Annotated in this window: 48 protein-coding genes, 1 tRNA gene, 2 rRNA genes and 1 pseudogene (1 of these 52 running past the window's edge); 34 read left to right on the top strand and 18 right to left on the bottom strand. The window is 69.2% G+C overall.

The features are described 5' to 3' along the window. Positions 1-76 (top strand): 23S ribosomal RNA (locus tag AB0J80_RS11920); the annotation flags it as partial. Positions 77-180: 104 nt separating this feature from the next. Further along, positions 181-297 (top strand): 5S ribosomal RNA (gene rrf / locus AB0J80_RS11915). 152 nt (positions 298-449) lie between these two features. On the opposite strand, the gene AB0J80_RS11910 is transcribed toward rrf, so the two are convergent. From AB0J80_RS11910 to AB0J80_RS11895, 4 genes are read right to left on the bottom strand one after another with little or no spacing between them, the layout of a single operon-like run. Continuing rightward, positions 450-1,844: an FAD-linked oxidase C-terminal domain-containing protein gene (locus AB0J80_RS11910; RefSeq protein WP_364703667.1), complete on the bottom strand. Its 1,395-nt coding sequence runs from the start codon at positions 1,842-1,844 to the stop codon at positions 450-452. 57 nt (positions 1,845-1,901) lie between these two features. Continuing rightward, positions 1,902-3,056 (bottom strand): phytase, encoded by a 1,155-nt coding sequence (locus AB0J80_RS11905; RefSeq protein WP_364703664.1) that lies wholly within the window; start codon positions 3,054-3,056, stop codon positions 1,902-1,904. 47 nt (positions 3,057-3,103) lie between these two features. Beyond that, positions 3,104-4,507 carry a Si-specific NAD(P)(+) transhydrogenase gene (sthA, locus tag AB0J80_RS11900; RefSeq protein WP_364703661.1) on the bottom strand — a complete coding sequence of 468 codons (1,404 nt, stop codon included), beginning with the start codon at positions 4,505-4,507 and terminating at the stop codon, positions 3,104-3,106. 33 nt (positions 4,508-4,540) lie between these two features. Beyond that, positions 4,541-5,107 carry a hypothetical protein gene (locus AB0J80_RS11895; protein ID WP_364703658.1) on the bottom strand — a complete coding sequence of 189 codons (567 nt, stop codon included), beginning with the start codon at positions 5,105-5,107 and terminating at the stop codon, positions 4,541-4,543. 140 nt (positions 5,108-5,247) lie between these two features. On the opposite strand from AB0J80_RS11895, the gene AB0J80_RS11890 reads away from it, so the two are divergent. Then, positions 5,248-6,012, top strand: a complete 765-nt coding sequence (locus AB0J80_RS11890; protein ID WP_364703656.1) for an alpha/beta hydrolase — start codon at positions 5,248-5,250, stop codon at positions 6,010-6,012. Positions 6,013-6,060: 48 nt separating this feature from the next. Here the strand turns inward: AB0J80_RS11890 and AB0J80_RS11885 are convergent, their stop codons facing one another. Beyond that, entirely contained in the window at positions 6,061-7,623 is a 1,563-nt protein-coding gene (locus tag AB0J80_RS11885) for a M1 family metallopeptidase (protein WP_364703653.1), read from the bottom strand. A gap of 173 nt (positions 7,624-7,796) precedes the next feature. On the opposite strand from AB0J80_RS11885, the gene AB0J80_RS11880 reads away from it, so the two are divergent. The 7 genes from AB0J80_RS11880 (at position 7,797) to AB0J80_RS11850 (ending at position 17,086) form a co-directional block, all read left to right on the top strand. Continuing rightward, the gene (locus AB0J80_RS11880) at positions 7,797-10,043 is read left to right on the top strand and encodes a M4 family metallopeptidase (RefSeq protein WP_364703650.1); all 2,247 of its coding nucleotides are present in this window, start codon (positions 7,797-7,799) and stop codon (positions 10,041-10,043) included. 156 nt (positions 10,044-10,199) lie between these two features. Next, complete coding sequence (locus tag AB0J80_RS11875) at positions 10,200-10,928, top strand: GH25 family lysozyme (protein WP_364703647.1); 729 nt, start codon at positions 10,200-10,202, stop codon at positions 10,926-10,928. Between the two features lie 151 nt (positions 10,929-11,079). Continuing rightward, a complete protein-coding gene (locus AB0J80_RS11870; protein ID WP_364703644.1) occupies positions 11,080-12,291 on the top strand; it encodes a hypothetical protein in 1,212 nt (403 codons plus the stop codon). A gap of 364 nt (positions 12,292-12,655) precedes the next feature. Continuing rightward, positions 12,656-13,357 carry a hypothetical protein gene (locus tag AB0J80_RS11865; RefSeq protein WP_364703641.1) on the top strand — a complete coding sequence of 234 codons (702 nt, stop codon included), beginning with the start codon at positions 12,656-12,658 and terminating at the stop codon, positions 13,355-13,357. Continuing rightward, positions 13,354-14,976, top strand: coding sequence for a protein kinase (locus AB0J80_RS11860; RefSeq protein WP_364703639.1), 1,623 nt, complete (start codon positions 13,354-13,356; stop codon positions 14,974-14,976). Before AB0J80_RS11865 ends, AB0J80_RS11860 begins: the two co-directional genes overlap by 4 nt. A 251-nt stretch (positions 14,977-15,227) precedes the next feature. Then, on the top strand, positions 15,228-16,328 hold the full coding sequence (locus tag AB0J80_RS11855; RefSeq protein ID WP_364703636.1) for a hypothetical protein: 1,101 nt from the start codon (positions 15,228-15,230) through the stop codon (positions 16,326-16,328). Continuing rightward, on the top strand, positions 16,325-17,086 hold the full coding sequence (locus tag AB0J80_RS11850) for a peptidoglycan-binding domain-containing protein (RefSeq protein ID WP_364703633.1): 762 nt from the start codon (positions 16,325-16,327) through the stop codon (positions 17,084-17,086). The genes AB0J80_RS11855 and AB0J80_RS11850 overlap by 4 nt, the downstream gene beginning before the upstream one ends. 10 nt (positions 17,087-17,096) lie before the next feature. Here the strand turns inward: AB0J80_RS11850 and AB0J80_RS11845 are convergent, their stop codons facing one another. Further along, the gene (locus AB0J80_RS11845) at positions 17,097-18,995 is read right to left on the bottom strand and encodes an adenylyl cyclase (protein WP_364703630.1); all 1,899 of its coding nucleotides are present in this window, start codon (positions 18,993-18,995) and stop codon (positions 17,097-17,099) included. A gap of 276 nt (positions 18,996-19,271) precedes the next feature. Here AB0J80_RS11845 and AB0J80_RS11840 point away from each other — a divergent pair, with 276 nt between their 5' ends. After that, entirely contained in the window at positions 19,272-20,894 is a 1,623-nt protein-coding gene (locus AB0J80_RS11840) for a glycoside hydrolase domain-containing protein (protein WP_364703627.1), read from the top strand. A 115-nt stretch (positions 20,895-21,009) separates the two neighbouring features. On the opposite strand, the gene AB0J80_RS11835 is transcribed toward AB0J80_RS11840, so the two are convergent. Beyond that, positions 21,010-21,744 (bottom strand): macro domain-containing protein, encoded by a 735-nt coding sequence (locus AB0J80_RS11835; RefSeq protein WP_364703624.1) that lies wholly within the window; start codon positions 21,742-21,744, stop codon positions 21,010-21,012. A gap of 617 nt (positions 21,745-22,361) precedes the next feature. Here AB0J80_RS11835 and AB0J80_RS11830 point away from each other — a divergent pair. The 4 genes from AB0J80_RS11830 (at position 22,362) to AB0J80_RS11815 (ending at position 26,614) form a co-directional block, all read left to right on the top strand. Continuing rightward, a complete protein-coding gene (locus tag AB0J80_RS11830) occupies positions 22,362-24,251 on the top strand; it encodes a hypothetical protein (RefSeq protein ID WP_364703621.1) in 1,890 nt (629 codons plus the stop codon). 13 nt (positions 24,252-24,264) lie between these two features. Beyond that, positions 24,265-24,840, top strand: a complete 576-nt coding sequence (locus tag AB0J80_RS11825; protein WP_364703619.1) for a hypothetical protein — start codon at positions 24,265-24,267, stop codon at positions 24,838-24,840. A 27-nt stretch (positions 24,841-24,867) separates the two neighbouring features. Continuing rightward, a complete protein-coding gene (locus tag AB0J80_RS11820; RefSeq protein WP_364703617.1) occupies positions 24,868-26,145 on the top strand; it encodes a DUF4407 domain-containing protein in 1,278 nt (425 codons plus the stop codon). Between the two features lie 214 nt (positions 26,146-26,359). Further along, positions 26,360-26,614 carry a hypothetical protein gene (locus tag AB0J80_RS11815; protein WP_364703614.1) on the top strand — a complete coding sequence of 85 codons (255 nt, stop codon included), beginning with the start codon at positions 26,360-26,362 and terminating at the stop codon, positions 26,612-26,614. 143 nt (positions 26,615-26,757) lie between these two features. On the opposite strand, the gene AB0J80_RS11810 is transcribed toward AB0J80_RS11815, so the two are convergent. After that, positions 26,758-27,555: a hypothetical protein gene (locus tag AB0J80_RS11810; RefSeq protein WP_364703611.1), complete on the bottom strand. Its 798-nt coding sequence runs from the start codon at positions 27,553-27,555 to the stop codon at positions 26,758-26,760. Between the two features lie 440 nt (positions 27,556-27,995). Then, entirely contained in the window at positions 27,996-28,382 is a 387-nt protein-coding gene (locus tag AB0J80_RS11805; RefSeq protein ID WP_364703608.1) for a hypothetical protein, read from the bottom strand. A 379-nt stretch (positions 28,383-28,761) separates the two neighbouring features. Here AB0J80_RS11805 and AB0J80_RS11800 point away from each other — a divergent pair, with 379 nt between their 5' ends. From AB0J80_RS11800 to AB0J80_RS11780, 5 genes are all read left to right on the top strand, one after another. After that, entirely contained in the window at positions 28,762-29,898 is a 1,137-nt protein-coding gene (locus tag AB0J80_RS11800) for an Ig-like domain-containing protein (RefSeq protein ID WP_364703605.1), read from the top strand. 111 nt (positions 29,899-30,009) lie between these two features. Continuing rightward, a complete protein-coding gene (locus AB0J80_RS11795; protein WP_364703603.1) occupies positions 30,010-31,185 on the top strand; it encodes a PQQ-binding-like beta-propeller repeat protein in 1,176 nt (391 codons plus the stop codon). A gap of 93 nt (positions 31,186-31,278) precedes the next feature. Then, positions 31,279-31,350: transfer RNA gene (locus AB0J80_RS11790), tRNA-Lys, on the top strand. Between the two features lie 392 nt (positions 31,351-31,742). Further along, on the top strand, positions 31,743-33,734 hold the full coding sequence (locus AB0J80_RS11785; RefSeq protein WP_364703601.1) for a hypothetical protein: 1,992 nt from the start codon (positions 31,743-31,745) through the stop codon (positions 33,732-33,734). A 450-nt stretch (positions 33,735-34,184) separates the two neighbouring features. Further along, the gene (locus tag AB0J80_RS11780; RefSeq protein WP_364703598.1) at positions 34,185-34,409 is read left to right on the top strand and encodes a hypothetical protein; all 225 of its coding nucleotides are present in this window, start codon (positions 34,185-34,187) and stop codon (positions 34,407-34,409) included. A gap of 9 nt (positions 34,410-34,418) precedes the next feature. Here the strand turns inward: AB0J80_RS11780 and rho are convergent. After that, positions 34,419-35,510, bottom strand: a pseudogene (gene rho, locus AB0J80_RS11775) (transcription termination factor Rho); the annotation flags it as partial. Positions 35,511-35,712: 202 nt separating this feature from the next. On the opposite strand from rho, the gene AB0J80_RS11770 reads away from it, so the two are divergent. Then, positions 35,713-37,764 carry a phosphocholine-specific phospholipase C gene (locus tag AB0J80_RS11770; protein WP_364703596.1) on the top strand — a complete coding sequence of 684 codons (2,052 nt, stop codon included), beginning with the start codon at positions 35,713-35,715 and terminating at the stop codon, positions 37,762-37,764. Here the strand turns inward: AB0J80_RS11770 and AB0J80_RS11765 are convergent. Then, complete coding sequence (locus tag AB0J80_RS11765; RefSeq protein ID WP_364703593.1) at positions 37,748-38,302, bottom strand: TIGR03086 family metal-binding protein; 555 nt, start codon at positions 38,300-38,302, stop codon at positions 37,748-37,750. The two genes, AB0J80_RS11770 and AB0J80_RS11765, sit on opposite strands and share 17 nt — an antisense overlap. 98 nt (positions 38,303-38,400) lie before the next feature. Continuing rightward, complete coding sequence (locus AB0J80_RS11760; protein ID WP_364703590.1) at positions 38,401-40,800, bottom strand: SpoIIE family protein phosphatase; 2,400 nt, start codon at positions 40,798-40,800, stop codon at positions 38,401-38,403. 223 nt (positions 40,801-41,023) lie between these two features. Here AB0J80_RS11760 and AB0J80_RS11755 point away from each other — a divergent pair, with 223 nt between their 5' ends. Next, positions 41,024-43,081: a M6 family metalloprotease domain-containing protein gene (locus AB0J80_RS11755; RefSeq protein WP_364703587.1), complete on the top strand. Its 2,058-nt coding sequence runs from the start codon at positions 41,024-41,026 to the stop codon at positions 43,079-43,081. Beyond that, positions 43,078-43,518 carry a Pycsar system effector family protein gene (locus AB0J80_RS11750; protein WP_364703584.1) on the top strand — a complete coding sequence of 147 codons (441 nt, stop codon included), beginning with the start codon at positions 43,078-43,080 and terminating at the stop codon, positions 43,516-43,518. Before AB0J80_RS11755 ends, AB0J80_RS11750 begins: the two co-directional genes overlap by 4 nt. Here AB0J80_RS11750 and AB0J80_RS11745 read toward each other — a convergent pair. The 3 genes from AB0J80_RS11745 to AB0J80_RS11735 form a co-directional block, all read right to left on the bottom strand. After that, a complete protein-coding gene (locus AB0J80_RS11745; protein ID WP_364703581.1) occupies positions 43,502-43,873 on the bottom strand; it encodes a nitroreductase family deazaflavin-dependent oxidoreductase in 372 nt (123 codons plus the stop codon). The genes AB0J80_RS11750 and AB0J80_RS11745 overlap by 17 nt on opposite strands. 42 nt (positions 43,874-43,915) lie before the next feature. Then, positions 43,916-44,710: a L,D-transpeptidase family protein gene (locus AB0J80_RS11740; RefSeq protein WP_364703579.1), complete on the bottom strand. Its 795-nt coding sequence runs from the start codon at positions 44,708-44,710 to the stop codon at positions 43,916-43,918. A gap of 92 nt (positions 44,711-44,802) precedes the next feature. Next, a complete protein-coding gene (locus AB0J80_RS11735; RefSeq protein WP_364703576.1) occupies positions 44,803-46,032 on the bottom strand; it encodes a ThuA domain-containing protein in 1,230 nt (409 codons plus the stop codon). Between the two features lie 206 nt (positions 46,033-46,238). On the opposite strand from AB0J80_RS11735, the gene AB0J80_RS11730 reads away from it, so the two are divergent. Further along, positions 46,239-46,877: a CGNR zinc finger domain-containing protein gene (locus AB0J80_RS11730; protein WP_364703573.1), complete on the top strand. Its 639-nt coding sequence runs from the start codon at positions 46,239-46,241 to the stop codon at positions 46,875-46,877. Positions 46,878-46,918: 41 nt separating this feature from the next. Then, positions 46,919-47,737, top strand: a complete 819-nt coding sequence (locus tag AB0J80_RS11725) for a zf-HC2 domain-containing protein (protein WP_364703571.1) — start codon at positions 46,919-46,921, stop codon at positions 47,735-47,737. 7 nt (positions 47,738-47,744) lie between these two features. Here the strand turns inward: AB0J80_RS11725 and AB0J80_RS11720 are convergent, their stop codons facing one another. From AB0J80_RS11720 to AB0J80_RS11710, 3 genes are all read right to left on the bottom strand, one after another. Further along, complete coding sequence (locus AB0J80_RS11720) at positions 47,745-47,978, bottom strand: hypothetical protein (RefSeq protein WP_364703568.1); 234 nt, start codon at positions 47,976-47,978, stop codon at positions 47,745-47,747. Between the two features lie 60 nt (positions 47,979-48,038). After that, positions 48,039-48,479, bottom strand: coding sequence for a large conductance mechanosensitive channel protein MscL (gene mscL / locus AB0J80_RS11715; RefSeq protein ID WP_364703726.1), 441 nt, complete (start codon positions 48,477-48,479; stop codon positions 48,039-48,041). A gap of 101 nt (positions 48,480-48,580) precedes the next feature. Next, complete coding sequence (locus AB0J80_RS11710) at positions 48,581-48,934, bottom strand: anti-sigma factor antagonist (protein WP_106126981.1); 354 nt, start codon at positions 48,932-48,934, stop codon at positions 48,581-48,583. 188 nt (positions 48,935-49,122) lie between these two features. Between AB0J80_RS11710 and AB0J80_RS11705 the strand changes: the two genes are divergently transcribed. The 9 genes in view from AB0J80_RS11705 to AB0J80_RS11665 are tightly spaced (at most 40 nt apart) and all read left to right on the top strand, a layout consistent with a single transcriptional unit that may run on beyond the window. Next, on the top strand, positions 49,123-49,977 hold the full coding sequence (locus AB0J80_RS11705) for an STAS domain-containing protein (RefSeq protein WP_364703566.1): 855 nt from the start codon (positions 49,123-49,125) through the stop codon (positions 49,975-49,977). A 4-nt stretch (positions 49,978-49,981) separates the two neighbouring features. Beyond that, on the top strand, positions 49,982-50,395 hold the full coding sequence (locus AB0J80_RS11700; RefSeq protein ID WP_364703563.1) for an STAS domain-containing protein: 414 nt from the start codon (positions 49,982-49,984) through the stop codon (positions 50,393-50,395). Then, positions 50,392-50,799 (top strand): ATP-binding protein, encoded by a 408-nt coding sequence (locus AB0J80_RS11695; RefSeq protein WP_364703561.1) that lies wholly within the window; start codon positions 50,392-50,394, stop codon positions 50,797-50,799. The genes AB0J80_RS11700 and AB0J80_RS11695 overlap by 4 nt, the downstream gene beginning before the upstream one ends. Next, a complete protein-coding gene (locus tag AB0J80_RS11690; protein WP_364703558.1) occupies positions 50,796-51,827 on the top strand; it encodes a SpoIIE family protein phosphatase in 1,032 nt (343 codons plus the stop codon). The genes AB0J80_RS11695 and AB0J80_RS11690 overlap by 4 nt, the downstream gene beginning before the upstream one ends. Continuing rightward, a complete protein-coding gene (locus AB0J80_RS11685; RefSeq protein WP_364703555.1) occupies positions 51,824-53,167 on the top strand; it encodes a sensor histidine kinase in 1,344 nt (447 codons plus the stop codon). The genes AB0J80_RS11690 and AB0J80_RS11685 overlap by 4 nt, the downstream gene beginning before the upstream one ends. Further along, positions 53,164-54,705 carry a fused response regulator/phosphatase gene (locus AB0J80_RS11680; protein ID WP_364703553.1) on the top strand — a complete coding sequence of 514 codons (1,542 nt, stop codon included), beginning with the start codon at positions 53,164-53,166 and terminating at the stop codon, positions 54,703-54,705. Before AB0J80_RS11685 ends, AB0J80_RS11680 begins: the two co-directional genes overlap by 4 nt. 40 nt (positions 54,706-54,745) lie before the next feature. After that, positions 54,746-55,282, top strand: coding sequence for a PadR family transcriptional regulator (locus tag AB0J80_RS11675; RefSeq protein ID WP_364703550.1), 537 nt, complete (start codon positions 54,746-54,748; stop codon positions 55,280-55,282). Further along, on the top strand, positions 55,279-55,968 hold the full coding sequence (locus tag AB0J80_RS11670; RefSeq protein ID WP_364703548.1) for an ABC transporter ATP-binding protein: 690 nt from the start codon (positions 55,279-55,281) through the stop codon (positions 55,966-55,968). Before AB0J80_RS11675 ends, AB0J80_RS11670 begins: the two co-directional genes overlap by 4 nt. Continuing rightward, a protein-coding gene (locus AB0J80_RS11665; RefSeq protein WP_364703546.1) for an FtsX-like permease family protein crosses the window boundary here: on the top strand, positions 55,965-56,308 show its 5' portion. Its footprint extends 1,138 nt past the window's final position; 344 of the gene's 1,482 nt are visible here — the first part of the coding sequence; its start codon is at positions 55,965-55,967; its stop codon lies beyond the right edge, outside the window. The genes AB0J80_RS11670 and AB0J80_RS11665 overlap by 4 nt, the downstream gene beginning before the upstream one ends.

Raw genomic sequence — 56,308 nt, 5'->3', positions numbered from 1 at the left:
TGGGTTGATAGGCCGGAGATGTAAGCCAGGTAACTGGTTCAGTCGACCGGTACTAATAGGCCGAGGGCTTAACTACACCAAATTTTATGCTCGATATGCGTCCACTGTGTGATTCACAGCAAACAACCACCACCCCGCGGGAAGTTTTGGGGGATGTTTGGTGGTGCTGCTGATAGGTGTTTCGGTGGTTATAGCGGAGGGGAAACGCCCGGTCTCATTCCGAACCCGGAAGCTAAGCCCTCCAGCGCCGATGGTACTGCACTCGGGAGGGTGTGGGAGAGTAGGACGCCGCCGGACTCAACGTGAGGAAACGCCCACCCCTTCGGGGTGGGCGTTTTCGCGTTCCGCAAACAAAGTTGGGCCGGCCCCGGACAGGGGACCGGCCCTTTTCGCATATAAGAGATCAATTGCGGAGCCGGCCGGATAGCGTACCGCCGACGCTGAGCCGGTCAGGCGCCGAGCTCCGGGTCGCCCAGCACCTTGCCGGGATTGAAGATTCCCAGCGGGTCCAACGCCTGCTTCACCGCCTGCTGCATACTCAGCACCCCGGCCGACTGCTCCTGCCGCAACCCCCTGCGCTTCAGCAGACCGACCCCGTGCTCGCCGGTCACCGTACCGCCGAGGGCGATCGCGGCCCGCAGCATCTCCTCGAAGGCCGACTGGGCCGATGCCCGGGCATGCTCATCGTCCGCGGGTGTACGGATCAACGGGTGCAGGTTGCCGTCTCCGGCGTGAGCGATCGTTGGGATGGCGACTCCATGCCGCGCCGCGATCTGCTCGATGGAGGCCAGCATTGTCGGGACTGCCGATCGGGGGACGCAGACGTCTTCGGTCAGGACCGGTCCGAGGCGTTCCAGGGCCGGGTAGGCGAGCCGCCGGGCCGCGAACAGGGCTTCCGCCTCGATGTCGTCCGTTGACTGCTCGGCCCATTCCGCGCCGGCCTCACGGAAGATCGTCGTGAGGGCCGTGGCTTCCTCGTCGCCCGCCGCGCCCGGGGTGTCGATCTGGGCCAGGAGCAGGGCTTCGGCTGTGGCGGACACGCCGAGGTGTTTCCAGTCCTCGACCGCCTGCAGGCAGGCGCGGTCCAGCAACTCGAGTGCCGTCGGGAGCAGGCCTCGGCGGGTGGTTGCGGCGACCGCCTCGCCGGCGGCCACGATGCTGCCGAAGGCGCCTACCACGGTACGGGGGGAAGCGGCGCGGGCCGGGCGCAGGCGGAGGGTGATCTCCGTGACGATGCCGAGGGTGCCTTCGGAGCCGACGAACAGGCCGACGAGGTCGTAGCCGGCGACGCCTTTGGTGGTGCGGTGCCCGACGCGTACCTCCGTACCGTAGGGGCCTGCCGGACCACCCACGACCGCTTGCAGGCCGAGGACGTAGTCCCGGGTCACCCCGTATTTCAGGCAGCAGAGGCCGCCGGCGTTGGTGGCCACGTTGCCGCCGATCGTCGACCAGGGGGCGCTGGCCGGGTCCGGCGGATACCAGAAACCGTGCTCGGCGACCGCTGTCTTGAGGTTGTCGTTGATCACGCCCGGTTGCACGACTGCGATCATGTTGTCGGGGTCGATCTCGAGGATGCGGTCCATCCTGGACGTGTCGAGCACGACGCAACCGTCTACCGCGTTCGCGCCGCCGGACAGGCCGGTGCCCGCCCCACGCGCCACCACCGGGATGCGTTGCTTGGCGCACTCCGCGACGATCTGCTGGACCTCTTCGGTGGAGCGCGGACGGACCGCCGCGAGCGGACGGCCGACCGGAGCCCACTCCGCGTCGTCTTGGCTCAGCGAGGCCAGGACGTCGGCGTCCGTGATGACGTCGAGGTGAGGCAGGTCGGCCGGCAACGACATGCCAACGACTCTAGGGCGCGCCCCGATCAGGCGCTCACGAACCGGGGCGGCCGACGTTCACCACGACGACGTCCAGCGGGGCAGTGCCAGCCGGCGCCAGTCGACGTACTTGAAGTTTGTGCTGACCCGGCCCTCGTCGGGAGTGTTCTCACCGTCGTGCAGGACCAGCAGTCCTCGTGGGTAGCCGGGCAGCGCGGTGGAGGTGGCGGCTGCTCCGTCGGAGTGCTGGACGCCGTCGATGCGCGGGCCGTCGCTCACGGTGAAGGTCGTGACCGGTGCGTTGGTGCGGCGGTCGTAGACGAAGAACCGGCTGTCGCCCTGGCCGGACACGAGCACGTAGTTCTCGTAGATGGTGGCTCCCTCGACGTCGGCGTGGATTCTGCCGCCCTCGCCCGGGCCGGTGATCGTGCAGTCGGCGTTGTACGGGGCGCCGAACTCGGTGACGTGCTCGATCACGCGCTTCTTCTTCGTGCGCAAGTCGATGCGCCAGAGGCCGACGTCCTCCTGGCCGGCGTAGAGCACGTGCGTCTCGGCGTCGATGACCATGCCCTCGACCTGGGGATCCTCGCCAGGGTCCGCGCACGGCGTCCAGCTGCTGCCGTCCCTGAGGGTGAAGGTGCGGGGCAGGTCGAGGGTCTCGCGGCGGACGTACGACACCCTGCCGCCGCGGTCACGGATCTCGAAAAAGCCGAGGCGGGTGGTGTGGCGGCGGCTGACGACGGCGAGGTTCCCGTACGTGGCCAGGCCGTAGCCGGTGGCCTGGCCCTCGACCTCGTCCTGGTTCCTGGAGAACAGCAGGGGCGGGTCGGCGGCGGTCACGTCGCGGAGCCGCAGGGTGCGCGGGTCGATCCGGTAGAACCGCAGCTGGTCGCGGCCCCGGTCGGTGACGACGACGAGGTTGCCGCGGGTGACGTCCACATTGTTGAAGCGGCCGCCGTCGCCTGTGGGGATCGACTGGAGCTCTTGGCCGGCGAGGTCGTACACGCGCAGGCCGCCGTTCTTGGCGGTGCCGATCACCAGGCTGCGGGCGCGGTCCCGCGGGTGCACCCAGATCGCGGGGTCGTCGGCGTCCGCGTCGCCGCCGGCCTCGTCGTCGAAGAGGGCGGGCGTCTCGGTGGTGGCGGTGACCGGGCGGTGGTGGTGGCCGCCGGCCCGGGCGGGGCTGCCGGCGACAAGAAGGGCACCGGCGATCGTGAGTGCGAGAGTACGCATGCCCACCGACAATCGTCGACCGGTGTGGCCGCGGGGTGAACGCTCGGTCAACCGTCGATGCGGGTGATGTTGCGGATCTTGTTGGAGGCGTCGAGCGCCGCGACCTTGTACGCCTCGGCGAGCGTCGGATAGTTGAACACCGCGTCGATGAGGTAGTCGATCGTGCCGCCGCAGCCCATCACCGCCTGTCCGATGTGCACGATCTCGGTCGCCCCGGTGCCGAAGACGTGCACGCCCAGCAGCTTGCCGTCGCTGGGGGAGACCAGGAGCTTGAGCATCCCGTACGAGTCGCCGACGATCTGGCCGCGGGCGAGCTCGCGGTAGCGGGCGATGCCCACCTCGAAGGGAGTCGCGTCGTCGGTCAGCTGCTCCTCGGTCGCGCCGACGAAGCTGATCTCGGGGATGGTGTAGATGCCGATCGGCTGCAGCTGGTGCATGTCCCGGGCGGGCTCACCGCAGGCGTGGTGCGCCGCGAGCCGGCCCTGCTCCATCGACGTCGACGCCAGCGCCGGGAAGCCGATGACGTCCCCGACCGCGTAGATGTTCTCCACCGCCGTACGGAAGTTGGTGTCGACCTCGATGCGGCCGCGACGGTCGGCACTCAGGCCGGCCGCCTCCAGGGACAGGTCGTCGGTCTGCCCCTGCCGCCCGGCGGAGTACATGACCGTGTCGGCGACGATCTTCTTGCCGCTCTTGAGGATGCACAGGGCTGCGGTCTGGTGCCGCTCGACGGCGGCGACCTCTTCGCCGAACCGGAACGTCACGGACAGGTCCCGCAGGTGGTACTTGAGCGACTCGATGATCTCCTCGTCGCAGAAGTCGAGCATCTTGTCGCGGCGCTCGACCACCGTCACCTTGGTGCCCAGCGCGGCGAAGAGCGACGCGTACTCCATGCCGATCACTCCGGCGCCGACCACGACCATGCTGCGCGGGACGGCCTCGAGGTTGATCACCCCGTCGGAGTCCACGATCGTCCGGTCGTCGAAGTCCACGCTGTCCGGGCGCGCGGGCCGCGTACCGGCAGCGATGATGATCTTCTCGGCGGTGACCTTGCTCTCCCGGCCGTCGCCGCCGTCCACCCAGATCGCGTGCGCGTCCGCGAACCGGCCGGTGCCGGTGATCATGGCGACCCGGTTGCGGGCCAGCTGGTTGCGGATCACGTCCGTCTGCCGGCTGATCACGTGCTGGGTGCGCGCGGCCAGGTCGGAGACGGTGATCTCGTCCTTGAGCCGGTAGCTGCTGCCGTAGAGGTCACGCTGGCTGAGGCCGGTCAGATACAGAACAGCCTCACGCAGGGTCTTGGACGGGACCGTGCCGGTGTTGATGCACACCCCGCCGATCATGTCGCGCCGGTCGACGATCGCGACCCGCTTGCCGAGTTTCGCCGCGGCGATGGCCGCCTTCTGCCCACTGGGCCCCGAGCCCAGGACCACCAGGTCGTAGTCGCTCACCAGCCCAGCGTCGCAGCCGGGAAGCGGTCCGCGCTACGGGTTCTCGCACAAAGCCTTCACCGGCATCTGCATGGTCGGGGCGTGTCCGGGCGGCCAGGGGGAACCGTACAGCTCGGCGGACATCACGACGGTCATCCACGGGACCCACGGGCCGCGCAACATCATGGGCTGGGCGCCCTGGAAGTACAGGTTCACGGACCAGTCGAGCGGGTTCGGCTGGATGAGGATGAGCGAGCGGAACTCGTACGCCTGCTCCCCGTCGGAGCCGCGCATGACGAGTCGCTGGCTGGTGAGAGTCACCGCCTGCCGACCTTGGAGGCGCCACCCGCTGCGGGGTGCGCTGCTGGCGCTGGTGAAGAAGAACCCGCCACTGGCGAAGATGCCGCTGGAGTAGTCGACGTCGGCCGAGTAGTAAGCCAGCATGTTCGCGAGGAAGGCGCCGTACTGCTTCTCGCCGGCGCCGAGCGCCACGGTGGGCTTGACGGGAGCGGGATGCCCGCCACGCTGGACAAGACGAGCAAGCAGCGACATCGAGCGCCACCCGGCCTCGGTCTGGTCCTTCGTGAAGTCCCACGTCTTCGGAGAAGAATCGCTTGTCACGTCACCGAGCCTGACACGCAGGGTAATGAGCCACCACTGCTTTCGCCCAGCCGTGGGGCGAATTGCCCACAGCGAGGACGGGGGGTGCCCGAACGTCCGGGGTCGACCCCCCACCGGGTGCCACCCGGGAGGATGAACAAATGCAGCGTGCAAAGGTCGGACCGTTGTCCTGTCTGGTCGCCGGCTCGGGTTCGCCGGTGGTCTTCCTCCACGGCCTCGCCGGCAGCGCCTCCGAGGCGCCGCTCAGACTGCGGGGCCACCGCGTGATCGCCCCGGACCAGCGCGGCCACGGACTCAGCACCCGGCGGCCGGACGACCTGTCCCGCACGGCCTACGTCGAGGACGTGGTCACGGTGATCGACACCCTGGCCGACGGCGGGCCGGTGGCGCTGGTGGGCCAGTCGATGGGAGCGCACACGGCCATGCTGACGGCCGCTCGGTATCCCTCGCTGGTCAGCCGGCTGGTGATGCTGGAAGGCGGGGTGGGCGGCAGCGAGGACGACTACCCCACGCGGCTCGGCAGGTGGTTCGCCTCCTGGCCGGTTCCCTTCCCTTCCCGTACGGCCGCGGTCGACTTACTGGGCGACACGGGCCTCGGCCGGGCCTGGGCCGCCGACCTGGAGGAGCGGGACGACGGCTTCTGGCCGCGCTTCGACGCCGACATCATGGAGGCGGCCATCCGTCCGGTGGCCGAGCGTGCTCGCTGGGACGAGTGGTCGCGCATCACGGCTCCGACGCTCGTGGTGCGAGGTGAGGACAGCAAAGTGCCGGACGAGGAGGTGCACCGGATGCTTTCACTTCGGCCGGATGTCTCCTGCGTCACGATTCCGGGAACGACGCACGACGCCCACCTCGACCGGCCGGAGGCCTGGAGCGAGCTCTTGGCGGACTTCCTGAACAGCTGACCGGTGCGTTCCGGGCCGGCCCGAGCCGGCCCGGAACCGTCACCAGGGTCAGCGTCCGGCCGGCGCGAGCCCGCGCTCGGAGGCGGCGCTGCGGGCGGCGTCGGCCTTCGCCGAGGCCGTGGGCGGGGTGACCGTCCAGTCCGGGTGGCCCGGCATGGGCGGCGTCGTGGTGCCGTAGAGCCAGGCGGTCAGGAAGGCCTGCAGGTCCTGGCCCGACACCCTCGACGCGAGGTGGATGAAGTCGTCGGTCGAGACCGACTTGCCCCTGTACTTGCTCACCCAGAGGCGCTCGAGCAGCTGGAACTTGGTGGCGCCGATCTTCTGCCGGAGGGCGTAGAGGGCCAGGGCGCCGCCGTCGTAGACGTTCGGGTTGAAGACGTCCCAGATCGAGGCCGAGCCGGCGGGGCGCGCGACCGGGCCGTAGTCGTGGCGGTACTGGTCGCCGCGGGCGTACACGCGCTTGAAGTAGTCCTCCAGCGTCGCTGAGCCCGTGTACTGCTTCAGGACGCCGGTCTCGTCGGCGTAGGTGAGCTCGTACCAGGTGGCGTGGCCCTCGTTCTGCCAGACGTCGCTCCAGGACCACGGCGCCACGCTGTCGCCGAACCACTGGTGGGCCAGCTCGTGAGTCATGACCGGGTTGAGGACGAAGGCCGGGGCGGCGAAGAGTCCCGTGTCGTAGAGGGACAGGCTCTGGGTCTCCAGGGCGAAGCCGAGGTCGGCGTCGATGACGAGCGAGCCGTAGTTCTCGAACGGGTAGCGGCCGACCTTGCCGACCATCCAGGACACCTGGGACCGCTCGACGTCGGCCTTGGGCAGCAGGGTGTCGGCGAGGCGGCGCGGGACGACGTCGCGGATCGGCACCCCGGCCGCCGCGGTCCGGTCGTGGACCACGAAGTCGCCGACCGCGGCCTGGATGAGCTCGCTGGCCATCGGCCGGGACTCGCGGTACGTGGAGGACACGTAGTTGCCCTGCCGCCGGTCACCGAGGTGCCGGCCGTTCGCGACCGCCGTCCAGCCCACCGGGGCGGTCAGCGTGATCGTGTAGGTCGCCAGGTCACGGGGATGGTCGTTGCTGGGGAAGAACTGGTGGGACTGGTCGGGCTGGCCGGCCATGATCGTGCCGTCCCGAGTGGTCACGAAACCGGCCGGCGAGTTGGCGTTGGCCTCGATCGGCGTCGCCTTGAAGCCGCTGATGGTGACCCAGAAGCGCTTGCCCTTGGCGAGGTAGTGCCGGGGCGTGATGACCAGCTCGTCGCCGGAGCGGGAGAAGGCGGTGGAGTGGCCGTTCACCCGGACCTTGCCGACCGAGTCGCCGCCGAAGTCGAGGTTGAACCGGGACAGGTTCTGCGTGGCGACGGCGGTGATGGTGACGTCGCCCGTGACGGTCTGCTTCGGATCCTTCTTCGGGTAGCGCACGCGCAGGGCATAGTCCTGCACGTCGTATCCGCCGTTGCCGAGCAGCGGGTAGAGCCGGTCGCCGAGGCCGGCGGACCCGGGGCTCGGCGCGGCGCCGCCGGCGTAGGCGGGTGTGACGGTGCCGACCGTGGCGACCAGCGCCGCGACGCCGCCGGCGAGGAGTTTCGAGAGACGACTGCCTATGAACGTTCTCATGGTCGTCGACGTTACGCCGCGACGGCGGTGGATGAGGGGGGTTATCCACAGGCGGCCGGGGAGCCATGTCGAACATGTAAAAAGTTCGCCAATGGACTATTCAGCCTTCAAGTACTCCGGAATCATATTGAGATCAATGGATGCTTCGGCATCCTGGATCTGGGAGGAACGGGTTGAGATCAGCTCTCGCACTGGCCGGCATCACGTTGCTGGCCGGTAGCGGCCTCGCGGTCACCGCCACGAGTGTGTCCGCCGCGCCGCCGTCCACACCGTCCAACTCGCTGTTCGCCGCCGCCGGCGCAGCGCTCGAGAAGAACACCTCGGCCGTGAAGGGCTCGCCCGAGGACCGTTACACCGTGTACAGCGGCAAGAAGGACGCCAAGGGGAACGGCGTCGTGCGCTATACGCGTACCCATGAAGGGTTGCGGGTCTATGGCGGCGACCTCGTCATCCGGGTCGGCGCCGACGGCGCCTTCACCGGCAGCTCGGTCGGCTTGTCGGCGCCGCTGTCGCTGAGCGTCACCCCGAAGGTCGGCACCGCGAGCGCGCGGGCCGCCGCCAGGAAAGCCTTCTCCGGGAAGGTGACGTCGGTCGGCGCGCCGGAGCTGTTCATCGACGCGGGCGCCGGTTCGCCCGTGCTGGCTTGGGAAACCGTCGTCAAGGGGTGGGCCAAGGACGGGCAGACCCCGTCGCGGCTGCACGTCATCACCGACGCGACGACCAATGCGCTGCGCGGCTCGTTCGACGAGATCGAGACCGCTGACGGGACCGGCAACAGCATCTACTCGGGCACCGTGGCGGTGAACACCACGCCGTCCGGCGACTCTTACACCCTGGTCGATCCGGAACGCGGGAACGGCCGTACGTGCGATCTCAACAACGGCACCTCCACCTGCACGACTTTCACCGACGCCGACAATGTCTGGGGCACCGGCGCCACCACCGATCGCGCCTCCGCCGCGGTCGACGCCCACTTCGGGGCCGCCACCACCTTCGACTATTTCCGCGACGTCCACGGCCGCAACGGCATCTTCGGCAACGGCGCCGGCGTGCCGTCCCGTGTGCATTACGGCAACGCCTACGTCAACGCCTTCTGGGACGGCGCCCAAATGACCTATGGCGACGGTACGGGCAACGCGAAGCCCCTGGTCGCCCTCGACGTCGCGGGGCACGAGATGTCGCACGGCGTCACCGAGAACGTGGTGCCGGGCGGCCTGACCTACTCCGGTGAGTCCGGCGGGCTGAACGAAGCCACCAGCGACATCTTCGGCAGCATGGTCGAGTTCTACGCGCACACCAGCAGCGACCCCGGCGACTACGACATCGGCGAGAAAATCGACATCCGGGGTACGGGCGCCCCGCTGCGCTACATGTACAACCCCGCGCTGGACGGTGTCTCCCACTCGTGCTGGTCGACGAGCACCAACAGCGTGGACGTGCACTACTCGTCCGGTGTGGCGAACCATTTCTTCTTCAACCTGGCGGAGGGGACGGGCGCCACGGCGTACGGGAACTCGCCGCTCTGCGGGGCGGCCGAACCGGTGACCGGCATCGGCCGGGAGAAGGCCGAGAAGATCTGGTTCCGGGCCCTCGACGCGTATTTCGTCTCCAACACCCGATACGTCAACACGGCCACTCCGGCGAACACCGCCCGCGCCTACTCGCTGTCGGCGGCCGCGGAGCTCTACGGCCTCTGCGGCACGGAATACAAGACCGTGCAGGCGGCGTGGACCGCGGTGAACGTGGCGGGCAGCGACTACTGCCCGACGGACCACGACTTCTCGGTCGCGGCCTCGCCGGCAACGGTGACGATCGACCGCGGCGAAACGGTCACCGCCGAGTTCGCCACGACGATCACGAACGGCACGCCGGAAACGGTCGCTCTGAGCGCGACGGGAGTGCCGGCCGGGGCGACGGTTTCCTTCAGCCCGGCCGAGATCACCGCCGGAGAGACCGCCACGGTCACGGTGACCACCCCCGAAACGCTCGGAACCGGTACGTATCCGATCACGCTGACAGGTCGCTCGCCCTCGGTGGCGCACTCGACGATTCTCACCGTGACGGTACGCAGTCCGCAGGGCTGCACGGCCGCGAACGACACCGACGTGCCGATCCCGGACAACACGACGGTGACGAGCAGCGTGGAACTGAACGGATGCACGATCACGCCGTCGTCGACGAGCGCGGTGGAGGTGCACATCGTGCACACGTACATCGGGGACCTGGTGGTGAGCTTGGTGGCGCCGGACGGAAGTGTGTACACGTTGCACAACCGGGCCGGAGGAAGCACCGACAACATCGACCAGACGTACGCGGTGAACCTGTCCGGGGAGACGCCGGACGGGACGTGGACGTTGCGGGTGCAGGACGCTGCCGCGATTGACACCGGGTACATCAACAGCTGGAAGTTGTCGCTCTAGACGGTGAGCGAAGGCCCCGTCGGCCGGTCCGGGAGGACGGTCGGCGGGGCCTTTCCTGTGACCAGGGCCGGCAGGCCTGCCCGGGCGATCTTGTGACGAGATAGGCAGCCTTCCGTTAGCACACGGCAACTGACGAGGAGGCTTCCTGTGTTCACCATGACCAGAACGCGCCTGTTCACCGGCTCGGTCGCTGCCGCCTTGGCGGCGACATTCTGCGTCGGTACGGCGCTCGATGCGTCGGCCGGGGTCACCGACACCCGCCCGCGCGGGGTCGACGTGTCGTCGTACCAGGCCGGTTTCGACTGGACCGGGGCGACGGCGAACGGCATCTCGTTCGCGTACGTCAAGGCCACCGAAGGCACCACTTACCGGAACCCGCGTTTCGCGGAGCAGTACAACGGCTCCTACCGGGCCGGAATGATCCGCGGCTCCTACCACTATGCGCGGCCGGACCGGGCCGGCGGTGCGGCCCAGGCCGAGTTCTTCGTCGCCAATGGCGGCGGCTGGTCGCGCGACGGCCGCACGCTGCCGGGAGCCCTCGACCTTGAGAGCAGCGGAGGCGTCGACTTCTGCTACGGCAAGACGCAGGACGGCATGCGGGCGTGGATTCACGACTTCGTGAACCGCTACCGGGAGCTGACGGGCCGCTGGGCCGTCATCTACACGCGGGCGACCTGGTGGAACCCGTGCACCGGTGGGGACAGCAGCATCGCCGCCAACAGCCCGCTGTGGCTGGCGCATCCGGGCGCGGCGCCAGGTCCCGTGCCGGCCGGGTGGCCGACGTACTCGTTCTGGCAGCGCGGCCTGTGGAACGGCGTCGATCTGAACACCTGGAACGGCTCGGCAGGGCAGTTGCGTGTCATGGCCTGTGACGGCCCCTGCTGATTTCGCCGAGGAGGCAGTGGTGATGAGGAAACTCGGAAAAACGGTCCGGTACGCAGCCGCATTCGGATTGTCGGGGGCGTTGGTGGTTGCACTGACGCTCACCATGAAATCGGCGGACGCCGGTCAGAACACGTCTCGCACCTTCGCGAGCATGGACCTCACCGCGAACGGCGAGGGCTATCTGCTGATGTCGGACCGCGGTGAATTCTATGCGTTCGGCAACGCGCGTGCCTGGCCCAATCCGACCGGTTTCAGCGGCGCGATGACCGGCGTCTCCATCACCGGTGACGGACAGGGCGCGCTCGCCGTCTCCAGCGCGGGGCAGTTCTATGCCTACGGTTCCGCACGGTCATGGCCCAACCCCACCGGATTCGCCGGGCGCATCGTCGGGGTCTCGGTGACTGCCGACGGCCGGGGCGCGCTGGCGATGTCGTCCGCCGGACAGTTCTATGCGTACGGCACCGCGCACGCGTGGCCCAATCCGACGGGGTTCTCCGGGTCCATGGTCAGCGTCTCGGTCACGGCCGACGGGCAGGGGGCGATCGCCATGTCGTCCACCGGTCAGTTCTACGCGTACGGGACGGCTCGTCCGCAGCAGAATCCGAGCGGATTCACCGGCAGCATGGTGAGCGCCGCCCTCTCCGCCGACGGCGGCGGGGTGATGGCCATGTCGTCGGCGGGGCAGTTCTACGCGTACGGCTCGGCCCGGCCGCAGCTCAATCCGAGTGGTTTCACCGGTGGCATGGCGGCGGTGGCGCTCACCGACGACGGGCGGGGGACGCTGGCCATGTCCGGGATCGGGCAGACGTACGCGTACGGAAACGCCAGATCGCTCGGCAACGGTGACCCGGGGTCGACCGGCGGGGCGGCAGCCGACTACGCCCGCGAGATCCTGAATAACCGCAACATCGACAAGAGCGGCCGGCTGGTGAACGCCGACCTGCAAGCCGCCGCCAACGGCCGCAGCGGATCCGCCGGCGCGCCGCTGAGCGCGACGATGCTGGGCCTGGTCGCGAGGGTGGGCCGGGAGCACACGGTCACGATCACCGCGTTGGAGGGCGGCGGCACGGGCCACAGCGCGAACAGCCTGCATTACGCCGGCGACGCGGTCGACTTCGGCCGCCTGGACGGTCACGTCCTGACCGGCCGGGACGACCACTCGATGGTCATCATCGAGCTGATGGCATCGCGGTTGCCGCGCGGATCGGGCTTCGGCCAGGCCTACCAGCTGGTCAGGAACCGAGACGGGTCGACGACGAAGCGTTCCTGCGGGCCGAACAGGGCCGCGCTGCCCGCCGGCGTCGTCGAGTTCGCCGACACCTGCAACCACTTGCACGTCCAGGTGCCACGCGGCACCGCATGATCCCGGGTCCGGGGCATCACTTTCCGTGAGGAAATGGTGTCCCGGCGCTTCTTGATCAATATATGCGCGGCAACGAACGTGCCATTCTCGGGCCGCCACCCTGCCGGATGACAGTGATGTCAGGATTGCGACTCTGCCGACCTTGTCGGGAAACGGCAGACCAGTCTAAATTGCTGGTCGCTTTACTCCTCGATGATCTCATTCCCCTCGAAGGCACCTGATGTCTCGGTCAACCATCCTGACAGCGTCCCGACCTGATCATTCTGAGATATTCGAGTTCCGTCGCGAGCGGCAGCGCATGACGTTCGGTCGCGATGATCAATGTGAAATCGTCATCCGTACCGATGGAAACGATCTCTCCCGATTGGCCGGGGAGATCTGGCGTGAGCGTGACGAGCTGTGGGTCCGCAATCTCTCCTTCTCCCACGAACTGTGGATCGACGTCCCCGGGCAGCCGCCCGGCGAGCCGATGGGCGTCCGGCACGGACATCACCCCGGCTTCGCCCGGGCGGTCGGCGCCGAGCTCGCCTCCCTTCGCGGACCGCGTGGCTGCCTGCTGGTCTGCCAACAGAACTGGCAGGCCACCGACACGGCGATCGACCACACGACGGCCACCACGCTGCGGGTCTCCCCGGTGCCGGCCGACCTGCGCCCGGTCGCTGCGGCTCTGTGCGAGCCGCTGCTGGACGGTGGACGGTTGCCCGCGGCGTACAGCGAGATCATTCGTCGCCTGGGCGGACCCACCCTGCGGCAGGTCCGCAACCTCATCGAACGCCTGTGCCGGCTCTACGAGAACGAGAGTCCCGAGCTCGCGGCCCGAGCCGCCGCGCGGCGCCGCCGGCAGGAGGACGAGTTGGCCGTCGGCGCGGAACCGGTGCTGCGCGCAGGCGTGTGGGTCTTCCCGGCCGCGGCGCAGGATTCGGACGAGGCTTCGCAGCGGATCCGGCGCAAGGCGCTCGCCCTGCCGGACTACTACGAGGTGGCGCATCTGCTCGTCCGCCGCCGTCTCATCACCAGCGCCGACATCGCGGCCCTGTCGGACTCGCGGAACGAGCGCCCGGCGTGAGCGAGCCACCTGACGACTTCCCACGCGCGCAACCACACCAGGGCTTCTCCGACTTCGAGCTCGTCGCGAAGATCGGGGACGGCGGCTCGGCGGAGGTGTTCCGCGCCCGCAACCTGACCTTCGACGTCGAGGTCGCGCTCAAACGCTGGTACCGGCCGCCCACGCCGGACGAGCAGCGCAAGTTCACCGACGAATGCCGCCTGCACTGGCAGCTGTCGGACCACCCGAACATCGTGCGGCTCTACTGGGCCGAAGCGGCGACGGGACAGCGTCCGTGGCTCGCCACGGAGCTCTGCGACGAGTCGCTCGCGGACCGGATCGCGCGTGGCCACCTGGGCGCCCCCGAGTCCTGGCGGATCGCCCGCGATCTCCTGAGCGGCCTTGCGGCGGTCCACCGGCGCCGGCACCTGCACCGCGACGTCAAACCGGCGAACGTGCTGCTGAAGAACGGCCGCGCCGCCCTGTGCGACCTCGGCATCTCCATGCCGGCCGGAGGCTTCACCCGGTACAACGCCGCAGGTACCGACGACTACGTGGCGCCGGAGCTCGTCGCCGGCGAGGCGCCCTCGTTCCGCTCGGATGTCTACTCGGCCGGCCGTACGATCGGCGAGCTGTTCACCACGCGTCGCACACCTCAGCTGGCCGCCCTGCTCCGCCGTGCGACCAGCCCCGACCCCGCGAAACGGCCGGCGGATGCGGCGGCGTTCCTGGCCGGGCTCAAGGCCGCCGAACCCGCATCGGCGCGGCGTGGCGCCCGGGTGAGCCGCAAGCGCGTCGTGGTGGGCGCAGCCGTGGCCGGCATCCTGGTCGCAGGTACCGCTGCCCTGGCCTTCGAGCAGCCGCCGGCCGTCTCCGGGAGCAAGAGCGCGCCCTCCACGCCCAGCCCTTTCACCGCGGCGTCGACGGCTACGCCCACCGTGACGGCCTCACCGGTCACGAGCCCTTCGGCCGCCACCGGCACACCGTCTCCGCCCCGCGTCCGGCCGACCACGACGCCGGCGCAACCCGCCCGGCCCGACGAGTTGTGTGCTCACCACGTCGCCGCCGGGAAAGCGATCAAGTACACCCGCAGCCTCTTCAGCTCACCCGCGGGAGCAGCGACGCAGAGCAGCAGCGGTGAGTCCACGACCGTACGGTTCGACAACCAGTACACGTGGGCCGGGCTGATGCTGAAGCTTCCCCGGGGTACGTGCAGCTACCGGCTCGACCTCGAGGCACGCATGGTCGAGCCGAAACGGGAGATGAACGACGACGAGGGCTGGGGCTACGGCATCGGACCCTGCAATGTGCTGACCAACGGGCGGCCGTTCGGCTTCAGCCTGCAGCACGCCATGATCAAAATGGACGGTTCCGTCTCCGGCAACTCCGGCACCTTCCGGAACCCGGACGTCAACGACGGGACGACCATCGACGCACCGGCCGACTACGGCTGGCATCAATGGACGTTCGAGGTCGACGACGGCGACGTGAAGGTGACCCGCGAGTTCGGCGTCGCCGTCACCACCGGCCGGGTGTCGGGCGGCACCGGCCTGCCGGCGACCTGCGACAACGCCGGGATCTTCCTTCGTGTCTTCAACGGCGCGGCAGGGTTCCGCAAGATCAGCGTCACCGGCCTCTGAGCACCGCACGCCCTCCAGGGCAGGGCTGCCCTGGAGGGTGAGCGCGCTGATCGGCACCCTCACCGCCATGGTCTGCATCGTCGTCGTCGTGCGCGCAGTGATCTTCGCGCGGCGCCCGAGGGTTGCCCGGCCGCGGCGCTGCGTCACTCGACGCTGCGTCCTCACCGGCCAGCCCACCATCCACCGGCGGTGCGCCGCTTGCGGTGCGCGTACGCGTGCACTCCCCACCTCCCGAGCGTAAGGAACCCGTCGTGAACGACACCCTCATCTCGCTGGCGGCCGACGCCGCGAAGGCAACGATCTCGGCAGCCACCCGGCTCGGTGGCGGCGCGGCGTGGCGCACGATCAGCGAGCGGATCGCCCGCCTGTGGGGACCGCCGGACGAGGAGCCGCAGGCCGCCGAGCTGCGTACCGCGGCCACCGGGCTGCCCGGCCGCCTGAGGCCCGGATCGCCGGGGGCGGCCGAGGTCACGACGGAGGAGCTGGCCCGGTGGGCGGCGCGCTACTCCGAGCTGCTGCAGCGCCGACCGGGGACCGCCGACAGTTTGCGCACGCTCATCGGCGACATCAACCAGGCCACGGAGGACAACCGCAGCAACGGCGACGCCACGGCGGTGATGACGGGCCGCGCGGTGTGGAACAAGCAGATCGTCCTCGGAAGCTACGGCACCTACATCAAGTCGAGCACGGTGGGCGCGACGGCGATCCTGCTCCTGGTCGCGGCCCTGGTCATCTACCTCGTTGTCCGCCCGGACCACGTCGACGAGGACAAGCCCGCCCCGGCGGCCGCGGCGACGGTGAAGCCCGCGCTGGCCGACTCGTGTGGTGCGGGACTGCCGCCGGCCGCCGAGCCGGCGAACGGTGCCGACGACACCGCTACGCGGCAGAGCTACAGCTACAAGGTCGGCAGCGCGAGCGGCGACGGGCGCGACATCGTCCCCGGCGGCTCGATCCGGCAGGCGTTCGTGGCGGGCCGGCCGTACCTCAGTCAGGTGTCCGCGATCGTCGGCGTCGCCGACGAGCGGCCGCACCCGATCGGTTTCCAGGTCACCACCTTGGACGGCCGGGTCCTGGTCGACGCCGTCGAGAACGAGACGCCGGCGAACAACAACAAGGACGTGGTGTACAACATCCGGCCGGCGGTCAAGGTCGGCGTCCGGGACGTCCTGCTTCTCATCGTCACGAACAAGTCCGGCGAGCGGGTCCGGTTCTTCGTCGACCCGCCGATCGCCAACCAGGTACCGGTCGAGTACGCCGCCTGCATCACCGGGCAGGCCGAGATGCCGGCCCGGCACGCCGACCTGCGCGGGCACATCCTCGCCGGCTCGGTCACCGCCCAAGACCTCGCATGACACCGGGCGAACCCTCGCTCACCCGCCGGGCGGCGCTCGTCAGGGGCGCCCAGATCATGGGCGCCCTGGGGATCGCCGCCTCCGCCATAGCCTTCGACGTACGCCAGAACGCACCGCGTCGCACGCTACGACCGGGCAGCGAGGGCGCCGACGTCGCCGAGGTTCAGATCCGCGTCGCGGGCTGGGCCGCGGACCTCGACGATCTCCGGTCCGCCCGGTTCCTGCCGATCACCGGCCGCTACGACGCCGAGACCGCCGACGCGGTACGACGGTTCCAGCGCGGATACCAGCTCGACGACCAGCACGGCATCGTCGACCGGGCGACCTGGGCACGGCTCGACAGGCTGGCGGCCCCGGACGGGTCCACGGCCCATTTCGACTGGACCGAGATGCTGCGCGACGACCCCGGTCGCGTCATCACGGACCCGATCCGGGAGAACGCACGACGAACGATGTACAAGCTCGAGGCGATCCGTCGCAAGCTGGGCGACATCAGAGTCACCGTCAAGTGCGGCTTCCACGCGGCAGCGGACGAGGCCGGCGAAACCACGATCTGCGGCAACCTGCTGCACCGGGTGGCGGCCGCGGTGGACTTCGCCGCGGCCGATGCCCCGCGGGCGAAGGTCTACCGCGCCGCGCTGACCTCCGGTTTCACGGGTGTCGGCCCGATCCATCGGCACTGGCAACACTGCGACTCACGCCTCGAGCTTCCCGAGCTGGGACTCACCACGGTGTGGTACCCCAGCGGCAGCGGATGAGCGGCCTCGCCTACGGGTACTGCGTGACGTAGATCGGCTTGCCGCTCTGGGCCTTGTCGGCGGCGGCGCCCACGCCGTTCACCACGTGGTCGATGGTGCCCGCGTCGAGGTTGACGGTCATGATGTGGTGCAGCGTGACGCCGGGCTTCTTCGGTACCTCGAACCCGTTGGCGGTGTGGATCGACGGGTTGTTCTGGTTGAAGACGTACACGCCGGCGCCGTAGAGGTGGTGGGTTTTCACCTGGTCGCTCACCTTGTATCCGGGGTAGCCCTTGACGCCGTTGTTGGTCCAGTCGGCCTGCGTGGGCGGGTCGTACGGCAGCTCGTTCTGGTACAGGATCGTGGTGCCGTTCTGCCCGTTCCAGGTGGTGTTGTACCGCTGGAAGTGCTCGACGAACAGGCCGGTCGCGGTGACGTTGTCGCCGTTGATGACGGCTCCGTAGCGGCCGATGTTGGTACGCCAGCGCTGGGTGTCGCCCTTGACGCCCTCCGTGAAGTTCTCGATGCCGTGGTCGGCGCGCCACACCCAGGTGTGGTCGACCAGCACGTTGTCGCTGTTGATCTCGAGGGCGGTGTCGGTCTTGCCCACGTGTGGCCCACCGACCCGGAAGTACACGTCCGACAGGGTGGTCGGGCTGGTCGCACTGGTGGTGCCGCGGTGGGGTCCGGTGCCGATCCTCACCAGGACCTTCGACTCCTTGGCGCCGGCGTCGATGGTCACCCCGGCCACGCTGACGTCCGGCACGTCGGCCACCGCGAGCGGGGTCGCGCCCTTGGCGGCGGTCAGCGTGGCGTGGCCGATGCCCAGCACCACCGTGTGGGCGCGCTTCACCTCGAGGCTGCGGTCCACGTCGTAGACGCCGGGGGTCAGCAGCAGGTGCTTACCGCGGGCCAGCTGGCTGTTGATGGTCTGCGCGGAGTCCGACGGCTTGGCGACGTAGAAGTCCGCCAACGCGATGGTGCGGCCGGGGGTGATGCCGTTCCCCCACGAGATACCGCGTGAGCTCTTCCGGGCCGACGGGACCCGTACCTGATAACGGCCTTGCGCATCGACGAACAGGTAGGGCTTCTCCCGGCTGAGCGGGGTTCTGTCCACGGTGGTGTACGGCTTGGCCGGGAACTCGGCCTCGCTGGGCGCGCCGACCACGCCGGAGAACACCTGGTTCCAGACTCCGTTGGACCAGCTCGCCACCTCGCTGTTGCGCGAAAGCCACTGCTGCTGCGAGCCGTTGACGACCTCGGGCAGCTTCGAGTCGGCCAGGTAGCCGCCGCTGGCGAACTGAGGGCCGTTGGTGCAGTAGTCCATCAGAGAGAACTTGCCGCCGGTGACGTTCAACCGGCGCAGCGACACCGCCTGCGAGACCGCCCAGAAGTTGGCGCCCTTGCGGCAGTCGTCCTGCCCCGCGGTGTTGATCTGAAGCGACAGGTTGGAAACGGTACGCCAGAACGTGTTCAACGCGATGCAGTTGTTCGCCCCGTCCAGACACCGGTTGTACGACTCGATCCGCCCGTTGATCGTCACATCCGTCGGCGACGCGCCCAGACCCGAGATCTCGGTGTAGTACCCGACCTGAATCTTCAGCGGTTGTGCCGCGGTGCCGTACGTGCCCGGCTTGAACAGGAATGCGTACCGCTTGGTGCCCATCTCGTTGTCGACCTGTTGCTGATGAGCCGCATCAAGCTTCGTCTGAATCTCGCCGATCGGCGTACTCGGGTCGAAGACGGTGACGTTCGCACCGAGATCGGCGGGTGTGGCGGCCGGCGCCGCCTCAGGCGCCGGGCTGGAGGCGGCATCGGCCACCGTTGCCGCAGCCGTACCGGCGGCGGCCAGGGCTACGCCCAGCGCGACCGCGCGGCCGACACCGCGGCGACGCCGGACGGTGTCCCCGGTCAAGAGATGAGGCGGCATAGGTGGAGTCCTCCCGGAGTGGCTACAAAAGCCTCGATACCGTACGTGCGAGCGAGGGGCGCCGTAGCGGGCTTCATCGATTCTTAAGACAGCGCGGGGACGCGCGGGCAAACGTGGCCCCGGAAAGACTTCATCCGGCCATTTCGTGTCATGCGGGAGGTATGACCCGGCGGTGCGAGGCGATCGGCCAATCGACGATCAGCCGAATGGATATTGGCGAGCAGAGATCGACCTGGTTACATCTCAGGGTTCACACTCGCCGACGTTAGGTCCACCATGAGCGACGGGCCCCAGCCCGGGCGTCACCGGATGCGTTCCCGCCAGCTTCTGCGACACCGCAAGCGCCTTCTCGGGCTCCTGGTGGTCATGCTCTCGCTCACTCCGCTGGCGTTCCTCAACACCGCGGGCGCGGCCGCGGCGCTACCGCCGCAGCCGGGCAACTTCACCGGGTACGGCTTCGACGCGTGCACCGCCCCCTCCAGCGACACCATGGCGGCGTGGTGGGAGGCGTCGCCGTACCGGGCGGCGGGCATCTACATCGGCGGCGTCAACCGTGGCTGCGCACAGCCGAACCTGACCGCGGCCTGGGTCCGCGAGCAGGTCACCCGGGGATGGCGACTGATCCCGATCTACGTCGGGCCGCAGGCGAGCTGCACCACCGTGACCCGGCGGAACGTGATCGCGAGCACCACGGCGGCCGCGCAGGGCCGGGACGCCGCGACCGACGCCGCCGCGCAGGCCCGAGCGCTCGGGCTGTCGCCGGACAGTGTGCTGATCTACGACATGGAGGCCTACGACAGCGGAAACGCCGCCTGTAAGGCCGGAGTGCTGGCCTTCATGGGCGCGTGGACCGCCCGGCTGCACGATCTCGGCTACCTCTCGGGGTACTACAGCAGCGCCGGCTCGGGCATCGCCGATCAGGTCGCCACGTACACCAAAGCCGGATACGTACGGCCGGACTACGTCGATTTCGCCCGCTGGGACAACAAGGTGACGGTGACCGACCCCCTGATCCCGGCCGGACACTGGTCGCCGGGCCGCCGAATGAAGCAGTACCGGGGCGGCCACGTCGAGACCTGGGGCGGCGTATCGATCAACATCGACAACGACTACCTGGACGTCCGCGTCCTGCCGGCGGCGAAGCAGGCCGACTGGAACCGCAACGGCTGGTCCGACGTGCTCGCCCGGACCAAGAACACCGGCAACCTGTTCGCCTACCCGGGCAACGGCACCGCCGTCACCGAGGCGTCCCGGGTGAAGGTCGCCGGCGGCTTCGCCAAGATGAACCAGATCATCCGCATGGACCTGAACCGCGACGGCTGGCCCGACGTCATCGCCCGTCAGGACTCGGGCGCGGTCTACTTCTACCCGGGTCTGAGCAACGGCCGGCTCGGCACCGCCAAGAAGGTCTTCAAGGACCAGCACAAACTGCGCGAGCTCACCGCGATCGGCGACTTCAACAAGGACGGTTACCCGGATCTGCTGGCACAGCAGATCAACAACGGAAACGTCTACCTGTACCCCGGAGCGAGGGGCGTCAAGTTCGGCAAGCGGAAGGCACTCGCGTACGGGGATTGGAACGACCGCAGCGAGTTCACCGGCACCGGCGACTTCGACCGGGACGGCCGCCCGGACCTGCTGGTCAAGGAGACCAGGACGGGGAACCTGTACCTGTACCGCGGCACGTCCAGCGGCTTCAAGGCCCGGCTGAAGGTGGGCTCCGGTAAGGGCCTGCGGGATCTGCTCGGCGTCGGCGACTTCGACCGAGACGGGTACGCCGACCTGATGGCGGTGCAGAGCAGCACTGGAAACCTCTATCTCTACCCGGGCAAGGGTAATGGGTTCCGCGCCGCCGTACGCGTCTCGACCGGGTACAAGGGCCGCACCCCGCTGTTCTGAGCAGTACCCCGGACACGGTCGGACGTGACTAGGGCCCTGCGACGCGTGCGCACGGGCGACCTCGGAGGGCCTGGATTCCCTGACCGGCTCGATCCGCCGCTCGCGGGTTACTCCACTAAGAGCGGCGTTTCGGTCTGACTCGGACCGATCGGTTGGCGGCGGCGGAGGCGGTGGCTCGCTGGGCTGGAACGTGTGCGTCGGTAGCCGCGTTCAAAGCGTCCTGGCAGGCGGTCAGCTCTTCCTGGGTCCAGGCCAGGAACAGCACGCAACCCACGCGGTTGGCCGCTACGCGGAGGTGGTTGACCGCGGTGTGGATCAGGGTCGGGGCGATCTCGGTCACCGCACCGCCGGCGTCGCCGCAGCCGAGCAGTGGGAACAGGACGGTGGCCGGGTGGCCGTCGGGCGTCACGGTCTCGGCAGCCTCGAGGGCGTTGGCCACGCAGCGGCCCATCTCCTTGATCGGCTGGAAGCCTGCACCCGGGGCGCCGTGCACCGCGGCCGCGTGGATGACGTGGCGTACGCCGTACCGGGAAAGGTCACCGGCGCCGGTGACGACCACGCCACCCGGACCGATCGGGCGCAGCCCGGCCACTTTCGCCTCCAGCTCGTTGGCGATGTGGTCGACAAGCACACGACCGGCGGCGTCCCGGCTCGCACCTTCGTACCGGATGATTGCTGAAACGGACCGTTCCTGGACGCGGGCCATGACCATGTCGGTGTTCTCGGAGTTGATCCAGATATCAGCGCCGCGCACCTGCCGGAGATCACCGGTGACCACCCCGATCCTGCGTCGCTCGCCGTCGCGGGACGGCGGCAGGGTCCGGACGTCGCTGTGCTGGACGGTGAGCACATGGTCGGTCCGCAGGGTCGGGTCTGCCCCTCGGCCCCGGTCCGGCCGCCTGGACGCGACCGGTCGTACAGATCGACCACGAGGGCGTGCTCGCGCCGCCAGTACTCCGGGTCGGTGGAGACGGACGGCTTCCGGCTGCCGCGCTGCACGCAGTACAGGACGAATGGACGGACGAAATCCCAGGACGGCGGCGACTCGATATTTCCGGCCAGGACCGCGTATACCTGCGTCCTGCCGAGCGGAATCGTCCGGTCCTTTCCCAGCTCGGGGACGGAAACCCCGGATTCTCTCTGGAGTCGGCGCAGTTGCCCGCAGAACTCGCGCAGCGCCTCGCCGAAGTGGCGGTCGGGTTCCGTGACAGTCATCGCCTAGGGCGCATCGGCGTCCGGTGCTGTTCCGGTCCAGGCCCCGGACAAGCGGGCGCTGAGCTGGTCAAACCCGACTCCGGCCAGGTTTGTGTCCGGCATTCAGGACAGGGCGTACGACAGCTCGCCATGATCTTCCCAACTGATCAGGAGCAGGAGATCGCATCCGTTCATTGTGCCCGGTGGACGGGGCGCCGATGGACCAGCGATCGGGTGACATCGGCCCCCACTGAATCTGCGGAAGGAGTACGGATGGCCAACTCGTACCGGGCCGAGGCGCGAGCGGTTCGCGACGCCCAGTACGGGCGGCAGGCCCTTGCCGTCGCCCGTCCGCGCAGTGTCCTGGGGATCGTCCGGTCCCGCGGGCCGCTGGCAATCATGCTTCGGGTCGCCGACGCCGAGGGCAGGCTCGTCCGGCACGGGGTAGACAGCTTCGTCGTGCTCGAGCGGCCGTTCACCACCGCATTGCCGGCCGCTGCGCGAGGCGGTCTGTGGCTGCGCGTGCTCCGGGTCGTCGACCGTCGCTGGGACCTGCTGGTCTTCGCGGTGCCCCCGGCCCTGGCACTGCTGGTCGCAGTGGCGATTGGGCTGCTCACCGCTCCGTCCACAGCGCTGGCCGTGCTGCCGGTCGGGGCCGTCGCGTACGTGGCCGTCTTCATGGTGGCGCAGGTGATACACCAGTCGGACTGGCTGCGGCGCACGTTCGGGCGCCGGCCGCCAGCACTCCACGAACTTGCCGCCGAGTCTTACCCGGCGTGGAACTGGTCCATCCGTCTGTGCCACCACACCGCGGCTGATTCGGGCGAGCATCTGCTTCGCGATGCCACCGACCGGATGATCACACTGGTCAGCCGGGAGGTTCGTCTGGTCGTCGAAGCGACGGGCGGCGAGGCGGACCGAATCCGGGTACGCGAGGTGCTGGTGATCCTGCTTCGCGGGGTGACCACGGAGCCGATGCGGGAGATCGTCCGGGCAGCCACCGAGCAGCCGTTCGGTCCCAGGTCCCAGGTCGCCGTCCGCCTGCCTACCGGGCCGGTGAGCGACTACCGAGCACCCCGACAGGAGGGCGGCAGCTTCTTTGTCCTCTGGGTGGTGGGTGTCGCCGTCGCCCTGGGCGTCTCGGCCGCCCTGGTCGCGGGCTGGGAGCGGACCGCGTGCGAGGCGCTGACCTGTGCCGGGCGGCCGGCATCCTGGTTGACCGCGGCCGAGTGGCTCGGCTGGCGGCTGCTGTTCCAGGACGCGCCAGGCGTCGCGCCGGCCAGCACCCGTACCTCAATCATCGGCTGGTTGTTCAGCCTGGTCGGCCTCATGACCGTCATGGTCGCGGCGACCTCCGCACGACTGGCGGTCGAGCGAAACCGCGTGATCCGGACCACCTTCGACGAGCTGAAGGCGCCATTGATGAACACTCGAGTCCTGCTGATGACCGTCACCGCCCGCGAGCGCGACGCCGTGCTCAGAGCCGCCGAACCTGCCACCGGGCGGACGCCCGAGCGCAGCTTCGCCGGCGACGCCGTCGTCTACGAATTGGGCACGATCCGCCGGACAACCGTCGCGATGGTGCAGTGCTCGCGCCAAGGTGGCGGCGGACCGGGCGGCGCCCAGGCTACCGCGACCGAGGCGATCGGCCAGTGGAAGCCCGACCTGGTCATCATGGTGGGCATCTGCTGTGGCCTGCGGGAGGACTGGACCCCACCGCAGGAGCTGGCCGACGTCGTCGTGGCTACCTCGATCGACGATCTGGACCACCGGATCCAGTACGCGGACCGGGTCGAGGTGCAGGGTGATCGACCAGGTGTGGACAGTGCCGTCGTCCAGCGCATGCAGGCCGCCTCCACCGACTTCAGTGCCGCGGCCGTACACCTCGGTCTAGTCCTGTCGTCGCGCACCCTCCTCGACTCGCAGGACCACCGGCAGCGTCTCAAGGATGAGCACAGCCGCGCGCTGGCCTACGAGATGGAGGCCCAGGGTCTGTACGCGGCGGCCGCCGACGCGCGGGTGCGCTGGACTGTCGTCAAGGCGATCTCGGACTGGGGTGTCGACCGTGACGCCCATTACGCGGGCGACGCGGCGGCCCGCAACGCCGCGGCCTTCGTTCTGCACACGTTGACTATCGGTGCTTTCGATCCCCAACCACGATGACAAGAGGTGCTCTGTGTCGATTCAGCCGATCTCCCGTATGCCCAATGCCAGTCTCGACGAGCTCGACCAGGTGGCCGCCGGGATGCAGGAGTACGTCAAGGCGGCGAGCTTCGAGTCGCGTGAGGCCGCTCTGGACGCGATGAACCGCCGTGGTGTCATGCAGCGGTTGTTCCCCACCCAGTACGAGAAAGAGGAGCGGCGCAACGCGGTACAGACGCTTCGGCAGCTCAGTGACGCGAAGCGGGATCTCCTGGAGATCAGCTCACAGGTCCAGATCGAGATTGCGCGCAAGCAGGCCGACGCCTTGATCGCTACCCAGGGGGTGCATCTGCAGGCGCAATTGGCGCGATTCGCCACCGAGAAGATCCAGGATCTCAACTCGACCATCAACCGGGCCCACGAGAACTTCCTCAAAGAGATGGACCCGCAATTCGAGATGGTGCAGCGGTTCGAGCACCGTCCCGAACTGGCAAAGCCGGCGTACAAGGCGCTTCTGCACCAGATTTCGGTCTACTACGACAGCACGTCGGCCCTGCTGGACGGATTCATCCAGTCTCTGCGCAGCAAGATCGGTTCAGTTCCACAGTAGCCGGCCCACCCGAGCAAGGAGATGTCGTTGCGCCGCTTCACCCTGTGGCTCTCTGGAGCCGATCCGGCGATCCTGCGGGATTGCACGGCCCTGTCCAACACCGAACTGATCCGGTTCGGCGGCCTCGGCGCCCTAACGCTGATCCCGGCGATCATGGGTACCTTCTCGATGGCGTACGCCGTGTCGACGCTGACCGGTAACCTCTGGCTGTACATCCTGGCCGGCCTGGCCTGGGGCGTCGTCGTGCTGCTGATCGACCGGTACCTTGTCTCGACGCTGCACAAGTCGTCGGTGCAAGGTCGAGGCCGCACTGTACCGATCACCGCGCGGCTGTTGTTTGCGGTGGTCGTCGGGATCGCCGTGGCGCACCCGCTCGTGCTGCTTTGGTTCGACGACAGCATCAGCCAGACAATCGCCGAGAACCGCCGCGACGCGGTGGCCGCCCGCCAACAGCAAGCCGACCGTGATGTGGCGGCCCTCCCGAAGGCGCCAGCGTTGATCCCTGTGCTGGAGAGCCAACGGGCCACCCGGCTCGAGACGCTGGACTGCCTGCGCCGGCTCAAGACGTACGAGCAGAGCAACGTGCAGAAGGCGTTGCCCTGCGGCATCAGCTCCGGTTCGCCGGACTGCGGACCACGCTGCCAAGATCTCGCGCGGCAGATCACCGCGGTGCAACGGGAGATCACCGCACTAGACGGGCAGATCGCGAAGGCCCGGACCGGCGACGGCACCGCGGCGGGCCGCTACGAGGCAGAGGTAGAGCGGGTCCGGACGAAGGCCGCGGCGGACATCCGCGACATCGAGACGAGGTTCAGCAGTGACTATCTCGCGCGGGTCGCGGCGCTGGACCAGCTCAAGGAACGCAGTTCGCACGTACTCGTGGTGGAACTGTTCCTGATCGGCTTCTTTGTCCTGGTCGACATTCTCCCGGTGATCATGAAGATCACTACACCGGCCGGCGAGTACGAACAGGTCCGGGACACCCGCCTGGTCGAGGCCATCGCCACGCAGCAGGCCCGCCGGGCGACGGTCGGCGAGATCGAAGCGGCCGTGGCGAAGGCGAACGCGGACGCGGAACGGGTGCTGGCTGAGATGGCAGCGGTCACCCGAGTACCACTCGACATGCTGAGGGCGCGGGAGCGGCACATCGAGCTGTTCGAGCACCGGGTCCGTCTGCTGCGACAGAGCTCCTCCGGGATCGACGAGGCGATCACCGAGTCAGACATCCTGCGCTTCCGGGACCTCGACCGGCAGAGCATGATCCGCGCAATGACCCGGACGCAGGAGTTCATGAAGCAGTCCTGACCGGATGTCCCATCACCGCTCCTCCGACATACGCCAAGTCCTGACCGACGTCCGCTCTGCTTGAGATGAGGCCCTCGCCGCGCTATGCCCCGTTCGGCCGTTGATCGAGCCGAGGAACGCGGCGAGCTGATCGGCGGTCCAGGCCGCCACCACCGCCGGGTGAGTATCGCCCTGCTCCCGGCTTTCGACCCGGGCGTCGGTCCGCACCCTGGGCGTGCCGTTCGCTCACTACCTGACTTTTCATCGTGCTGCCCGGTACCGCCGCGCTCGCATCTCCTCCTTCGCCACCCTCAATGAGCGCGAGCTCCGCCGCCGCCGATACGACGCCGAGGTGCTGCGGTCACTCGCCGTCGGGCTGGAGACCACGGGCGACTCGGTGAGGATCGCCACCGCCCTCGCCCGGTTGGCGGTCGACGACCTGCTCGCCACGTGGGCCCTCATTCCGATCTTGCAGGGATCAACCATGTAGCTCAGGACGCACCCGGTTCAGGCCGTAACGCAGGGCACCATCGATAGTCTTGAATTCTAAGAGCGCCTGGGCGGCGAGCTCGCCGCCGCGTTTGGCGGCCGCGTAGTCGACGTCCCTTGACCACGGGGCTCAGAAGTAGACGGTTATTCGTACCCATTCACCCTGGCGATGAAGCAACCTGACTGGTTGTCATATGCGGTGAAGTCACCAATGCCCGAGACGGCCACCCACAGCCGCTGGCCAGGATCAACTGTGATTGGTTTAGGAAACTCGAACGACTCGCCATCGTAGCCGCGCGCCGACAATTCAATCTCGGCCAAGGGTCTTGCTCGACCAGTACCGGTGTAGATGCCCACTCGCGCCCGGTGGTCGGCCCCGTCATCAGCAGCGCCGATGAGTACCCAGCCGCCAGTGACTGTGGCACCCCTGGCTACGAAGTCGTTTTCCCAGTACCGACCCGCCGGGACATACCGCCCTATATCGGAGTTGTCGTTGACGCAGTCGTAATGAGACACGAGGCCATGGGCCGCTGGTGCTTCGGGAGGCTGCGGGTTGGGGGCCCGGATCCCCGGAGCCGCAGGGGGCGTATCGGCAGGCCGACCGGACCGCTCTTCGGCCGGTAGTTGTCCTGCAGCCTGTGCAGGCGGCGCCGCTCGGATGATCAGCGTCTTCTCCGCGTTGATGAAATCTCGGGCACCGCTGACGGCGTCTTCTGCCCACTGCGCTGTCTCGATCAAATTCAGCAGCGCACCAACCAGATCGCTGGCCAGTTCGACACCTACGCGGGTCGCGAACAGCGCCTCGGCAACGGCGAAGTCCCAACCGAATCGCAGCTCGCACCCTGCCCTCACGAACGAGTTGGGGCTCTGATCCCAGCATCTACGGGCGGTAGAAGCAGCGCGGTCTACGTCGTCAACCAATGAAGAGTAAGCCTCGTACACCCCGAAACCCTGAGGTAGATAGGCGCTGACTGCTCGGGCCAACACGTACCTACGGTTGCGTTCATCCTCGGCTACAACCTTGACCTTCGACTCCGCCGCGCCTATCGCGAGTGACACGCCGTAGCCGGGTGGAAGCACCGTCGCCGGCGCGCCAGATGCGATGACCGCCGAGGCTAGCGAAGGACTTTCTGGCTTGATTCGGTGTGGCTCGCCTGCGCTATCCGAGCTCGAGACGGCCAAGACGAACTCCGTCCGATTTCTCAGGTACACCCGAGAACCGTCGAAACAAACGTCCACTGCAAAAGTTTCCGCCACTTCGACACGGTCGCCGACGTGGTGGCAGAGTCCCTGGTCCAAACCCCCAGCCAGTACTGACGAGGGCTCAGCCGATACGGCAAGGCCGACGCCGACGCACACACTGAGAACCACCCGTGTCGTTTTCAGCCACATGTCCGCTCAACCTCCTGACCGAACCGATTGAGCGCCTGCTGCGTCGCATCTACCTGATGCTCCGATGGCGCCTTCGCTTCCAGCAAGGTCGTGAGTCGACTCTTCAGTCGTGCGGCCGACTCTCGCAAGGGCGCCGGCCCCCTGGCGACGTCACGTTCAATCGTCTGCAAGCGCTCCGGTATCTCCCGACGAGCGCTCGCGCTCTTCCCACTGAAGATCCCGGCGAGCAGTTGACCCAACTCGGCTTGGCCTGGGCCGTTTTGTAAGCGCTCACACACCTGGGCAAGCTCGTCAGGCGGCTTCGGTGTAGAGGAGTGGCTCGAGCTGCATCCGCCGATGCAGGCGAGCAAGATCGTCAGCAGAGCCAGCTTTCGCATGTGGCGACCGTACGCTTACCGTCAGTGAAGGTGTGAGATTTCCGCTGCCTCCGTCGAGGGGTTGCATCCTCATTCGCGGCATCCCTGCGTCCACAGCAGCACCACGTAATGAGCGGCGACACCTGCTTGCTGACCGCCGCGACGAGTGGCAACCGACAACTTCTTTATCCGATGACGATGCGACATCGTCGAATCTTCGGGATCCTGCATGCGCGCGGTCCGGCTTCCGCGGGCCAGCGATGGTGGCAGTCACGTGGCCCTCCCCGCAATCGAGTCGCGGTCGAGGATGCAGGCCCGGTGACAAGGGCCGGGTAAGGCGTCGGACCACATTTTGACGTACGACTATGCTTTGCCCGTCGTTGATCAACGGGGGAGTGTCATGCGCAGGCTCGTGACAGCCGCAGTCCTGGCCACGGTGGCCGCATCAAGCGTCGCGGCGCCCGCTCAGGCGGCCCAAGTTCCCTGGTGGGAGGCCATCAGCGCCCCGGCCGAGTACAGCGCGGTCCACGGCGTCACGGCCGTGACGTTCGCTGCCGACCCTGACCTCGCGGCCGTCCAGCTCGACGGCGGCCCCGTCGTCAGCCTCGACGGCGCCGGGCCGTGGACCACCACGGTCGACCTCTCGCGACGACCGTCCGGCCTGCAGAGCTTCGACACGACGTTGAGCTATCGCGACGGCACCTCGGCCTCGGTGTCGCGGACGGTGCTCGTCGACAACGACCGCCCGGTCCTGCGCGACGGCACGAAGACGACGCTGTTCAACCAGGACACCACGTTCCGGCCGACGGTCAGCGACGCGAGTGACCAGGTCACAGTCGATCTCCTGGTCGACGGCAAAGTCGAGGACTCCGACAACGCCACGCCGTACTACCTGCACTTCGACGTCTACGGACGCCGCAACGGCACCCATAAGCTCACCCTCCGCGCCACCGACGCGTTCGGACAGCGCAGCGAGATCAACCGCACGGTCGTCGTCGACACGACCGCAGCCACGGTGACCGGGCTGACACCGGCCCACAAGGCGTACGTGCGCGGCACCTTCACCGTCGCCGCCAAGGTCAGCGACGCGCACGGCGTGGCGCGAGCCGAGCTCTACGTCGACGGCGTGTACAAGGGCCGCGACACCACCGCCCCTTACAGCTTCAAGGTCACCACCCGGCAGGCGTCCTGGTACCAGTTCAACGTCTTCGACAAGGCGGGCAACTTCACCAGCATCGAACGCCACATCTTCGTCGACACCCAGGCGCCGAAGATCAAGAAGCTCAAGGCCCCGAAGGACAAGGCCCGCGTACGCGGCACAGTGTCCGTGACCTTGCAGCCCGACGACGACTTCGGCGTGGTTCCCCGCGCTGAACTCGTGATCAACGGAAAGGTGGTCGCGCGGGCCACCCGGTTCCCGTACCGGCTCAAGGTCAGGACCGGCACGCAGAGCCGGACCATGAAGGTTCGGATCCGCGTCTACGACCGGGCCGGCAACGTCACGACCACCAAGACCCGCACCTGGTACCGCCGCTGAGAAGGCCGCATCACCGGCGCTCACCGAACGGGTGATCAAGCCCGCACGGCGCGCGCCGGTCCGGTCAACGGGCTCCTACGTTGAAGCTCCACGTTTCTCCGAGGAGGCCCCATGACCTACCGACGCCTGTGGTCGGTTGCCCTCGTCACTGTCATCGGAACAGCTCTGGGCTTCACCGCTGTCCCGTCCGCCGCCGCAGCGGCGAACGGGGATGCCTGGGGACAAGCGGCCTCCCACGCGACCGGCGACTACTACAACCCCGGCGAGAAGAAACTCACCCCGGCGGTGGCGCCGAAAGCGAAGAAGCGGTGGTCCGTCCCGCTCGGCAGTGCCAAGTGCACGTCGCCGTCCGTACCGCTGGTCGGCGCCAACCGCCTCGTCACCGCGGCCGCCTACCGCATCAGCGGGTACGACGCGACCACCGGTGCGCTGAGATGGCGGACGCCCGAGGCCGGAAAGCGACACATCACTCTTGCCGCCATCGTCGGCACCAACCTGGTGGCCCAGTACTGGGACTGTCGATCCGGCAAGTCGTACCTGACCGCGTTCAACGTCGGCACAGGCAAAGCCCTCTACACCAAGCAGATCACCGCCACGATGTACGACCTGCTCGTGGACAAGGGCATCCTCGTCGGCGGCCTCTGGGACCCGACGATCGGCAACTACGGCCTGCGGGCGTACCGGATCTCGGACGGAGCCCTGGTCTGGGCACGGCAGGGGTCGATGGCCGGTCAAGCGGTGTCGGCCGGCGGCCGGATCGTGGCGTTCGGCAATGACGAGCCCGGCGCGGCGTTCGACATCACCACCGGCAAGCGACTCTGGTCCACCGGCGCCGGATGTTACAGCCCCATCGGTGCCTCTCCCGACGGCGCGAAGTTCTACATGAGCTGCAACGACAGCGACGGCATCCAGGTGGTCGACGCAGCTACCGGCCAGGTCACCGCATCGTTCCCGTACTACGGCACCATCTTCGGGTTCGCCACCGACGGGAAGCGGGTCTACCTGGGAACCCTCTCCGACTCGGGAGTCCTCGCCGTCGACGCCGGCACCGGAGGCAAGGTCTGGTCCACGAAGTTCGCCGACCGAGGACCCATCATGTTCTCGACCGGCGGCGGCGTCCTTTACGGCTGGCGTAGTTACGGTCACCCCATCGCGGCCTTCGACGCGAAGACCGGACAGGCGATCAAGCTGGATGCTGGAACCTCGATGATCCAGGGCCCGCCGCTGATGGCCAACGGGCGCCTGTACGGTCCGACAGGATCCTCTGTCATCACCTTCGCGCCGTAGCTGACACCGAGCGGGGTCGTCGATCACCTCCAGGGCCGGAATCCCGGTATCGCGTAGGATGACCTGGCCTCGTCCGGGTAACCTGGCCGTCGCGGGCCGCTAGCTCAATGGCAGAGCTGAGGACTTTTAATCCTTAGGTTCGGGGTTCGAGTCCCCGGCGGCCCACGCTACTCACCTACGGGTATCCACCTTCGCACCCGCCGGAACCGACGGCCGCGTGAGGCTGTGCACTCTGCCGAGCCAGCCGAGCGCAGGCCGGCGTAGGGTCGCGTGCGACTGCCGGGGTATGTGCATGACAACGGTGGCCCGGGAGTAGTTGGACGCCGTGTACGAGGCGCAGTTGCTGCAGGCCATCGCTCGATCACGGATTCTGATCTGTGGAGGGCCCTCCGTCCGGCGAGCCGTTGAATTGTGATCCTGGCCGTTCCTTGGGGCCGGCACCGCGAAGACGGCCTCCGACCCTCGCTGAGCCCGGACCTGATAATTCGCGGCAAGACGACTCGACTCATCAAAAACGGAACCCGCGTCACCGTTGAGAGATCGGCGACACTGATGACATGGATGACGCGACGCAGCAAGCGGTGAGAGCGGCTCTCGGCTCGCTGGACAAGCCATGGAGAGCGTCCCAGCCGATGGCCGCTGCCGAGCCCCCCATTCCAGTCACCGGTGTCCAGTGGCAGACCGTGCTACAGGACAGCGACGTGCTGAGCTTCCTGGAGCAGGCGCGCAACGGGTTGGCTGATATCAATGCCGCTATCAAAGGCGGTCCGCGATCGGTAGGTCGTCGGCTCCGTTTTGCGGTCTCGCGCTTGACCGAGGCAGTCCACGACATGAACCTGGCGACCGCCGATGTTCTCGCGTTCGACCCACCGCAGCGGGACAGGAGAGCGGCTTTCTGCAACCATACCGAGCAGGTTTCCGCTGCGATCGCTCAGCTCCTGGACGGCTTGGAGCAAGGCGCGGATCCGTCCGATGCTGCGCTGCTCAAACTGGTCGATGGTTTCGAGCGCTTCATCGAGGTCGAGGTGGAGGCGGAGGCCGCTGACCACGATCCCGTCGCACGGATCTACGGGGTCCCGGTCGGCGATCTTGACGATATGCGGTTGCCGGTTGGGCAGAGTCTGCGAGCGGCGTTCAGTGATCGGCCGGTTGAGCTCGGCCAGATCACCGCCTGCATAGTCGGGTTCGCTAGCCGGGGTCAGCCGCTGTCGGAACAGCTGGATGGCGCGTTGCACCCGTTTGCGCTGGCTACCGACTCGTACCCGCTGGTTGCTCAGCGTGCTGCTCGTGATGCGTGCGATCTCGTCAGGGCGGCTGCTGCCCTGGATGTGAGGACGGCAGCCGCCGTAGTGGTCAGCGCTGCAGCGCGAGAGCAGAAGTCCTACTCGACGCACCGCGGGCTTTCGAAGACCCGTCGTGATATCGCGGCCGCACCTGATGAGGACGCGCGAACACGTGCAGTAGCAGACCTCTACCGGATGTTGTGTGAGGGACCTCTGCGATCGGCGGCTGTCGAGACGCTGGGCTTTCTCGGTGAATCGCTGCCGAGCACCGCAGGTCTCAACGACATCAGGAGCCGGCTGCTCGTCCATCGAACGGAGTCTCCTCTCTGCGAAGGGATCGCCTACCTCATTGAGCCGGCATGGCGGAACGCGCGAGCACACGAGGATCTCCATTGGGATCCCGAACGCGGGAAGGCGATATTCGGGGAGACGGCTGTCGATTTGCCGGATGTTGAGGCGAAAGCCGACCTCATGTGGTCCATGTGCCGAGGGTTCCAAGCAGGGATTCAGATCGCCCGGGGCATACTCCCGGCACTTGCCGAGGCCATCGACCAAGCCGAGAGCGTTGCATCACCGGTCAGTCGAGATATTGAGCTGGCGAAGGTGTTCGGCGTGGCGAGCTTGGTCGTCGACGACATCCGGAGAGACTCCAACCACGTCACCATGATCCTGAAACCGCTGCACGGAGCCGGCCTGGCGAGCCGTATCGGCATTGCCTTGGTCAACGCGGCAGCGCTCGACTCGTCGGTGAGCATCTGGACCATCGAAACGGAAGACCTTCCCGATTTTTCGGTCGGGCGCTCGGCTGTTCAGCTCGCGGCTACCCTCTTGGGCCCTGGCCCCGATGGCCAACTCGCGTTTCTGTACCCGACCAGCTTCGCTCCGCTCTTGGCCGAGGCCCTGACCCGCAACGGCGCAGCGATCGAGGAGGCCGCATCACAAGCATGGGATCTACCGTTGCGTGACACGCTTACCTGTCTTCCGAGGCTCGTGGTTGCCGAAGGATTCGGCCGACAGAGCAGCCTGCGGAACTACAGGCGCGCCGCCCGGCGCACTAACCAAGCTGTACAGGCCGTCGCGAGCTATCTCGGCGTCCAAGCGCCCGAAGATCTGGACCTCACTGCGTTATGCAATGTGGTGAGGAAGCTCGAGCAGCGCCCTCACGACAATCTGCTCGCCGCGTCCCTTCGACGGGAGCACCAGCGCCTCGTATCCGCGCTCGGACCCTTACCTGCCGATCACCCGTGGCATCGCCTGACAACATGACTTCACGCCAACGACGCTTGTGGCGCCGCACGCGCAGCGAGGCGTGCCTCGCGCAAGGCGTCGAGCACGAGCCGCGCCGTTGACTCCGCCGCGTGTTTCTCTTGAAGGCGTAGCTGGTGCCCGAGGGATCAGGTGTGGCGCACGTGGGATGGCCGAAGTCGGCCACCGATGGCCGGCGCACCTGCCCGGGCAGCCTCAGCAGCCGGCGGCCCAACCACGGGCCGCGCCGGCACGGCATCGAAGCGGCGTGTCACGCGAGAGCTACTGGACCCGGTTGCCCACAGAAGCCCGGATCGATGCTTCCAAGTGTCCTGCGGTGACGCCACGACGACCATGACCCGTACGTGGCGTCGATAGCCTCGATGGGTTTAGGCAGGCCAGGAGCGGCAAAGGTCGCAGCTGTGGCCGGGCATTCGCTCGGCAGCTGTCGCCTCGGAAGGGAACACCGGCATGCCGATCTCCGTGAACCTCGACGCGCTTCTCGACAAGGCCTATGAGTCGTCCTCGCTGGCTGAGCTGGCCGACGCGCCCGTCTCGGCGCTCTCCGGTGTGAGTGAGGCCGACGGCGAGGCTCTGCAGAAGGCGTTCAACATCAAGACCATCGGCGACCTGGCCGGCAACAAGTATGTCCGGGCCGCTCAGGCGATCGCCGAGCTCGGGCGGCTCGCCAAGTAAGGGGGCGGGTCAGCCGGCGACGGCGAGGGAGTGCGCCACCCGGCGCAGGAAGTCGCGGTTCGAGCCGGTGGTCCGCAGCTGGTCCAGGAGCTGCTGAAGACCCTCTCGGCCCTGGCCGTTCAGCGCGCGGCGGATCTGGGCGGCGATCGCCAGTTCGGCCGGGGCCAGCAGGTTCTCGTCGTGGCGGGTGCCGGAGGAGGCCAGGTCGACCGCCGGGAAGAGGCGGGCCTCGGCCAGGGAGCGGTCGAGCTTGAGCTCGGCGTTGCCCGTGCTCTTGAACTCTTCGAAGATCAGGTTGTCCATCGCGGAGCCGTTCTCCACGAGCGCGGTGGCGATGATGGTCAGGGAGCCGCCGTTCTCGATGTTGCGGGCCGCGCCCAGGAAGCGCTTCGGCGGGTGCAGGGCGGTCGAGTCGATGCCGCCCGAGAGGGTGCGGCCGCGGCCCGGTGCCGTCAGGTTGTACGCCCGCCCGAGCCGGGTGATCGAGTCGAGCAGCACGACCACGTCCTCGCCCTGCTCGACCAGGCGCTTGGCCCGTTCGATCGCCAGCTCGGCGAGCGCGGTGTGGTCCTGCGGCGGCCGGTCGAAGGTGGCCGCGATGACCTCGCCCTTGACCGAGCGTTGCATGTCGGTGACCTCTTCGGGGCGTTCGTCGACGAGGACGACCATGAGGTGGCACTCGGGGTTGTTGTGGGTGATGGCGTTGGCGATCGCCTGCAGCACCGAGGTCTTTCCGGCCTTGGGCGGTGCGACGATCAGGGCGCGCTGGCCCTTGCCGAGCGGCATCACGAGGTCGATGACGCGGGTGGTCAGGATGTGCGGCTCGGTCTCCAGCCGGAGCCGTTCCTGCGGGTAGAGGGCGGTGAGCCGGTAGAAGTCGGTGCGCCGGGCCGGCGTACGGCCGTTGACCGTGCGCACCTGCAGGGTGGCCGGCTTGCGGCCGTCGACGCGGGCGGTGCCGGTGATCCGGTCGCCGCGGCGCAGGTCGAGGCGGCGGACCTGGTCGAGCGACACCGGGATGTCGCCCGGGCCGGGCAGGTAGCCGTCGGCGCGTAGCCATGCGCGGTCGTCGGCGAGGTCGAGGAGGGCGTCGACGGGCACATCGACGGCAGGTTTACGGGAATTGTCCGTCATGGGGTACTCCAGAAGAGCGTCGACAGGGACGCGAGAGGAAGAAACTGATCGCCGTTCGGGCCTCTGGGGGCGGCAGTCGCCGCCGGCATCCAGGGCACGGCTGCCGTAAAGGTAGCACGATTCGGCGAACGGCTACCCCGCGTCCACCTGGGACCGCTACGTTGCCGCCATGGGTGGAATCGATCGCCGTACATTCCTGCGCATGGCGGGACTGCCCGCCGCCGCCGCGGCTGTGCCGCTGGACCTGAGCAAGGCGCTCGCCATTCCGGCGCACCACCGCACCGGGACGATCGCCGACGTCGAGCACGTCATCTTCCTGATGCAGGAGAACCGGTCGTTCGACCACTACTTCGGCACGCTGCGCGGAGTGCGCGGCTTCGCCGACCCGCATCCGATGCGTACGCCCACCGGCAAGACCGTGTGGCACCAGCCGCAACCCGGCGGACCGGACCTGCTGCCGTTCCGGCCCGACGTCCCCGACCTCGGCCGCACCTTTTTGCCCGACCCGCCGCACGGCTGGAACGACGGGCACGCCGCGTGGAACGGTGGCCGCTACGACCGGTGGGTGCCGAACAAGGGCGTCACCACCATGACCTACCACACCCGCAAGGACCTGCCCTACCAGTACGCGCTCGCGGACGCCTTCACGGTCTGCGACAACTACCACTGCTCCCTGCTCGGACCCACCGACCCGAACCGCTATCACATGTGGAGCGGCTGGGTGGGCAACGACGGTGCGGGTGGGGGGCCGGTCATCACCAACGCGGAGGCCGGGTACGACTGGTCCACGTACCCGGAACGGCTCGAGCGCGCCGGCATCTCGTGGAAGGTGTACCAGGACGTCGGTCTCGGGCTGACCGCCGAGGGGTCCTGGGGTTGGACGCAGGACCCGTACATCGGCAACTACGGCGACAACTCGCTGCTCTACTTCCACCGGTACCAGAACGCCGCGCCGGGCACGCCGCTCGCGGACAAAGCCAAGACGGGTACGAACGTCAACGCGCTGGGCCGCGACCCGGAGGCGTTGCTGAGCGACTTCCGCCGGGACGTGAGCGAGGGCCGGCTGCCGGCGGTCTCGTGGATCGTCGCCCCCGAGGCGTACACCGAGCATCCGAACTGGGAGCCCGCGTACGGCGCCTGGTACATCTCGCAGGTCATCGATATCCTGGCCGCGCATCCCGAGGTGTGGAGCAAGATGGCCCTCTTCGTCACGTACGACGAGGAGGGTGGCTTCTTCGACCACCTGGCACCGCCGACGCCGGACGTCTCCACCGTGCCCACGACGTACGAGATCTTCCCGGGCGATGCCGGCCACCCGGCCGGTCCCTACGGCCTGGGCGTCCGGGTGCCGATGATGGTCGTCTCGCCGTGGACCCGCGGCGGCTGGGTGAACTCGCAGCTGTTCGACCACACCTCGCTGATCCGGTTCCTGGAGGCGCGGTTCGGTGGCGGCCGGCCGGACCTGGTCGAGTCCAACATCACGCCGTGGCGGCGGGCCGTCACCGGCGACCTGACCAGCGCCTTCGACTTCCGGGATCCGAACCGCCCCCGGCCGCCGCGGCTTCCCGGCACGGACGACTTCAAGCCCGAGATTCTGGTGCGGCACCCCGACGAGGTCCCGGTTCCGCCGGCGGAGCAGGCGCTGCCGCGCCAGGAGAAGGGGGTACGCCCGGCGCGCGCCCTCCCGTACGCCCTCCACGCCGACAGCGACGTCGACGGCGAGACCCTCACCATCACGTTCCGCAACACCGGGCACGCCACGGCGGTGTTCCAGGCGCGCTCGACCCGCGAAGGTGAGGGTCCGCGCAGCTACACCGTCGAACCGGGCAAGACGCTTGCCGGCACCTGGTCGGCCCGCGGCGGATACGACGTCGACGTGCACGGTCCCAACGGGTTCCACCGTGGTTTCCACGGCGGCACGCTCGGCGTACGCACCGACTACGACTCGCGGGCGGAGAAGATCACCCTGACGTTCCGCAACCCGGGCGCCAGGCGACTGCATGTGACGGTACGGGACGCGTACACGTCGGAGCGGTCCACTGTGTCCGTGCGCGCCGGTCAGACAGCGACGAAGTCCTGGACGGTCGTGCGGACCCGGGGCTGGTACGACCTCACCGTCACCGAGGGCACGGACCTCGAGTACCGCTGCGCGGGCCACGTGGAGAACGGCAAGGACAGCATCACCGACCCGCTCATGGGCGGCCTCATCGGCCGACGCTGAACGGCCGGCGCCCGAGCCGAAAGGCCAGCCGGTCGAGCGCCGGCGCGGACGCCGCGGCCTTCACGGGCGCGTCGAACGGGCGGCGACCGTCGGGCATCGCCGTCAGCATCGGGGCCGTGTGCGTGAGCGCCTGCTCGACGACGTCGTCGGCGAATCCGGCCGGCTGCCCGGTGGCCTGGCTCAGGTCCCAGCCGTGCACCAGCAGTTCGGTGAGGCGCAGGTGCAGGGCGACGACGCCGGGGACCCGGCCGAACGGGATCTCGAGGGTCCGGTCCAGCGCTCCCGGCGCCCGGAAGGCCGCGACCAGCTCGCCGGCGCTCTCGTCGAAGCCGGCCTGCAGCGCGCGGAACGTCATCGGACGCGCGGTGAGAGCCGACGTGTCGATGGCGTTGCCGAGCACGAGATGGCTGACCAGGGCCTGCACGTCCCAGCCGGCGCACGGGGTGGGATCGCCCCACTGGTCGGGCTTGATGCCGGCGATCAACTGTCCGATGTGGGCGATCGCGCCCGCCAGCTGATCCACCGTCGCCGTGCTCACGAGGACACCATATTGGTCAGAGGCTCGTTCGCATTGATCCTCTGCTATTCGAGCCCCGCGGCGCTCCGGGCCCATGGCATGGGGCGCCGTTCCCTGTCTCAGCCGGCGAGCGGCAGCCGGAACCACACTCGCTTGCCCCCGCCGGGCAGCGGCTCGGTTCCCCAGGCGGACGCCAGGTGGTCGATGATCTGCAGGCCGCGGCCGTTCTCGCTGTCGGCATCCGGGCGGCGCTGCTGCGGGGTCCGCTCGCTCGAGTCGCTGACCGCGACCAGCAGCTCCTGTTCCAGCCGCAGCTCGACCAGCACGTCACCCACGGTGTGCTGGATCGCGTTGGTGACGACCTCGTCGAGCAGCAGCAACGCGTCAGCGGCGATCGGTTGCTGGTGCCACGCGGCCAGCAGGTCGCCCGCGAAGCGACGGGCTGCCGAGGCGCTGATCGCCTCGCCCCGGAACCGGCGGCGGGCCGTCGGTGGGCACGGCGCCGGGGCGTCGTTGGTCAGGCAGAGCACCGCGACGTCGTCGCTGCGCGGCTGCGGGCCGACCGGGCTGCTCAGGAGGTGGTCGAGGATCGCGTCCGGGCTCTGGCTCGGGGCGCCCCGCAGGGCCTCGCACAGTTCGTCGAGTCCCTGGTCGATGGGGTGCCGGTGGTCTTCGACCAGGCCGTCGGTGTAGAGCACCAGGTTTGCCCCGGGCGGCAGGACGAAGGTCGTCTCCGGGAAGACCGCCGTGCGGGAGACGCCGAGCGGTATGCCGCGGCGTAGTTCGAGGATGGCACTGGTGGATCCGGTACGCAGCACCGGCGGCAGGTGCCCGGCCAGGACCGCGGTGACCGTGCCCTCGGTGAGGTGCAGTTCGAGGTAGCAGCACGTCGCGATGGTGTCGAGGTGCAGGTCGAGCAGCAGCTGGTTGGCGTGGTGCAGCACCCCCGCCGGGGTGTGCCGTTCGGTGGCGTACGCCCGCAGCGCGTTGCGTACCTGGCCCATGGTGGCGGCCGCGGCGGCGCTGTGGCCCGCGATGTCGCCGATGACCACGCCCACGACGCCGTTGCCGAGGGCGATGACGTCGTACCAGTCGCCGCCCACGTCGATGCCGTGGCTCCACGGCAGGTAGCGGGCGGCGTGGCGCAGTCCCTCGATCTGCGGCAGCTCGGCCGGGAGCAGTGCGCGCTGCAAAGCGGCCGCCATGGACGTACGCGCCTCGAACAGCAGTGCGCGTTGCAGGGCCTGCGCGCTCAGACCCGCCAGGGCGGTGAGGGTGTCGCGTTCCTCGGCGTCGAACGTGCGCGGCTGGGTGTAGCCCACGACCAGCGTGCCGAGCACCTCGCCGGCGACCGCGAGGGGCAGGAACGCCCAGGCCTGCCGGCCCCCGCGCGGTACGGCCACAGCCGGATCGGGCTGCGCGGCTTCGAACTCGGTGATGGAGGTCAGGTATCTCGGCCGGCCGGTCCGCGCGACGGCGGTGGCCGGGTACGGATGGTCGAGGGGCAGCCGGCGGAGCTCCTCCACGACGTCCGGCTCGTATCCGGCGTGGTACTGCAGTCTCAGCTGACCGTCGTTCAGCAGCAGCAGCGCCAGGCCCTGGCCACCCGCGGACGGCCGCAGCACCGCGCCGATGGCCGCGTACACCTCGGCGGTCGTGCTGGCCGCGACCAGGGTGGTGGTGACCTTCTGCAGGGTGCTCGCCCGCGCCGCGGCCTCCTCGGCCCGCGCGACGCTCAGGGTGAGCTGCTGCTGCCGGTCGTGCTCCTGGGTGACCTCGCGGAAGGAGACCGCCACGAAGCCGGAGCTGGCCCGGCCGATGTTGACCTCCCAGGTCTGACTGATCTCCGGATAGGTCAGCTCCACCCGGCAGGTCTCGCCGCTGTCGGCGACCATGCAGTAGCGCTCGAACTGGCCGTCCGACCAGGCGTCCGGCGACACCTCACTGAGGCGCTTGCCGACCACGTCCTCGACGCTGCGCCCGGTCAGCTTGGCGCCGATCTGGTTGACGTACTCACAGCCGAAGTCGACGATCTCGCCGGCGTCGTCGCGGATCGGGCGCAGCAGCGTGAACCCGTCGAAGGCGGCGTCGAGCATGTCGTAGAGCCGGGTGCCGCCGGCCGACTGCGGCGTCACGGTGACCTGGCGCAGGTCGACGAAGCGGACACCGAACCCGTCGCCGTACGGGCCGATCCAGAACTCGAAGTGCCCGGCGACGGTGGCCCGGTCGTAGTAGACCGTGCGGGTCGCCGGGCGCCGGGTCTCGACGACCGAGCGGTACAGGGGCAGCGTCCCGTCGTGCACCGTCTCCGGCCACAGCTCCCGGTAGCGTCCGCCGACCAGCTCGGAGCGGCTGCGGCCGGAGAGCCGGCACCCGGCGTCGTTGATGTAGATGATCTCGAAGTCGACGATCCGGCCGGCATCGCGGACGGCTCGCGCGAGTACCCACCCCTGTGTATCGCTGTCGAGCATCGCCAGCAGCTCCGCGTCCGGCGGCGTGCCGGCGCCTGCTGTCACCACGCCACCTCCTCCGGACACCTGGCTGCTGCCTCGATGCCATCATCTCCCGGCTTCCGCCGGTAGGTCAGTGCCGCTTACGGTGAAGGCTTGGGTGGCGATATCCGGCTACAACGCCGCATTCTTCCACTTTCGGCCGGGCCGGACACCGTTTCGGCCGAGCCCGCGGCATGCCAGGATGACCTAGCGGTTCTATCGACCACCTTCGATCACAGGGGTGATGTTCGTGCAGAGGAGTGCCCTGGGTGCCGTGCTGCTGCTGATGGTGACCGGCGCGCTGACCGCCACCCCGGCCCAGGCTGCCCCCGAGCCGCCACCCGGCGCCCGCTCGGACCATCCGTGGCGGATGCGGCACTGGCCGCAGACCCAGCCCTGGCAGCGGTCCCAGCCCTCCCCGCGATCCCGGCCCGCGGGAGCACCCCGGCCGGTCGATCCGCAGAACTACGAGCTGCCGGACACCATGACCTGGGACGACTACCAGAGCGTGCCGGGCACCGACTGGGCGGACCCCGCGGCGCCCGGATCGGTCCGGAACTTCCAGGGCGCCCTCGTGCTCGTGGACTTCCCCAACCAGCCGTTCGTGGTGACCCAGCCGGCCAACTCCACCATCTTCGGCAACCCGTCCACGGTGCACGATCTGCCGCGTGCGGACGTACCGGCGTTCTATCGCGACTTCCTCAACCGGCCCGGCACCCTCAACCGGGGACACACCATCCACGAGTACTGGAGGGAGGACTCCGGCGGGCGGTACGGCATCGAGCTCAGCTCGTTCGGCGTCTACCAGATGCCGCACAAGAGTCACGAGTACGGCATCGAGAGCTCGATGCAGCGAGGCATGGGCTGCCCGGCCGGTGACACGTGCGGCCGCGATCTGCGTACCGATGCCAAGGCCGCCTGGATCGCCGCCGTCGGCGAGGAAACCGCCGCGCGGTTCGACTTCGTCTTCTTCCTCGCCGCCGGCCAGGACGAGTCGTCGACCTGGCAGGAGTTCGGCCAGATGAAGTTCGCGACCAAGGAGCAGGTCTCCGACGCGTTCGGCCCGCCGGACGAGGCCCTGCCGAACTGGAACGCGACACGCTACGTGGACTGGACCTCGTGGCAGGCCTCGGCCACCATCTGGCCCAATGCGAGCAGCGGCAGCTCGCTGCAGGCGGAGAGCTCCGGCATGTCCACCTACGCCCACGAGTTCAGCCACATCCTCGGGGTAGGGGACAACTACAACAACCCGTACTCGGTGCCCGCCCGCCGTGACTACAGCGGGCCCTGGGAGATGCTCAGCCGCGGCACCTTCAACGGCCCCGGCGGCCCGCACAGCCGCTGGCTCATCCCCGGCACGGCCGGCTCCTCCATGGGCGCCCAGCACATGCTGCGCAACAAGCTCAAGCTCGGCATCATCGACGACGCCACGGTCCTGCGCCTCTCCCGCAGGACCCTCGCCGACACCGGCGTCGTCCTGGCCCGGGTGACGGCACGCGAAGGCCGGCCCGGCCCGCATGCGTACGCCGGCATCAACGTCACCCTCGACGGCGGCGACGCGGCGCCGGCCTGCGACACGGCCACCGATCCCTACTGCGACGGCGGCCGCTACGACAACTACACACTCGAGGTCGTCGACCGCCGGGGCTTCGACTCCTTCACCCCCGACTCCGGCGTGCTGCTCGCGAAGACCAAGAACGTGGACGCCGCCCCGTTCATCTGGACCATCGACGCCAACCCGCAGGACATCGACAAGGTCGACTTCGTCCTGCCGGACGGCACACCCCAGAAGATGACCATCGGCGACTACCGTCAGCTCTCCGACGCCCTGTTCCACGCGGGCACCGACTCCGGCAGCGAGTTCGAGTACGCCGACACGGCCAACCGCCTGCACTTCTACGTCCTCGACCTGCGTCGCGACCGGGCGGGCGTGCTCTCGTACACCGTCGCCGTCCGCTCCCTCGACGGCGCCGGACCCCAACCCCGCGGCGTCGCGGCCACCCGATCGTCCGCGGCCGTCGCGCCCTCCGGCTGGGCGCGCTGCCGGATACCGGTACGCAACACAGCAGCGTCCCCCGGCGCGGACGTCTACCGGATCTCCGCAACCGCCGTGGCGGGCTGGAAGACCTGGCTGCCCCACGCCGTCGCCGGTGCCGAGGCCGGCCGCACGACCGTCGTGGACGTGTACGTCCAGCGCACCGCGGCCGCGGCCCGAGCCACCACAGTTCCGGTCACCATCACCTCGGAAAGCGACCCGGCCGCGACCGTGACCACCACCTGCCGGGTACGCCCGGGAGGCACGTCATGACCCGCGCCGAGCAGGAGTCCGCCACGGTCCGCAGCGAGATCTCCAGCGCCAACACCCAGGCGTCCATCGCGCTGGCGACCGTGGCCCTCGCGGCGGCCCCGGTGACCGCCAACGCCAGGATCCTCTTCGACCCGGCCTGGCCGATCACGGTCCTCGCCGTGGCCGGCGGCCTCCTGGCGGCGGTGGCCGTCTGGTTCCTGCTGAACGTCGTCCTGCCCCGGCTGGACGCGTCGGGCGGCGGAAGCTTCCTGAGCTGGGCACAGTGCGACCGGGAGGGGCTGCGGGAGGCGCTGGCCAGGGACTACGAACTGGACGAGCTGCTGGTGCTGTCCCGCATCGCCGCCGCGAAGTACCGCTCCCTGCGCGACGCCGGAAACATGATGAAGGCGGCCCTGATCCTGCTGGCCATCGCGGCGCTGCTCAGCGCGATCCGCTGACGCCCAGTTCGATCTCGACCAGGGGGCTGCCCTCGATCCAGCTCTTCAAGCTGCCCGCTCCGCCCAGGCCGGACACGATCTCCCGGAACACCCGCGCCCGCTCGTCCGGGTCGGTCACCACGCGGCCGCGTACGGGGATGTCGCGCTGGTGCAGGTGCAGCGTGAAGTCGGGGTTCGCCAGCAGGTTGGCGTACCAGTCGCGGGAGCCGGGGCTGCCGGTCAGCCAGTAGCGGCCGTCCGCGCGGTAGCGCCAGGTCTCGATCCGTCGCGGGCGGCCGGTCCTGCGGCCGATCGTGGTGATCTCCACGGTCCGCTGGGTGTCCAGCGCCTGTCGTAGCTCATCGGTGGCCGTCATGCGGTCATGCTGCTACCTCAACCTCGCTTCAGCTCAAGGGCGTCAGTAGACCCAGACCTTCGTCTTGAGCGGGATCTTGTCGCTGGACCACAGGTGGTTCATCGCCGAGATGGAGAGCCGGGCGCAGCCGTGGGAGGCCGGGTACGGCGGGACGCTGTTCGCGCCGTGCACCGCGATGCCGCCGTTGAAGTACTTCGGGCGCCAGAGCATGCCCAGCGGGGCGTCGCGCCAGCCGTCGATCTGGCGGGAGACCTTGAACCGTCCGCTGGGGGTGTCGGCGAGGTAGGTCTGGCCCTCGTGCTCGTAGTGCTCGTTCGAGCCGGTCGAGGTGTTGAAGACCTCGGTCACCTCGCCGTTGTTCACGAGCATCAGGAGCTGGCGCTTCTTGCTGATCTCGATGACGCGGCCGCTGGTGCTCCTCGCCTTCGGGCGTACGCCTCGGTCCAGGGCCTTCTGGGTCTTGGGGCCGACGACGCCGTCGCGGCCCAGGCCGGCCGCCTTCTGGAGCGCGTAGACCGCCTGCTGGGTCTGGCCGCCGAAGGTGCCGTCCGCCTTGCCGTTCCAGTAGCCGAGCTCGGTGAGGCGCTGCTGCAGGGCGACCACCTTCGGGCCCTTCGCGCCGCTCTTGAGCTTCTGCGGCTTCGGGGCCGGCGGCTTGGTCGTCGCCGGGGCCGACGGTTCGGGCGTCGGCGAGGATGCGGACGCCGAAGGTGCCGGGGCGGTGGTGGTGGCGGCGGAAGGCGCGGGCGCAGCCTGGTTCGTGCCGGCTGTGTCGCAGCCGGCGAGCAGAGTCGCCGTGGCCGCCAATGCCACGGCGTACGTCAGAACTTTGCGCACCACGCCTCCCTCGCTACCCGATGATCACACGCGAAAACCGCTCACGGTTGCGGATCCGGGCACAAGAGTGCCACGACGGCGCACGCGGGCACTCAGGTGAGGCGGAAGCTCTGGGCCGCGCTGCCGTTGCACGTGTACTGCACGAGCTGCACGCTGTCGGCGGTCGAGGCCCCCGGGACGGTCAGGCACTTGCCGCTGTTGCGGTTGACGAAGTGGTGGTAGCCGTCGCCCTCGGCGACCTGCTGCCACTGCTGGTTGGCGCCGCCGGAGTACGCCCACGTCTGGACCGGGGCGTTGTCCGCGACCGACACGTTGGTCACGTCCAGGGCCTGGGCGCTGTTGCCCCGGTTGTTGATCCGTACGTAACCGCCGGTGGTCGCCGCCAGCTCGTACTGCTGAGCGTTCGTGCCGTTGCAGGTGTACTGCTGGATCGGCGTGCCGCTGGTGGTGCCGGCCGCGCGGACGTCGACGCACTTGCCGCTGTTCTTGTTGACGAGCGAGTGCCAGGCCGGGGTGGGCGTACCCGTCGCGCCGCCGAGCCAGAGCAGGCCGTTGATCAGCCACTGGTTCTGCTGCGCGCTGGCGAACGTCGACGAGGTGCGGGTGTTCGTCTCGTAGTTCATCGCGTTGTGGCCGAAGTTGGCGTACAGCATTTTGTAGTTGCGGTTGGTCCAGATCAACGGGTAGTAGCCGCTGCGCCACTGCTGGTTGGGATCCGTGCCGACCGGGAAGCTGGACGCGTCGATCGAGGCGAGCACGTCGATGTCCGGGTTCTGGCGCAGGTCGCGGCTCCACGAGTACCACTCGCTGACCGAGGACTGGATCGTCGCCGGCAGCCCGGCGGTGGACGGGTGGGTGCGGTCCTCGATGCGCAGCGTCTCCGCGGTCGGTCCCCACGTGTTGGTCTGGAAGTTGCCGGAGCCCAGGAACGTGTTGTGGTACCAGCTCCAGGAGTTCGCGTCGGTCGTGAAGGCGCTGACGTGGAAGCCCATCCAGGCGCCGCCGTTCTGCATGTACTGCTGGAAGGCCGCGCGTCGCGACGCCGGCGGGCCGTCGTCCAAGAACATGATCACCTTGTACGCGGCCAGCTCGCTCGCGTTGAGCCGGTTCCAGTCGGTGGTGGCCTCCCACGTGAAGCCGTTCTCGGCGGCGGCCCGGGGGAACCACTCGCGGGCTTCCTTGTCGAAGTCGATGTGCGCGGCGTCCCACGTGCCGTTGTAGAAGGCCAGAACCTTGAAGGGGGTGGCCGCGACGGCGGCCGCCGGCGGCGCGGTGAGGGTGGCGGCGACGATGAGCAGCCCCAGGAGCATTCTTCGGACCACGGCGGTTCCTCAGGGTGGTAGGGATCATCGGTCATCGATGTGACCGCCCACAAGGTAAACAACTCTTATAGTTAATTCAAGCCCTGATCCTATCCCTAGATCAACACCGTGTCAGGAGGCGAATGCGCTGCGTACGACCGGGGTTCCGGTCCTGATCGGGCGACCGGCGGATGTGGGCGTGAAAAAGAATCAAGTACTCTTCGCCTATGTCATGGAAGGCAAGTGCCCGGCACGGCGTACGCGAGGCGCCCGCCGGCCTCGCCCTCCTGCAGGACCTGATCAACACCCGGGCCACCATGTCGTACGGCCCGGACCTGCTGGCCTCGCAGGACGACGCCCAGCGCTGGCTGAGCGACGCGCTGGCCACCTGGTCGCGGGTCGCCGGGCTCCCGGCGCCGGTGTTGCTGCTCTCGTCGACCGACATGCGCTCGCTGCGCCGGCTGCGGACCACCTTCGAGGGCGTCATCCTCGCCGGCAGCGGCCGGGGGCCGAGCCAGGACGACGCCCTGCCCCCGGCGGACGTGCCGGTGACCCTGGTGCCGGACGCGGAGGGCTGGGTCCGGATGATCCCCTCCGGCCGGGGCACCCGCTGGCTGGCGTCCGCCCTCTGGGCCGAGGCGCTCCTGGCTCAGCAGGCGGGGCTCTGGCCGCGCCTGAAGCTCTGCAACAACGTCGACTGCCGGGCGGCCTTCTTCGACACCTCCCGTAACAACAGCGGCGTCTGGCACGACGTCAGCACCTGCGGCAACACGGCGAACCTGCGGGCCTTCCGCGAGCGCAAGCGCCTGATGGGCGGCACGGGAGGCCGGTCGGGTTCCGCCGTCCAACGGCCTGAGCTGCCCTGACCGGTGGGAACCCGGCGGCCGGCCCGAGCGACTATGGGTGCATGGCGTGTGAACGGTGGCGCGAGATGCTGTCCGCGCAACTGGACGGCGAGGACGATCCGGGCGACCGCGACCGGATCGACGAGCACCTGGCCGGCTGCCCCGGCTGCCGCGAGTGGCTCGACCGGGCGGCGGCGGTCAACCGGCTGACCCGCACGGGACTGGTCGCGGACGTGCCCGACCTCAGCGAGGCGATCCTCGGGGCGCTGCCGGCCGGTTCACCCACTCGGGTGCCGTGGCGTGCCCGGCTGCGGGAGTGGTTCGCCGTGTCGTGGCGCGAACGCGTCACCGTCGCGCTCTACGTGGCCTTGGCCGCCGTCGGTGCGGTGCAGCTCATCCTCGGCCTGGACCAGGTCGGCGGCGCGAGCGGCAGCCTTCATGTGCACGCCGGCACCGAGGCCACCCCGGGACACCTCTGGCACGAGTCGGCCGCCTGGAACGTGGCCGTCGGGGCGGGCTTCCTCTTCATCGCGCTCCGGCGCAACCGGCCGACCGGTCTCGTGCCGATGCTGACGGCGTTCGTGGGGATGCTCCTGCTGCTGTCGCTCAACGACCTCTCGGCCGCCCGGGTCGACGCCACCCGCCTGGTCAGCCACGGCTTCGTGATCGCCGGTTACCTGCTGGTCGTGGCGCTGTCGCGGGTCGGCGGCGAGCCGGTGGGGCCGCCCGGCCACCGGTCCGGCATCGGCGGGCGCTGGCATCTGGTGCAGGAGGACGAGGGGTACGGCGAAACGCCCCGGAGCCCGAGGCTGCGCCTGGTCCCGCGCGGACCCGCCACCGCGGCGCATGAACCGCCGGGTGGGGAGCGCCGGGCCGCCTGACGCTCCGTCAGCGCTCCCGGGGGCGTACCGAGAGCTCACGCCAGTCGTCGGACCCGATGAGCAAGGCGCGGACCATGTCCAGCGCCGCCTCCTCGCTGTCGTACTCGAAGAAGTGGGAGACCCCGTCGGCGCCGCCCGCGCGCTGCTCCACGTACCACTGGTCGCCGCTCGTCCGCAGATACACGTCCTTGCGGGCGACGCGTCCCCATCTGCCGTTCCACCAGTGCTTACGCTGCTCCATCCCGGCACTGTATCGAACATCTGTTCGAACAGTGCCGGGTGGGTTGATCTTTTCCGAAAATCAGCGCGGTGGTTGCTGCCCGTGCCGGCCGAGGATGTCGTTGACCGCCCCGGGGGCGACCTGCTGGCGGACCAGGGCGTCGCGGATCTCGGTCAGCAGCTTGACCTCCTCGCTCGGCGCCTCGGGCGGCGGCTCCTCGCCCCGCTTGCGCCGCTCCGCCAGCTTGTTCAGCGGGTAGACCACCAGGAAGTACAGCACCGCGGCGGTCAGCAGGAAGGTGATGACAGCGTTGAGGAATCCGGGGATGTCGAACTCGATGCCGCGGATGGACGGTTTGCCGGCGCTCACCCCATTGCCGCCGCTGACGAGCTTGATCAGCGGCTCCAGGAACGCCTTGGTGAAGGAGGTGACGACGGCGGTGAAGGCGGCGCCGATGACGATGCCGACCGCGAGGTCGACGACGTTGCCGCGCATGATGAAGTCTTTGAAGCCTTTGAGCATCGATGTCACGTGCACTCCTGCGGAGAGAGCCGAGGGGTTCGAGGGCAGCACTTGCCCACGACCGTTCCGCGACAAACTACGCCGTTCGGCCCCATAAAGCTTCAGTCGAGCGCGGGCTCCTCGGCCGTCACGGCCTCGTCCACCGTCGGGTAGGTGTGCAGCACCTCGACCAGGCCGGAGACCTCGAGGATGCGCAGCACGCCACGCTGCGGCGCGGCCAGCCGCACGACACCGCCGGCGTCGTCGGTGCTGTTCTTGGCGCGGACGAAGACGGACAGTCCGGTGGAGTCGCAGAACGAGACCTCCGCCAGGTCGAAGACCAGGCGGGTGCGACCCTTCTCGAGCAGGTCGCTGATCTGATCCTGCAGCTGGGGAGCGGTAGCCATGTCGAGCTCACCGGCCACCGACACGACGACCACGTCGCCGCGCTGTTCCGTTTGTACCGTCAGGGACATTCAGGACCTCCCAGTTATGGCCAGAACGTTACTCCACGCGGCGGGGGGTCCGCAGAACGGGGAGACCGGCTGACCATGGGATATTAGTTGGCCGACGACAAGTAAGAGCGGGCGCCGATGGTAAAGTCCGCCCCGGCCGCCCGCGACCTGCGGCAGGCCGGGTCCGGCGGAAGTCCCAGGAGGCAGCGGTGGCGCTGAGTTCGGACGAGGGCAGTCGCTTCGCCGACCTGCTGAAGGAGCACGAGGACACGCTCGCCGCGTCCTGGACCGACGAGGTCGCCGCCACCCTGCGGGGCCGGCTCAGCCACGCGGAGCTGCAGCGGCAGACGCTCGAGCTGCAGAAGGGCTTCCAGACGGCGCTCAGCGGGGGCGCCCGGGATCTCGACGACGACGCCGCGGCCGAACTGCGGGCCCAGCTGAGTGAGCTTTCCAACACCCGGGCGCGGCAGGGCTTCACCGCCACCGAGACCGCGGTCAGCGTCTTCGCGCTCAAGGAAGCGGTTCTGAAGGTCCTCGGCAACGACGACGGCTCGCTGCGGGCGTACGTGACCTTCTCGGCGTTCGTGGACCGGGCCGGGCTCTTCACGTTCGACAGCTACGCCCGGGCCCGCGAGGAGCTCATCGCGGACCAGGCCGAGCAGCTGCTCGAGCTCTCCACCCCGGTCGTCAAGCTCTGGGAGGGCGTCGTCGCGGTGCCGCTGGTCGGCACGCTCGACTCGGCCCGGGCCCAGGTGGTCATGGAACGGCTGCTGCAGACCCTGGTGGAGACCAGCTCGCCGTACGCGATCATCGACATCACCGGCGTGCCCGCGGTCGACACCCAGGTCGCGCAGCACATCCTCAAGACCGTCGTGGCCGCCCGGCTGATGGGCGCCGACTGCATCATCTCCGGCATCCGCCCGCAGATCGCCCAGACGATCGTGGCGCTCGGCATCGAGTTCGGCGACATCGCCACCAAGTCCTCGCTCGCCGACGCGCTCCGGCACGTGCTGCGCAAGACGGGTGACAAGGTCTCCCAGAAGTCCCCGCGCCGGGAGGGCTGAGCCGATGGACCGCGTGCCGATCCTGAAGATCGGCGACATCCTTCTGGTCTCCATCCAGATCGACATGGAGGACCAGGTCGCCCTGCAGCTGCAGGAGAACCTCGCCGACCGGATCGTCTCCACCGGCTGCCACGGTGTGATCATCGACATCAGCGCCCTGGACATCGTCGACTCGTTCGTGGGGCGGACGCTGGCCACCATCGCCTCGATCTCCCGCGTCCTGGACGCCGAGACCGTCGTGGTGGGCATGCGGCCGGCGGTCGCGATCACCCTGGTCGAGCTGGGCCTCTCGCTGCCCGGCATCCGCACGGCTCTCAACGTCGAGCTGGGCATGGAGCTGCTCGCCAGGGAACGGTTCGCGGACGACGGCGAGGACGAGGACGACGACACCGACGAGCCGGCGGTCACCGCGCCATGACCGGCGGCGGCGCCGAGCGGATCACGGTCAGCTCCGACCAGGATGTCGTCCGGGTGCGTCAGCTCGTGCGTACGGTCGCGGTGGCGGTGAAGCTGTCGCTGGTCGACCAGACCAAGCTGGTGACGGCCGCGAGCGAGCTGGCCCGCAACACCCTCGTCTACGGCGGCGGGGGCACCGTCGAGGTGACCCGGGTGGAGAACGGCCGGCGTGCCGGCATCCGCATCGTTTTCGCCGACCAGGGACCGGGTATCGCCGATCTCGACCTGGCCCTCACCGACGGCTACACCACCGGCGGCGGGCTCGGGTTGGGGCTCAGTGGTGCCCGCCGGCTGGTCGACGAGTTCGACATCGACACGGCCGTGGGCCGGGGTACGACCATCAGCGTGACCAAGTGGTGCCGATGAGCGGAGGCGCGGTGGCGTCGCTACCCGAGGGACTTCTCGACGGAGGGGTCTGGTTCCGGGTGGAGGCCGCCGGAACCGCCGCCGCCGCCCGCCGTGCCGCCGAGCGTCTCGCCGCTGAGATCGGCATGCCGGAGCTGCGGACCGCCGATCTGTCGATCGTGGTGGCCGAGGCCGCGGGCAACCTCGTCAAGCACGCCGACGAGGGGCTGCTGCTGCTGCGCGTCGTGCGGGCGGGCGGCGAGGCCGGCGTGGAGATCGTCGCCATCGACCGGGGACCCGGGATGGCCGACGTGCGGCACGCGGTCGGCGACGGGCACTCCACCGCCGGCACGCTGGGCATCGGCCTGGGTGCCATCGTCCGCCAGGCCAGCTGGTCCGATCTGCATTCGGTGCCGGGCCGGGGCACGGTGCTCGCCGCGCAGGTGTGGCCTCGGTCCGCGCCCGAGCCGGCCTGGGCAGCCGGGATCACCCGCCCGCTGACCGGCGAACCGGTGAGCGGGGACGCGTACGCGGTGCGGGTGGCCGACGGGCGGCATCAGGTGATGGTGTGCGACGGACTGGGACACGGGCCGCTCGCACACGCGGCGGCGCAGGAGGCCGTACGCGTCTTCTCCGGTGCGCCCGCGACGCCGCCGGCTGCGCTTCTCGACACGTTGCACCGTACGCTCAGCCACACCCGCGGAGCCGCCCTCGCGATCGCCGAGCTCGACCCGGACCGGCAGCAGGTCCGCTATGCGGGCCTCGGCAACATCTCCGGCACGGTCCTGGCGCCGGACGGCGGACGCCGTGGCATGGTCTCCCTGCCGGGTATCGCGGGTCATCAGCGGCGGCAGATCCGCGAGTACGAGTACCCGCTGGCGCCCGACGCGGTGGTCCTCATGCACTCGGACGGCGTCGTGGACCGCTGGAACCCCACCGACTATCCCGCCCTGCTGTCTCACTCGCCGCAGGTCGTGGCGGCCACTGTGCTCCGCGACGCGGGTACCCGCCGCGACGACGCCGGCGTGCTCGCGGCACGGTTGCCATGAGCCGCGAACCGTTGATGCGGATGCGGATCCGGGTGGAGCAGGACGTCTTCACCGTCCGCCAGCTCGGCCGGGAGGTGGCCCGGGAGGTCGGCTTCGAGTCCCAGGACCAGACCCGGCTGGCCACGGCACTGAGCGAAGTCGGCCGGTTACTTGTCACGGCCGGACGTGATACGGACGTGGCGTTCACGACGACGGCCGACGGGGTACCTACTCTGCTGGTGGAGATGGTCCACCCGGTGCCCGGCGACGGTGCCCGGCTGCGCCCGCAACTGACCCAGGTGCGACGCCTGGTCGACACTTTGGAGGTAGGGGATGGGGAGACCGGTACGGTCGTGCGGATGTCCCGACGTCTGCCGCCGAGCTCACCGGCCCTGACCCCGGACCGTATGGACGAGATCCGCGACCGCCTCGCCGGCCACGTGCCGGGTACGCCGTTCGACGAGCTCACGGTGCAGAACCAGCAGCTCATCGCCGCCCTCGACGAGGTGCGGGCGCAACGCGACGACCTGGCCCGGCTCAATGCGGAGCTGGAGGAGACCAACCGGGGCGTGATGGCGCTCTACCACCAGCTCTCCGACGAGCTGGAGGAGACCAACAGGGGCGTCGTCGCCCTCTATGCCGAGCTGGACGAGAAGTCGGTGCAGCTGCGGGCCGCCAGCGAGGCGAAGAGCCGGTTCCTGGCGAACGTCAGCCACGAGCTGCGCGCCCCGGTCACCGCCATCATCGGTCTCGGCCGCCTGCTCACCGACGAGTCGTCCGACGAGCTCACGGAGGAGCAGTCCCGCCAGGTGGAGCTCATCCGGGCGTCCGCCTCGGATCTGCTGTCGCTGGTCAACGACCTGCTCGACCTCGCCAAGGCGGAGGCCGGCCGGATCGAGCCGAACTGGTCCGACGTGGACCTCAAGGCGGTCTTCGGGCAGCTCCGCGGCACTCTGCGGCCGTTGACGACCCGGCCGGAGGTCGACTTCGTCGTCGAGGAGCCGGCGGTGCCGCGGCTGCGCTCCGACGAGGTGCTGCTGGCCCAGATCCTGCGCAACCTGCTGACCAACGCGATCAAGTTCACCGCCGAGGGGTCGGTGCGCCTGAGCGTGGCCCGCAACGGCGGCGACGTCGAGTTCACCGTCGCCGACACCGGCACCGGGATCCCGCCCGAGCTGCACGAACGCATCTTCGAGGAGTTCTACCAGGTGCCCGGCAGCCAGGCGTTGAGCGGCAAGGGGACCGGGCTCGGCCTGCCGTACGCCCGCCGGCTCGTCGGTATCCTGGGCGGTGCCATGCGCGTCGAGTCCACCCCCGGCCAGGGCAGCACCTTCGTCGTCTCGCTGCCGGTGTCGCCATGACCCCGGCCACCGTCCTGGTGGTCGACGACAGTGCCACCAAGAGGTACCTCCTGGTGAGCTGGCTGTCCCGCGCCGGGTTCACGGTGGTGGAGGCGGAGAGCGGTGGCGCCGCGCTGGCCCTGCTCGGCGAGACCGAGGTCGACCTGGTCGTCCTCGACGTGAAGCTGCCGGACATGAGCGGCTTCGAGGTCTGCGAGCGGATCAAGACCGATCCCGAGTACGGCGTCCTGCCGGTGATCCACGTCTCGGCGCACGCCGTGGACGTGGTGGACCGCACCCAGGGGCTCAACCGGGGCGCGGACGCGTACCTGGTGGAGCCGATCGAGCCGGACGAGCTGATCGCGACGGCCCAGGCGGTGCTGCGCTACTACCGTGCCCGGCAGCGCGCCGAGTCGCTCGCCGCCCGGATGGTCAGGCTTGCCGAGACCACGCTCGCGATCAACTCGGCGTCGACGCTGGTCGGGCTGCTGCAGGCGGCGGCGGACGGGGCGTACCAGATCTTCGGCGGCCCGGTCGTGGTGGTCGCCGAGACCGCCGACGGCGACGGTCTGGCCGCGGTGGCGACCGGCGGCCCCGGCGCCGCGGTGCGGCCCTGGACGGTCGAGCACCATGAGACGGCGGTGGGTTCGACGGTACGCACGGAGCAGCCGTCCGCCTGGGCGCTGACCGACTGGCCGGAGCAGGAGTCCGTGGCGGTGGCCTCGGCGAAGCTCCGCGCCGACCGCACGCCGGTCTACGTGGCGGTGCCGAGCAGCTCGCAGACGCCTGGCTTCCCGGTGCTGCGCCAGCTCGCCCAGGCGGTCGCGGCGGCCGTGGAGGCCCAGCGCTCGTACGACGAGGAGCACCGCATCGCGGTCACGTTGCAGCGCAGCCTGCTGCAGTCCCGCCTCCCCGACGTGTCCGGCCTCGAGCTGGCGGTGCGCTACGAGCCGGCGGGTGCGCAGACCGAGGTCGGCGGCGACTTCTACGAGCTGACCATGCTCGACGGCCGCCTGCTCGTGGCGATCGGTGACGTGGCCGGTCACTCTCTGCACGCCGCGACGGTGATGGCGGAGCTGCGCCACGCGGTCCGCGCGTACGCGGTGGAGGGTCACCCGCCGGGAGCGGTCCTGGAGCTGGTCAACCGCTTCATGCGCACGGTCCTGCCGACGGAGTCGGCGACCCTGTGCCTGCTCACCCTGGAACCGGACTCGGGCCGGATCCGGATGGCGAGCGCCGGCCACCTCCCGCCGCTGCTGCACGTCGCGACCACCGGGGCGCGCTACATCAACCAGCGCGGGCCGCTGCTGGGCATCAACGCCTCGCGGCCGCCGGACATGGAGTTCGTCATCCCCCGCGGCGGCACGCTGGTCCTTTACACCGACGGCCTGATCGAGCGCCGGGAGACCGACATCGACGTCGGGCTGTCGGCCCTCGCCGCCTGCGCGAGCGAGGTCGAGCCGAGCCTGGACGCGTTCTGCCAGCGGCTTCTGGTGCAGCTCGCGGGCGCGGGTGAGCAGGCGGACGACATCGCGGTGGTGGCCCTGCGGCGCAGCTGAGCCCTTGACGGCTCTATTCACTCGGTGAATAGTAGCGGCCATGTCGACGTCGCATGTGCTGCTGGGGCTGCTCGCTGCCGGGCCCCGGCACGGGTACGACCTCAAGCGCGCCCACGACGAGCGGTTGCCACAGGCCAAGCCGCTCGCGTACGGGCAGGTGTACTCGACCCTCGGCCGGCTCGAACGCGACGGGCTCGTCGAGCAGCGCGGACAGGATCGCGAAGGCGGACCCGACCGCACCTCCTACGCCCTCACCGACGCCGGCCGCGCCCGGCTCAGCGAGTGGCTCACCGCCGTCGAGCCGCCCGCACCCTACGTCACCAGCACCCTCTTCGCCAAGGTGGTGGTCAGCCTGCTGGCCGCCGACACCGGCACGGCGACCGACTACCTGGTCGCCCAGCGGGCCGCCCACACCGCGCGGCTGCGGGAGCTGACCGCCGTCAAGACCGCCCCCGCCTCCACCGTCGGTGACGTCGTCGCCGCCGACTACGCCATCGCCCATCTGGACGCCGACCTGCGGTGGTTGCAGACCACTCTGCTGCGCGTCGCCGACCTGCACCGAGAGGTGAACCGATGACTACTGTGCTCCGGGGATCCGGGATGCACCGTGCGTACGGCCCCACACCGGCCCTCCGGGGCGTCGACATCGAGGTCGGCGAGGGCGAGATCGTCGCCGTCACCGGGCCGAGCGGGTGCGGCAAGTCGACCCTGCTGCACTGCCTCGCCGGGATCCTGCGCGTCGACTCGGGGGAGGTGCGGTTCCGCGACCAGGACATCGCCCTGTGGACGGAGGCGGCGCGGTCGCGGCTGCGGCGTACCGAGTTCGGGGTGCTCTTCCAGTTCGGCCAGCTCGTACCGGAGCTGACCGCGGCCGAGAACGTCGCCCTGCCGTTGCTCCTCGCCGGTGCCCATCGGCGTGAGGCGCGCAAGGCGGCGACGATGTGGCTGGGGCGGTTCGGCGTCGGCGACCTCGCCGACCAGCTGCCCGGCGCGATGTCCGGTGGCCAGCAGCAGCGCTGCGCGGTGGCCCGGGCCCTCGTCACGGAGCCCAAGGTGCTCTTCGCCGACGAGCCGACCGGCGCGCTCGACGTGCTCACCGGCGAGCAGGTGCTGCGGGAGATCGTGCACGTGGTCCGGGAGCAGGGCACGTCGGTCGTCCTGGTCACCCACGAGGCGCAGATCGCCGCGTACGCCGACCGCGAGATCGTGCTGCGCGACGGCGTGGTCGACGCGACGGGCCTCGGACTCGGAGCCCGCGCATGAGGCCGGCCACGCTGATCCGGCTCGCGGTGGCGGGAAACCGGACCGACCACCTCCGTACGGTGCTGACCGCGCTCAGCGCCGCCCTCGCCGCGGTCACCCTCCTGTCCGCCGCAACGGTCCTCGCCATCCACGGCGAAGCCGAGCGGTACGCCGCCACCCTGCTGGTCGAGAGCGGCCTGCGACCCGGAGTCGCCGCCGCCCTGATCCTGCTCTCGTTCCCGATCCTGGCGCTCGCCGGACAGTGCATCCGGCTCGGTGCCCCCGCCCGCGACCGGCGGCTCGCCGCGATCCGGCTGGCCGGCGCCACACCCCGGCAGGCGGTGCTGATCGCCGGCGCCGA

This window comes from Actinoplanes sp. NPDC049548 (assembly GCF_040676695.1).
In the GTDB taxonomy this organism is placed as follows: Bacteria; Actinomycetota; Actinomycetes; order Mycobacteriales; family Micromonosporaceae; genus Actinoplanes.
This window is presented reverse-complemented; position numbering and strand designations above follow the sequence as displayed.

Coding starts and splice junctions, on each gene's coding strand:
- AB0J80_RS11910 (WP_364703667.1), bottom strand. CDS start 1,844: ATGTCGTTGCCGGCCGACCTGCCTCACCTCGACGTCATCACGGACGCC.
- AB0J80_RS11905 (WP_364703664.1), bottom strand. CDS start 3,056: ATGCGTACTCTCGCACTCACGATCGCCGGTGCCCTTCTTGTCGCCGGC.
- AB0J80_RS11890 (WP_364703656.1), top strand. CDS start 5,248: ATGCAGCGTGCAAAGGTCGGACCGTTGTCCTGTCTGGTCGCCGGCTCG.
- AB0J80_RS11885 (WP_364703653.1), bottom strand. CDS start 7,623: ATGAGAACGTTCATAGGCAGTCGTCTCTCGAAACTCCTCGCCGGCGGC.
- AB0J80_RS11875 (WP_364703647.1), top strand. CDS start 10,200: ATGACCAGAACGCGCCTGTTCACCGGCTCGGTCGCTGCCGCCTTGGCG.
- AB0J80_RS11870 (WP_364703644.1), top strand. CDS start 11,080: ATGGACCTCACCGCGAACGGCGAGGGCTATCTGCTGATGTCGGACCGC.
- AB0J80_RS11850 (WP_364703633.1), top strand. CDS start 16,325: ATGACACCGGGCGAACCCTCGCTCACCCGCCGGGCGGCGCTCGTCAGG.
- AB0J80_RS11845 (WP_364703630.1), bottom strand. CDS start 18,995: ATGCCGCCTCATCTCTTGACCGGGGACACCGTCCGGCGTCGCCGCGGT.
- AB0J80_RS11840 (WP_364703627.1), top strand. CDS start 19,272: ATGAGCGACGGGCCCCAGCCCGGGCGTCACCGGATGCGTTCCCGCCAG.
- AB0J80_RS11830 (WP_364703621.1), top strand. CDS start 22,362: ATGGCCAACTCGTACCGGGCCGAGGCGCGAGCGGTTCGCGACGCCCAG.
- AB0J80_RS11805 (WP_364703608.1), bottom strand. CDS start 28,382: ATGCGAAAGCTGGCTCTGCTGACGATCTTGCTCGCCTGCATCGGCGGA.
- AB0J80_RS11800 (WP_364703605.1), top strand. CDS start 28,762: ATGCGCAGGCTCGTGACAGCCGCAGTCCTGGCCACGGTGGCCGCATCA.
- AB0J80_RS11795 (WP_364703603.1), top strand. CDS start 30,010: ATGACCTACCGACGCCTGTGGTCGGTTGCCCTCGTCACTGTCATCGGA.
- AB0J80_RS11785 (WP_364703601.1), top strand. CDS start 31,743: ATGGATGACGCGACGCAGCAAGCGGTGAGAGCGGCTCTCGGCTCGCTG.
- AB0J80_RS11780 (WP_364703598.1), top strand. CDS start 34,185: ATGCCGATCTCCGTGAACCTCGACGCGCTTCTCGACAAGGCCTATGAG.
- AB0J80_RS11770 (WP_364703596.1), top strand. CDS start 35,713: ATGGGTGGAATCGATCGCCGTACATTCCTGCGCATGGCGGGACTGCCC.
- AB0J80_RS11750 (WP_364703584.1), top strand. CDS start 43,078: ATGACCCGCGCCGAGCAGGAGTCCGCCACGGTCCGCAGCGAGATCTCC.
- AB0J80_RS11745 (WP_364703581.1), bottom strand. CDS start 43,873: ATGACGGCCACCGATGAGCTACGACAGGCGCTGGACACCCAGCGGACC.
- AB0J80_RS11730 (WP_364703573.1), top strand. CDS start 46,239: ATGTCATGGAAGGCAAGTGCCCGGCACGGCGTACGCGAGGCGCCCGCC.
- AB0J80_RS11725 (WP_364703571.1), top strand. CDS start 46,919: ATGGCGTGTGAACGGTGGCGCGAGATGCTGTCCGCGCAACTGGACGGC.
- AB0J80_RS11720 (WP_364703568.1), bottom strand. CDS start 47,978: ATGGAGCAGCGTAAGCACTGGTGGAACGGCAGATGGGGACGCGTCGCC.
- mscL (WP_364703726.1), bottom strand. CDS start 48,479: ATGCTCAAAGGCTTCAAAGACTTCATCATGCGCGGCAACGTCGTCGAC.
- AB0J80_RS11710 (WP_106126981.1), bottom strand. CDS start 48,934: ATGTCCCTGACGGTACAAACGGAACAGCGCGGCGACGTGGTCGTCGTG.
- AB0J80_RS11700 (WP_364703563.1), top strand. CDS start 49,982: ATGGACCGCGTGCCGATCCTGAAGATCGGCGACATCCTTCTGGTCTCC.
- AB0J80_RS11695 (WP_364703561.1), top strand. CDS start 50,392: ATGACCGGCGGCGGCGCCGAGCGGATCACGGTCAGCTCCGACCAGGAT.
- AB0J80_RS11690 (WP_364703558.1), top strand. CDS start 50,796: ATGAGCGGAGGCGCGGTGGCGTCGCTACCCGAGGGACTTCTCGACGGA.
- AB0J80_RS11685 (WP_364703555.1), top strand. CDS start 51,824: ATGAGCCGCGAACCGTTGATGCGGATGCGGATCCGGGTGGAGCAGGAC.
- AB0J80_RS11680 (WP_364703553.1), top strand. CDS start 53,164: ATGACCCCGGCCACCGTCCTGGTGGTCGACGACAGTGCCACCAAGAGG.
- AB0J80_RS11675 (WP_364703550.1), top strand. CDS start 54,746: ATGTCGACGTCGCATGTGCTGCTGGGGCTGCTCGCTGCCGGGCCCCGG.
- AB0J80_RS11670 (WP_364703548.1), top strand. CDS start 55,279: ATGACTACTGTGCTCCGGGGATCCGGGATGCACCGTGCGTACGGCCCC.